This is a genomic window from Streptomyces sp. NPDC104831 (assembly GCF_055583025.1).
In genome coordinates this window covers 1-41,073 of sequence record NZ_JBVJOT010000064.1, presented here as the reverse complement: position 1 = coordinate 41,073, position 41,073 = coordinate 1, and the positions used below count along the sequence as shown (strand labels likewise).

39 protein-coding genes are annotated in these 41,073 nt (G+C 72.5%); 20 read left to right on the top strand and 19 right to left on the bottom strand.

Annotated features, from left to right (window positions below; genetic code table 11):
• Positions 1-68 precede the first annotated feature (68 nt).
• Positions 69-641, top strand: a complete 573-nt coding sequence (locus ACZ63H_RS32475; RefSeq protein ID WP_469871273.1) for a PP2C family protein-serine/threonine phosphatase — start codon at positions 69-71, stop codon at positions 639-641.
• Between the two features lie 84 nt (positions 642-725).
• On the opposite strand, the gene ACZ63H_RS32470 is transcribed toward ACZ63H_RS32475, so the two are convergent.
• Positions 726-1,547, bottom strand: coding sequence for an SDR family NAD(P)-dependent oxidoreductase (locus ACZ63H_RS32470; RefSeq protein WP_469871271.1), 822 nt, complete (start codon positions 1,545-1,547; stop codon positions 726-728).
• A 117-nt stretch (positions 1,548-1,664) separates the two neighbouring features.
• Here ACZ63H_RS32470 and ACZ63H_RS32465 point away from each other — a divergent pair, with 117 nt between their 5' ends.
• On the top strand, positions 1,665-2,294 hold the full coding sequence (locus tag ACZ63H_RS32465; RefSeq protein ID WP_469871269.1) for a TetR/AcrR family transcriptional regulator: 630 nt from the start codon (positions 1,665-1,667) through the stop codon (positions 2,292-2,294).
• Between the two features lie 288 nt (positions 2,295-2,582).
• Here ACZ63H_RS32465 and secD read toward each other — a convergent pair whose 3' ends face one another.
• The 4 genes from secD to ACZ63H_RS32445 form a co-directional block, all read right to left on the bottom strand.
• On the bottom strand, positions 2,583-4,823 hold the full coding sequence (gene secD, locus ACZ63H_RS32460; protein ID WP_469871267.1) for a protein translocase subunit SecD: 2,241 nt from the start codon (positions 4,821-4,823) through the stop codon (positions 2,583-2,585).
• A 53-nt stretch (positions 4,824-4,876) separates the two neighbouring features.
• A complete protein-coding gene (locus ACZ63H_RS32455) occupies positions 4,877-5,380 on the bottom strand; it encodes a hypothetical protein (protein WP_469871265.1) in 504 nt (167 codons plus the stop codon).
• An 80-nt stretch (positions 5,381-5,460) separates the two neighbouring features.
• The gene (locus ACZ63H_RS32450) at positions 5,461-6,162 is read right to left on the bottom strand and encodes a response regulator (protein ID WP_469871263.1); all 702 of its coding nucleotides are present in this window, start codon (positions 6,160-6,162) and stop codon (positions 5,461-5,463) included.
• Between the two features lie 2 nt (positions 6,163-6,164).
• Positions 6,165-7,118, bottom strand: coding sequence for a sensor histidine kinase (locus tag ACZ63H_RS32445; protein ID WP_469871261.1), 954 nt, complete (start codon positions 7,116-7,118; stop codon positions 6,165-6,167).
• Positions 7,119-7,548: 430 nt separating this feature from the next.
• On the opposite strand from ACZ63H_RS32445, the gene ACZ63H_RS32440 reads away from it, so the two are divergent.
• The 3 genes from ACZ63H_RS32440 to ACZ63H_RS32430 are packed head-to-tail and all read left to right on the top strand — an operon-like array spanning position 7,549 to position 9,139.
• Positions 7,549-7,860 (top strand): TraR/DksA C4-type zinc finger protein, encoded by a 312-nt coding sequence (locus ACZ63H_RS32440; protein WP_469871259.1) that lies wholly within the window; start codon positions 7,549-7,551, stop codon positions 7,858-7,860.
• Between the two features lie 50 nt (positions 7,861-7,910).
• Positions 7,911-8,282, top strand: coding sequence for a TraR/DksA family transcriptional regulator (locus tag ACZ63H_RS32435; protein ID WP_469871257.1), 372 nt, complete (start codon positions 7,911-7,913; stop codon positions 8,280-8,282).
• A complete protein-coding gene (locus ACZ63H_RS32430; protein ID WP_469871255.1) occupies positions 8,279-9,139 on the top strand; it encodes a hypothetical protein in 861 nt (286 codons plus the stop codon). The genes ACZ63H_RS32435 and ACZ63H_RS32430 overlap by 4 nt, the downstream gene beginning before the upstream one ends.
• On the opposite strand, the gene ACZ63H_RS32425 is transcribed toward ACZ63H_RS32430, so the two are convergent.
• Entirely contained in the window at positions 9,136-10,146 is a 1,011-nt protein-coding gene (locus ACZ63H_RS32425) for a methyltransferase (RefSeq protein WP_469871253.1), read from the bottom strand. The genes ACZ63H_RS32430 and ACZ63H_RS32425 overlap by 4 nt on opposite strands.
• A 489-nt stretch (positions 10,147-10,635) precedes the next feature.
• Positions 10,636-11,535 (bottom strand): helix-turn-helix domain-containing protein, encoded by a 900-nt coding sequence (locus ACZ63H_RS32420; RefSeq protein WP_469871251.1) that lies wholly within the window; start codon positions 11,533-11,535, stop codon positions 10,636-10,638.
• 97 nt (positions 11,536-11,632) lie between these two features.
• Between ACZ63H_RS32420 and ACZ63H_RS32415 the strand changes: the two genes are divergently transcribed.
• From ACZ63H_RS32415 to ACZ63H_RS32400, 4 genes are all read left to right on the top strand, one after another.
• Positions 11,633-12,223, top strand: coding sequence for a non-oxidative hydroxyarylic acid decarboxylases subunit B (locus ACZ63H_RS32415; RefSeq protein WP_469871249.1), 591 nt, complete (start codon positions 11,633-11,635; stop codon positions 12,221-12,223).
• A 72-nt stretch (positions 12,224-12,295) separates the two neighbouring features.
• Entirely contained in the window at positions 12,296-13,726 is a 1,431-nt protein-coding gene (locus ACZ63H_RS32410) for a non-oxidative hydroxyarylic acid decarboxylases subunit C (protein WP_469871247.1), read from the top strand.
• A 47-nt stretch (positions 13,727-13,773) separates the two neighbouring features.
• Positions 13,774-14,019 (top strand): non-oxidative hydroxyarylic acid decarboxylases subunit D, encoded by a 246-nt coding sequence (locus tag ACZ63H_RS32405; protein ID WP_469871245.1) that lies wholly within the window; start codon positions 13,774-13,776, stop codon positions 14,017-14,019.
• Between the two features lie 272 nt (positions 14,020-14,291).
• Positions 14,292-15,638: a dicarboxylate/amino acid:cation symporter gene (locus ACZ63H_RS32400; protein ID WP_469871243.1), complete on the top strand. Its 1,347-nt coding sequence runs from the start codon at positions 14,292-14,294 to the stop codon at positions 15,636-15,638.
• 356 nt (positions 15,639-15,994) lie between these two features.
• Here ACZ63H_RS32400 and ACZ63H_RS32395 read toward each other — a convergent pair whose 3' ends face one another.
• Together ACZ63H_RS32395 and ACZ63H_RS32390 are read right to left on the bottom strand one after the other, a co-directional pair.
• Complete coding sequence (locus ACZ63H_RS32395) at positions 15,995-17,116, bottom strand: bifunctional class I SAM-dependent methyltransferase/NUDIX hydrolase (RefSeq protein ID WP_469871241.1); 1,122 nt, start codon at positions 17,114-17,116, stop codon at positions 15,995-15,997.
• Between the two features lie 171 nt (positions 17,117-17,287).
• Entirely contained in the window at positions 17,288-17,866 is a 579-nt protein-coding gene (locus tag ACZ63H_RS32390) for a TetR/AcrR family transcriptional regulator (RefSeq protein ID WP_469871239.1), read from the bottom strand.
• Between the two features lie 219 nt (positions 17,867-18,085).
• On the opposite strand from ACZ63H_RS32390, the gene ACZ63H_RS32385 reads away from it, so the two are divergent.
• From ACZ63H_RS32385 to ACZ63H_RS32375, 3 genes are all read left to right on the top strand, one after another.
• Entirely contained in the window at positions 18,086-18,907 is an 822-nt protein-coding gene (locus tag ACZ63H_RS32385) for a lipase family protein (RefSeq protein ID WP_469871237.1), read from the top strand.
• A 462-nt stretch (positions 18,908-19,369) separates the two neighbouring features.
• Positions 19,370-20,764, top strand: a complete 1,395-nt coding sequence (locus ACZ63H_RS32380; protein ID WP_469871275.1) for an MFS transporter — start codon at positions 19,370-19,372, stop codon at positions 20,762-20,764.
• Positions 20,761-21,984: an FAD-dependent monooxygenase gene (locus ACZ63H_RS32375; RefSeq protein WP_469871235.1), complete on the top strand. Its 1,224-nt coding sequence runs from the start codon at positions 20,761-20,763 to the stop codon at positions 21,982-21,984. Before ACZ63H_RS32380 ends, ACZ63H_RS32375 begins: the two co-directional genes overlap by 4 nt.
• 39 nt (positions 21,985-22,023) lie before the next feature.
• Here ACZ63H_RS32375 and ACZ63H_RS32370 read toward each other — a convergent pair whose 3' ends face one another.
• Complete coding sequence (locus ACZ63H_RS32370) at positions 22,024-22,728, bottom strand: response regulator transcription factor (protein ID WP_469871233.1); 705 nt, start codon at positions 22,726-22,728, stop codon at positions 22,024-22,026.
• Positions 22,725-24,050: a sensor histidine kinase gene (locus ACZ63H_RS32365; RefSeq protein WP_469871231.1), complete on the bottom strand. Its 1,326-nt coding sequence runs from the start codon at positions 24,048-24,050 to the stop codon at positions 22,725-22,727. The genes ACZ63H_RS32370 and ACZ63H_RS32365 overlap by 4 nt, the downstream gene beginning before the upstream one ends.
• A gap of 364 nt (positions 24,051-24,414) precedes the next feature.
• Between ACZ63H_RS32365 and ACZ63H_RS32360 the strand changes: the two genes are divergently transcribed.
• Positions 24,415-25,380 (top strand): hypothetical protein, encoded by a 966-nt coding sequence (locus tag ACZ63H_RS32360; RefSeq protein WP_469871229.1) that lies wholly within the window; start codon positions 24,415-24,417, stop codon positions 25,378-25,380.
• Between the two features lie 20 nt (positions 25,381-25,400).
• Here ACZ63H_RS32360 and ACZ63H_RS32355 read toward each other — a convergent pair whose 3' ends face one another.
• Together ACZ63H_RS32355 and ACZ63H_RS32350 are read right to left on the bottom strand one after the other, a co-directional pair.
• Positions 25,401-25,832: an ATP-binding protein gene (locus tag ACZ63H_RS32355; RefSeq protein ID WP_469871227.1), complete on the bottom strand. Its 432-nt coding sequence runs from the start codon at positions 25,830-25,832 to the stop codon at positions 25,401-25,403.
• A 153-nt stretch (positions 25,833-25,985) separates the two neighbouring features.
• Entirely contained in the window at positions 25,986-26,351 is a 366-nt protein-coding gene (locus ACZ63H_RS32350; RefSeq protein ID WP_469871225.1) for an STAS domain-containing protein, read from the bottom strand.
• 246 nt (positions 26,352-26,597) lie between these two features.
• On the opposite strand from ACZ63H_RS32350, the gene ACZ63H_RS32345 reads away from it, so the two are divergent.
• Positions 26,598-27,011: an ATP-binding protein gene (locus ACZ63H_RS32345; protein ID WP_469871224.1), complete on the top strand. Its 414-nt coding sequence runs from the start codon at positions 26,598-26,600 to the stop codon at positions 27,009-27,011.
• 149 nt (positions 27,012-27,160) lie between these two features.
• Positions 27,161-27,769, top strand: coding sequence for a flavodoxin family protein (locus ACZ63H_RS32340; protein WP_469871222.1), 609 nt, complete (start codon positions 27,161-27,163; stop codon positions 27,767-27,769).
• A 123-nt stretch (positions 27,770-27,892) separates the two neighbouring features.
• On the opposite strand, the gene ACZ63H_RS32335 is transcribed toward ACZ63H_RS32340, so the two are convergent.
• The 3 genes from ACZ63H_RS32335 to ACZ63H_RS32325 form a co-directional block, all read right to left on the bottom strand.
• Positions 27,893-28,687: a DJ-1/PfpI family protein gene (locus ACZ63H_RS32335; protein WP_469871220.1), complete on the bottom strand. Its 795-nt coding sequence runs from the start codon at positions 28,685-28,687 to the stop codon at positions 27,893-27,895.
• The gene (locus ACZ63H_RS32330; RefSeq protein ID WP_469871218.1) at positions 28,635-29,687 is read right to left on the bottom strand and encodes a GlxA family transcriptional regulator; all 1,053 of its coding nucleotides are present in this window, start codon (positions 29,685-29,687) and stop codon (positions 28,635-28,637) included. The genes ACZ63H_RS32335 and ACZ63H_RS32330 overlap by 53 nt, the downstream gene beginning before the upstream one ends.
• A gap of 257 nt (positions 29,688-29,944) precedes the next feature.
• Positions 29,945-31,585, bottom strand: a complete 1,641-nt coding sequence (locus ACZ63H_RS32325) for an alkaline phosphatase D family protein (protein WP_469871216.1) — start codon at positions 31,583-31,585, stop codon at positions 29,945-29,947.
• 330 nt (positions 31,586-31,915) lie between these two features.
• Here ACZ63H_RS32325 and ACZ63H_RS32320 point away from each other — a divergent pair, with 330 nt between their 5' ends.
• The 3 genes from ACZ63H_RS32320 (at position 31,916) to ACZ63H_RS32310 (ending at position 34,671) form a co-directional block, all read left to right on the top strand.
• Positions 31,916-32,665, top strand: coding sequence for an abortive infection system antitoxin AbiGi family protein (locus tag ACZ63H_RS32320; protein WP_469871214.1), 750 nt, complete (start codon positions 31,916-31,918; stop codon positions 32,663-32,665).
• Positions 32,666-32,893: 228 nt separating this feature from the next.
• Positions 32,894-33,718, top strand: a complete 825-nt coding sequence (locus ACZ63H_RS32315; RefSeq protein WP_469871212.1) for a hypothetical protein — start codon at positions 32,894-32,896, stop codon at positions 33,716-33,718.
• Between the two features lie 152 nt (positions 33,719-33,870).
• Positions 33,871-34,671 (top strand): inositol monophosphatase family protein, encoded by an 801-nt coding sequence (locus tag ACZ63H_RS32310; protein ID WP_469871210.1) that lies wholly within the window; start codon positions 33,871-33,873, stop codon positions 34,669-34,671.
• On the opposite strand, the gene ACZ63H_RS32305 is transcribed toward ACZ63H_RS32310, so the two are convergent.
• Entirely contained in the window at positions 34,668-35,324 is a 657-nt protein-coding gene (locus ACZ63H_RS32305) for a dihydrofolate reductase family protein (protein ID WP_469871208.1), read from the bottom strand. The two genes, ACZ63H_RS32310 and ACZ63H_RS32305, sit on opposite strands and share 4 nt — an antisense overlap.
• Positions 35,325-35,603: 279 nt before the next feature.
• On the opposite strand from ACZ63H_RS32305, the gene ACZ63H_RS32300 reads away from it, so the two are divergent.
• The gene (locus ACZ63H_RS32300; protein WP_469871206.1) at positions 35,604-35,825 is read left to right on the top strand and encodes a hypothetical protein; all 222 of its coding nucleotides are present in this window, start codon (positions 35,604-35,606) and stop codon (positions 35,823-35,825) included.
• A gap of 196 nt (positions 35,826-36,021) precedes the next feature.
• On the opposite strand, the gene ACZ63H_RS32295 is transcribed toward ACZ63H_RS32300, so the two are convergent.
• The gene (locus ACZ63H_RS32295) at positions 36,022-36,996 is read right to left on the bottom strand and encodes an intradiol ring-cleavage dioxygenase (RefSeq protein ID WP_469871204.1); all 975 of its coding nucleotides are present in this window, start codon (positions 36,994-36,996) and stop codon (positions 36,022-36,024) included.
• 133 nt (positions 36,997-37,129) lie between these two features.
• On the bottom strand, positions 37,130-38,089 hold the full coding sequence (locus ACZ63H_RS32290) for a LysR family transcriptional regulator (RefSeq protein ID WP_469871202.1): 960 nt from the start codon (positions 38,087-38,089) through the stop codon (positions 37,130-37,132).
• 155 nt (positions 38,090-38,244) lie between these two features.
• Here ACZ63H_RS32290 and ACZ63H_RS32285 point away from each other — a divergent pair, with 155 nt between their 5' ends.
• A complete protein-coding gene (locus ACZ63H_RS32285; protein WP_469871200.1) occupies positions 38,245-40,647 on the top strand; it encodes a M4 family metallopeptidase in 2,403 nt (800 codons plus the stop codon).
• Positions 40,648-41,073: the final 426 nt, after the last annotated feature.

Below are 41,073 nucleotides of genomic sequence, written 5' to 3'. Positions count from 1 at the left end.
ACGACCCCTCAAAAAAGGACGCCCTTTCCTCCTAGACCACGGGGGCGGGGACCAAAAACACGCCCCCGGTGTTGTTGCCCACATTACCCGGAACCCCCCCCCCCCCCCCCCCCCCCCCGGGGCGCGGCGTTCTCGACCAGGCCTACGCCGCCCACCGGGCGATCGCCAGGCACGGCCACGGCATGACCACCGGGCAGCTGCTGCGCGTCCAGCTGGAAACCGGCGCCTGCGAACTGGTCAACGCCGGGCACCCCTGGCCGCTGCGCCTGCGCGGCACGAGCGTGGAAGAGCTGACCATCAAGGTGAACATGCCGTTCGGGGTGCCCGCCCCGGTCACCTACCAGGTGCAACGGCTCCTCCTGGAGCCCGGCGACCGCCTGATCCTGATCACCGACGGCATGCGCGAACGCGCCGCCGCCGCGGTGGACTTCCCCACGCTCCTCCAGGCCACCCGCGACGCACACCCCCGTGAAGTGGTGCGCGCCCTGACCTCGGCGGTGCACGACGCCTGCGGCGGATCCCTGCCCGACGACGCCACCACGATGGTCCTCGACTGGCACGGCAGCCGCACCGGGCAGCGTTACACCCACGCCGGCTCCAACACCCCCGACCCCGGCCCGCCGGTCGGCGCCGGCTGGTAGACGCTTCGCCGACGCGGACGCGGGGCCCGGCCACCGCCGGCGGGAGCCCGACGGCGATCACCCCCGAGCGGTGCCCAGGGCCGGTCAGCCCGGGGCGATGCGGCTGAGGCGCTCCCAGGACCGGTACAGGTCCGTCCGGGCCCGGTTCATCTCCAGGACGTGATCGAAGGACTGGCTGCCGACGATCAGCCGCCGGGGCGGGTCCGGCAGTGCGGACAGCTCCATGATGACCGGAGCGGCGGTGCCCGGCTCCGGGGCGACGTCGTCGCCCCACAACGCCTCCATCCGCGTGCGCAGGGGCTGGTACCGCGCCTGGGGCTCGGTGGTCGTGGTGCCGGTGGTGAACAGGCCGGTGTCGTAACCGCCCATCTGCACGATGGTGACCTTGATGCCGAAGCCCTCGACCTCCATCGCCAGTGCCTCGCTGACCGAGTCCAGCGCGGCCTTGCCCGCGCCGTAGAAGCCGACGGTGGCCATGCCGCCGCCGGTGCCCATCGAGGTGACCTGGAGGAGCCGCCCCCCGCCCTGGGCGCGCAAGTGGGGAAGGACCGCCTGGGTCACCCACACGGCGCCGAAGAAGTTGACGTCGAAATGCGCCCGGATCTGCTCCTCGGTGGCCTCCTCCACCATGCCGTAGAGCATTCCGCCGGCGTTGTTGACGACGACGTCGAGCCTGCCGAACGCGGCGGCCGCCTGTTCCACCCCGTCGAACACGGCCCGGCGGTCGGAGACGTCCAGCGCGAGCGGGACCAGGTGGCCGGGATGCCTTGCGGTCAGTTCCCGCAGCGGCCCGACGTCGCGGGCGGCGGCCACCACGCGGTCGCCGGCGGCCAAGGCGGCCTCGGTGAAGGCCCTGCCCAGGCCGCGGGACGCGCCGGTGATGAGCCAGACCCTTGCTTCCGCCATGATGCCTCACTCCCAGTAAACGAGACGGCTCGTGCCGTTTCGTCGATGAGCCTAGAACATCGCTGCCGACTAAGCAATACGGACCGTCTCGTTTACTTCCTGGAGTAGGGTGACCGCATGTCCAGCGAAAAGGGGCCGGACCACTCCCGGCGCAAGGAACGATCCCGGCAGGCGATCCTCGCGGCCACCCGCGCCCTGGTCGCGGAGGAGGCGTACGACAAGGTCACCGTCGAAGCCATCGCCGCCCGGGCCGGCGTCGGCAAGCAGACGATCTACCGGCGGTGGCCGTCGAAGAGCGCGGTCGTCTTCGCCGCCCTCTTGGCGCTGAGCGAGGGTGCGGACGGGCAGCCCGTCGTGCTGCCGGACACGGGTGACCTGGAGGCCGACCTCAAGCTCGTCATGCGCGCCACGGTCGAGGAGTTCGCCGATCCGGCTTTCGACAGGCTGATACGGGCCCTCCACACCGAGATCGCCAAGGACGACACGCTGGCGGCCGAGTACCGGGAGAAGGTGGCCCGGCCGCTGGACGAGGCGAAGAGGGCGCGCTTGCGCAGCGCCCAGGAGGCCGGCCAGCTCGACGCCGACGCCGACCTCGACCTGGCCCTCGAAGTGCTCTACGCCCCCCTCTTCCAGCGGTGGCTGCACCGCGGCGGTCCGCTGACCGCCGCGTACGCCGACTCGCTCGTCGACGCCACCCTCAGAGCTTTCGGCCCCCGCACCAGGAGCGGACCGACGCCGCCCGGGTGAGCGGAGCGCCGTGCACGGCAGGTGTCGTCCCGCTGTCGTATGTGCTGTCGGCCGCTGCGGCGCCTGCCGTGATCGTCATCATGGGCATACGCATCACACCGGCCGGGGTGGCCGACTTCGACCAAGCCCTGACCGATCACCCCAGCCGAGGCGGCGGAACGCCACGGGGCACGGCGGCTGAAGGCGATCACCTCGACCGGGAACACCGGCTCGATCGCCTTCCACCGGGACCTGCCGCTCCACGTCCCGCAGCCGTGAGGAGCCGCCACCGGCACGCATGGGTGTCGTTCACCGCCGCACCCGGCGGTGGTCGTGCAGTGCGACGGCGGCGGGCGCCGCGGTGAAGACGGAGGAGTACGTGCCGACGGCGAGCCCGATGAGCAGGGCCAGGGCGAAGTCGGTGAGCGAAGGTCCGCCGAATACGGCGAGGGCGGTCAGGATGAAGGCGGCGCCCATGCCCGTGTTCACGGTGCGGGGCAGGGTCTGCAGGACGGCCTCGTTCGCGATGCCGCCCAGCGGTGCCCCGGGCGTGCGCCGGGCCAGTTCCCGGACCCGGTCGAAGAGGACCACCGAGTCGTTGACCGAGTAGCCGACGACGGTGAGCAGGGCGGCCAGGAACACCCCGTCGACGGGCTTGCCGAGCCACGCGAAGACCCCGACGAGGATCACCACGTCGTGGGCGAGGGCCGCGACCGCGGCGGTGCCGAACAGCCAGCGGAAGCGCCACGCGAGGTAGCAGAGCTGCGCTCCGAGGGCCACGGCGAGCGCGATCACGGCGTCCCGGCGCAGTTCCTCGCCCAGGCTGGGTCCGATCAGTTCGTCGCGCAGCTTGTCCGCCCCGCCGGCGAGTCCGCGCACGGTGCCGGTGACCGTGCCCTCTTCCGCGTCGGTCAGGACCTCGGTGCGCACCGTCAGTCCACTTTCGCCGGAGGACTGCACGACGGCGCGGGGGAACCCCGCGTCGGCGAGGGCGGCACGGGCCCGGCCCGGGTCGACGGGGGCGCTGGTGGCGTACTCGATGAGGCGGCCGCCCGTGAACTCCACGCCGAGGTCGATGCCGCGGATCACGATGCCCGAGCCGGCCAGCACGAGCCCGGCGACCGCCGCGGCCAGCCAGCGGCCGGGGTGGCGCATCAGCTGCGGGTTGCGTCGGGTGAGCCGTTCGCGGACGGCACCCGCGGTCGCGAGGCCGGTGACGCGCGGACGACGGCGGACCGGGGCGCGGTTCGCCGCGTACTCGGCGAGCACCCGGGTGATCACCAAGGCGCTGAACATGGAGGCGAGCACGCCGATGCCGAGGGTGACGCCGAAACCCCGCACGGGCCCGGACGCGAGGAAGAACAGCAGAGCGGCCGCGATCAACGTGGTGACGTTCGAGTCGGCGATCGCGCCGAAGGCGTTGCGGAAGCCGGCCGCCAGGGCCGAGCGGGTACTGGGACGGCGGCCGGCCGCGTACTCCTCGCGGGCCCTCTCGAAGACCAGCACGTTGGCGTCCACCGCCATGCCGATCGCCAGGACGAATCCGGCGAGCCCCGGCAGGGTCACGGTGGCCCCGAGCGCGGCCAGGGCCGCGTAGGAGACCAGGCCGTAGCAGACCAGCGCCACGGTGGCCAGCACGCCCATCAACCGGTAGACGACGATGACGAACAGCGCGGTCAGGGCCGTGCCCAGGGTCGCGGCCCAGGCGCTTGCCGTGATGGCCCGCGCGCCCAGGGTCGGACCCACGGTGCGCTGCTCCACCGTCTCGACGGGCACGGGCAGCGCGCCGCCGTTGACGAGCAGGGCCAGTTCGCGGGCTTCCTCCGGGCCGAAGGAGCCCGTGATCCGTGTGGCGCCGTCGCGGATGCCCGACCCGCAGGCCACGGACGGATCGACCTGCGGGGAGGAGATGACCTTGCCGTCGAGGACGATGGCCACGCGCCGGGCCGGATCGCCCGCCGGGTGGCAGGCGGCCTCGCCCGTGAGCCGCGCCCAGCCGTCGCGGCCGGCACCCGCGAAGTCGACGGTGACGTGCCAGCCGGCGCCGCCCTGCTGGTCGAACCGGGCGGCGGCCGCCTTGACGTGACCACCGGTCAGCGCCGGGGCGGCCAGGCGCAACCGTGTCCCCGACTCGTCCGGCAGGACCCTTTCCCCCGGCCGTTCCGGCAGTGGGCGCGGGGTCTTCCCGCCTTGCCCGGCGGCGCCGAGCACCGGGTGGAAGGTGAGCTGCGCGGTGCGGCCCAGCACCTCGGCGGCCTTCCGCGGGTCCTGCACGCCGGGCAGTTCCACGATGATGCGGTGCTCGCCGGAACGGACGAGGGTCGGTTCGGCGACGCCCAGCGCGTCGATGCGGCCGCGCAGCACCTCCAGGGTGCGGTCGGTCGCCTCACGGTCGGCGCGCGCGGTGGCGGTGGGGCGGGTCTCCAGCACGATCTGGGTGCCGCCGCGCAGGTCGAGGCCGTAACGGAGCGGGACGGTGACGGCGATGTACACGGACAGGGCGATCACGGTGAGGGCGAGCAGCGCCCTCACCCGGGCGGAACGGGTCACGGGAAGCCTCCGGCAGGCGCACCACGGCCACGGAAGGGTGCGGCCGGTGGTGTCTAGGGGGATGGGGTGGTGTGTGCTTGGCCGGAGGGCGCGGGCGGTGACCGTCCGCGGTCAGGGGGCGGGGGAGGAGCGGCGGCGGGGAGACGTCCGGCCGTCGGCGGGAGCCACGCCGGGCCGGGCGGGACGAGCACCGTGGTGTCGGGGCAGGCGGTGAGGTCGCCGCGGGGGGCGACGTGCTCGGTGTGCGCGGTGCGGACGGCGGCGTGGCCGGCGCAGGCGGTGTCACAGCGGTCGTCGGCGAGCGGTGCGGCCTCGCGGTGGCCGTCGGCCGCCGCCACCCGGGCGGTGGCCGGTCCGCCCGGCGCGGCACCGGGGGCGACGCCATGGAGCGCGGACGGCGGCACCGACAGGACGGCCCACAGGAGGACAGCGCTCACCGCGATCACCGTGGTGACAGCGGCGGCGAGGGCGCGGGCCACGGGGCAGGGGACGCCGCCGATGCCGGAGGTGCCGCCCGTGCCGCGGGCTCCGGTGGCGGTACGCGTCTCGTGGAGCACGCGCCGCCCCCCTTCCGTTCTGGTCACTCGCTGTGGGACGGCACGACTCCGGTCCCGGTTTCGGACGGGCGGGCGGGCGGTCAGGGTTCGATCAGGCCGACGCGGATGGCGTAGCGGGTGAGTTCGAGGCGGTCGCGCAGGCCCAGCTTCTGCAGGAGGTTCGCGCGGTGCCGCTGGACGGTCTTGACGCTGATGAACAGCAGGTCGGCGATCTCCTTGGAGGAATGCCCCTCGGCGACCAGTTTGAGGACCTCCTCCTCACGAGGGGTGAGAACCTGGTCGGTGGTCTCCTCGCCGTCGCGGACGCGGGCGAGGTAGTTGCGGATCAGCGCGGTGACCGCGCCCGGATAGAGGAAGGGTTCGTTGCGCATCGCGGCCCGGCAGGCGGCGACCAGGTCCTGGTCGGCGACGGACTTCAGGACGTACCCGCAGGCCCCGGCCTTGAGGGCCTGGAAGAAGTACTGCTCGTTGTCGTGCATGGTGAGCATCAGGATGCGCAGGCCCGGCCGGAGCGCGGCCAGTTCGCGGGCGGCCTGCAGACCGGTCAGCCGCGGCATGGCGATGTCGAGCACGGCGAGGTCGACGTCGTGGGTGCGGGCCAGTTCGACGGCCTCGGCGCCGTCCCCGGCCTCGGCGACCACTTCGAGGTCCGGCTCCTGGTCGAGGATGAGCCGCACCCCGCGGCGGACCAGGCGGTGGTCGTCGGCGAGCAGGATACGGATCGCCTGCGTGCCGGTGCCGGCGCTCCTGGCGATGCCCGTGGTCGTGGCGGTGTCGGACATGATCAGGGCTGCTTCCTGGAGACGGGCGCGGTCAGCGTGACCCGGGTGCCGGCGTGGGCGGCCGGAGCGATCTCCAGGCTGCCGCCGATGAGCAGGGCCCGTTCGCGCATGCCACGAATGCCGGCGCCTTCGCGCGGCGCCGTGATGCCGCAGCCGTCGTCGGTGACGGCCAGCACCACCTTCTCATCGGTGTGCCGCAGGGCGACGGTGACCGTTTCCGCGTCCGCGTGCCGCGCGGCGTTGGTCAGCGACTCCTGCGCGACGCGGTAGAGGACCAGCTCCGTCTGCGGGTCCAGGGCGGGCAGCTCGGCGTCGAAACGGCGGCCGACCCGCATCCCGGTGTGGGTGGCGATGCCCTCCGCGAGCGAGGTCAGCGCGCTCACCAGTCCCAGGTCGTCCAGCACACCGGGCCGCAGCCGGCGCACCAGGCGCCGTACCTCGTCCAGGCTCTCCCGGGTGATCTCCTGGGCCTCCCGCAGCTCCTTGCCCAGCGGCTCGGGCGCGTCGTCCGCGGCCCGCTTCAACGCCAGCAGGATCGCGGTCATGGTCTGGCCGACCTCGTCGTGCAGTTCCTGCGCGATACGGCGGCGCTCGGCCTCCTGGGCCAGCAGCACCCGGGCACTGCTGGTGGCCCGCTCCCGTTCCAGGCGCTCCAGCATGGCGTTGAACGTACGGATCACCTCGGCGACCTCACCGCCCCCCTGCGTGGTCAGGCGCTGGCCCGGGCGCAGCAGGTCCACGGTGGCCATCAGCCGCGTGAGGCGGTCCAGCGGAGCGAGGCCGAGCCGCAGCAGCGCGGCGTTGGCCACCAGCATGACCACCAGGCCGCCCACCAGGATGACCGCCTCGGTGAGCACCACCGGCACCGACACGGTCACCGGCGCCCACAGCAACAGCGCCGTGGCCGTACCCAGCACCACGGCGTTCAGAGCGAAGATCCGCCAGAACAACGACACCGGCTCGCGCCTCCCCTTCACCGTGCCGTCGGTTCGCCCGCACTGCCGGGCGCCGCGGCATCCTCATCGGCGTCCATGGTGCAGGAGCGCTCGAGTGAGCCCACGGCCAGCCTGCCCCTGCCCGCGCGTGCCGTCCATGGGGCACGAGATCCATTTCCCCTGGTCACGGCCACCCACGGCGGTCCGCATGGATCTTCCGCCCCCACGCAAATGGGGTCCGCGCCCGATAGGCGTGCGCGGCCGGCCCGCCCAGAGTGGAAGGCGTCACCCCACCGGCGGGTGGCCCGGGCACACCGCCGGGCCACCCGCGCCTGTCACCGGGACGGCACACCCGTGCCGGACGACCCCGGAACCGTGCGGCCCGTACGGCCCCCGGACAGCCGTACGACGCCTCCGACAGGCCGTACGACACCCAGAGAGGAACACCGCCATGTCGCTCGACGTCACCCGGACCGGCCTCCACCCGAACGAGGCGCGGCAGCGCCTGGAGCACGCACGGGCCTCCCGGCTCGCACAGGTGCAGGCGCTCGACGAGAGCGGACGCGGCGCGGACGACCCCCTGCTGTCCGAACAGAAGAACGCCATGAAGCAGATCCTCGAAGAGATCGCGGAAGCCTTCGCCCGCGTCGAGGACGGAACCTACGGAACCTGCCTGGCCTGCGCCAAGCCGATTCCCGCGGAACGGCTGGAGATCCTTCCCTACACCCGCCACTGCGTCACCTGCCGGCTGAGCAGCTCCTGACCATCGCCCGTACGCGTCTTCACCACCGCACGACGACGAGGGGTGACAAGGTGAACCACGGTGCCTCCGGCGGGATCACGACCGCCCTGCCGGCCGAGGACCTGGCCGCGCTGCGCGAGAACCTGAACGAGCAGCGTCTGTTCCGCCGGGAGCAGGTGCGCCGGCTCGCGGGACCGCAGGCCTCCCGGACCCCGGCGGGGGCGGTACGGCAGACGGCCGCGCGGGCCGAGGTCGATGCCAAGCTGGCCGCATACGCCCGTATGGTCCTCACCGACGTGGAGGCGGCCCTGCGGCGCATGGACGAGGGTTCCTACGGCATCTGCCACCTGTGCCGGCGCTCCGTCGGCCTCGAACGCCTGAGGATCGTGCCGCAGGCCCGCTACTGCGGTCGCTGCCGGCAGGCCGAGGAGGTCGGCCCGTGAACGGCGCGCGCCGCCCGTACGCCGTCCCCGCCCGGCACCGCCCCTGGCCGCTGTGCCGGCACTGCTGCGGCATCGCCCTGGACATGGGCAGTGCCCGCACCCGCGCCCTGATCGCCGGCCGCGGTGTGGTGGTGGACGTGCCCACCGAGACCTTCCCCGGCGCCGGCGCGGTCCACCCCATCCAGCGCGGCACGATCATCGACACGCCGGGCTGCGCCCGGATGCTGCGGCGCCTGCTCGCGGACCGCCTGCCCCCTCTCGTACGTCCCGTGGTCGTCATCACCGCCCCCGTTCTCGACGGGCCGGCCTACCGCGCCCAGGCCCGCGCGGCGGTCGACGTGCTGCGGCCGCGTGCCGTCCTCACCGTGCCCAGCGCCCGTGGCATCGCCCTGGCCTCCGGCGCGGACCTCACCCGGCCGCTGCTGGTGGTGGACGTCGGCGCTCACCTCACGGAGCTGGTGCTGCTGAGCGACGGCGCCGTCACCGACGCGCGCCGCACCGCCCTGGGCACCAGCGACCTGGACGACACGACCACGCCCGGGCACATCGCCGAAGCGGTCGCCCGGATGCTGACGGCGATGCTCCACCAGGACCACACCACCCTCACCGCGGACGCCTTGCGGCGCGACGTCCTCCTGGCCGGCGGAGGCGCCCTGCGCCCCGATGTCAGGAACCGGCTCGGCGCCCGGCTCCCCGCACGACTGCACACGGTCCGCGCCCCGCACACCGCGGCGGTCCGCGGCGCGGGGACGCTCCTGCAGGCCGTGCACGCCCATCCGTCGGCCTCGGGAGACGCACAGCACCCCGGCGCGCGGGACGCCTGGCCGGGAACCGACGTCCCGCCTCCCTCCCCCTAGCCGGCGCCCACGGCCTCGACGACGGACAGCACGGTGGGCGTGGGCACGATCCGCCGCAGGCGCAGCCCCGCCTCCGCGAAGAGCCGGACGAAGTCCTCTTCGGTGCGCTCCCGTCCCACCAGGGAGGCCATCATCATCAGGTCGAGGGTCTTGGACTGGTGGGGCAGGTCACCGGGTGGCACGACGGCGTCGATGACGAGGACGCGTCCGCCGGGTGCCATGGCCCGCCGGCAGTTGCGCAGGATCGTGGCGGACTGCTCGTCGTCCCAGTCGTGGAGGATGCGCTTGATGAGGTAGACGTCCGCCGACGGGACCGAGGAGAAGAAGTCGCCCTCGGCTGTGGACCAGCGGCCGGCGATGTCGGCATGGCCGCCCAGCCGGTGGCCGGCGAGGACATGCGCCTGGTCGTGGAGCACTCCGTGCAGGCCGGGCCCTTGGCGGAGCACCTCCAGGAGCAGGCCGCCGTGGCCGCCGCCGACGTCCACGACGGTGCCCGTGGGCGGGAAGTCGTAGGCCCCCGCGATGGGTTCGTTCTCGTGGTCCGATAGGGCGGCCATGCCCACGTGGAAGACGGCGGCGGTTTCCGGGTCGCGCGCGAAGTGGTCGAAGAACGTCGTCCCGAAGATGCCGGTGAAGGCGGAGCCGCCGTCGGTCAGGCAGCGGTGCATCTCCCCGGCGGGGCGCCACATGGTGGCGTCGGTGAGCATGAGGATCGCGGCACGGGCGGAATGAGGGGCGTCGGAGCGCAGTGCCTGACCGGTGGAGGTCAGCCGGAACCGCCCCGCGCCCGCCTCCTCGACCACGCCGCGCGTGGCGAGCAGCCGCAGGACTCGCCCGAGGTTGCGGGCGTCGGTCCCGGTCGCTTCGGCGAGCCGCTCGACGCTCTCGGCGCCGTCCGTCATGTGGTCGGCCACCCGCACGGCAGCGGCGGCGCGCAGCGCAGCGGGGAACAGGAAGCCCAGACTCTCGTCGATCAGCCGGGCGGCGGATTGCCGTGCCGTGTTCATTGCTGTGTCACCTCTTCGTGGCGGGTCCCCGCCCCCGGGGGCAGGAGCACGCGTGCGGGACGGGCGCGGGCGGGTGCTCCAGGTGGCGGGGACGGCGGGGACGGCGGTCGCGGGCGGGGGCCGCACGGTCGCGGTGACCGGTGTCGGCGGGGCGGCGGGTCCGATGAGGCCGCTGGTCCCAGTGCATCCTCTCGGGCACCGAGCGGCCAGAGGGCTTCCGGCCGTCTTCACCCGGACGTGGACAGGTCCCGCCCGGCTGCCGCGGCCGGTCCTGCCGGACGTCCCTGCGACGGGCGGACCGATGCACGCGGGACGCGGCCCGCTCCCGCGGTACGCGCGTGCCGGCGGGGCCGGACCGCGGGGCCGGGACCCCACGGGGCCGCCGGACCGGGGACGCCTCCCGGTCGTCGGCACGCCGGCACGCCGGGCGCCGACGTGCCACGGCCCGGCCGGGTCGGGCCCCGGTTCCGGGTGCCGACGGCCGTGCGGTCAGGCGCCGCGGGCCGTCGCGCGGAAGGCCGTCGGTGTCGTGCCCGTCCGCTGCCGGAAGAACTTGGTGAAGTCGCTGGCGTCGGCGAAGCCGAGACGTGCCGCCACGGCGGCGACGGTCGACGTGCCGTGCGCCAGCTCCCGTCTGGCCTCCAGCACCACGCGTTCGTCGATGTAGCGCTTCGCCGGCATGCCGGTGGCGGCCTCGGTCGCCCGGGTGAGGGTGCGACGGCTGTAGCCCAGTGCCGCCGCGTAGTCCTCCACCCGGCGGGTGACCGCGAAGTCGCGTTCCACGGCCGTGCGGAAACGGCGGAACGTCTCGTTCGGGGCCGGTCCGCCGGGCTCGGACCCGTACGCCCTCGCCAGGCGCACCATCAGCACCGCCAGCAGATGCCGCAGCACCTGCACGTGGGACTCCAGGGGCAGCTCGGCCATGGCCTCGTACTCGTACCGCAAGTGGTCCAGTGCCCGGCGCAGGCCCTCCGCGTGCGGGGCGTGCGGTCTGAGGGGGGCCCGGGCGGACGCCAGGTCGGCGACCGAGGCGGCGGCCGTCTCCGTGTCGGGGAAACCCGGGGGAAAGGCGACCACCAGGCCCTCGGCCCCCGGCAGGTCCGCGCCCCAGCGCTGCACCTGCCCGGGACGGATCCACAGCCAGTCGCCGCCGGACAGTTCGTACCGGGTGAAGTCCACCGAGACCGTCAGCCGGCTGCCCGGCCGCACGGTGACCAGCTGGTGAAAGGCCGGGCGCAAGGACGCGTACGGATCGTTGCCGTGCCGGCGGGCGCGCTCGGCCAGTCCCGCCAGCCCGACCAGCTCCAGGCCCGGCGGGGAACCAGCCGTACGCCGCAGGGCGAGGTCCCGGATGACCGACCGCCGCGCAACCTGTCCGCTTTTCCCCATGCCGAGTCCCGAGTGTACCGCCGCACCCCGTCGCCGGGCTCCTAGCGTGAGGACACAGGCGCTGATCAGCGCGGTACACGCGGAAGGAAAGCCCGGTATGAGACTGGTCGTGGGGATGACGGGGGCCACCGGCGCCGTGTTCGGTGTCCGGTTCCTCCAGGCGCTGGCCCAGCTGCCGGACGTCGAGACCCATCTGGTCCTCAGCCGGTGGGCGCGCACGACGATCGAGCTGGAGACGGGCCTGTCCGCGAGCGGGGTCGGCGACCTGGCCGACGTCGTGCACCGGCCGGAGGACCAGGGCGCCGCCATCTCCTCCGGGTCGTTCCGCACGGACGGCATGGTGATCGTGCCGTGCTCCATGAAGACGCTCGCCGGGATCCGCGCGGGCTACGCCGACAGCCTGGTCGGACGCGCCGCCGACGTGGTGCTCAAGGAGCGCCGCCCGCTCGTCCTCGTCCCGCGCGAGACACCGCTGAGCGAGATCCACCTGGAGAACATGCTCGCGCTCTCCCGGATGGGCGTACGGCTGGTGCCGCCCATGCCCGCCTTCTACAACCACCCGCGGTCGGTGGACGACATCGTCGACCACGTCGTGGCCCGGATCCTGGACCAGTTCGACCTGCCCGCGCCCGCCGCCAAGAGGTGGGAGGGCATGCGCGCCGCCCGCCTGCCGCGACCGGCTTCCTGACCCTCCTCGCGGGCCCCCGCGCCCCGGCGCCCCCCCCCGCATCCCGCCCCTTTCCGCTTTCACGGAGTACCCATGCCTTACGACGACCTGCGCGGTTTCCTCGGCACGCTGGAGAAGGAAGGCCAGCTGCTGCGCATCACCGAAGAAGTCCTTCCCGAACCCGATCTGGCCGCGGCGGCCAACGCCGCCGGCCGCATCGGCGAAGGCGCGCCCGCCCTCTGGTTCGACAACGTCAAGGGCTTCACCGACGCCCGTATCGCCCTGAACGTCCATGGCTCCTGGGCCAACCACGCCCTCGCCCTCGGACTGCCCAAGCACACTCCGGTCAAGGAGCAGGTGGAGGAGTTCGCCCGGCGCTGGGACGCCTTCCCGGTCGCCCCCGAGCGGCGCGAGGACGCCCCGTGGCGGGAGAACACGCAGGAGGGCGACGACGTCGACCTGTTCTCGGTCCTTCCCCTGTTCCGCCTCAACGACGGCGACGGCGGCTTCTACCTCGACAAGGCGGCCGTGGTCTCCCGCGACCCCGAGGACCCCGGCCACTTCGGCAAGCAGAACGTCGGGACCTACCGCCTCCAGGTCGTCGACCGGAACCGGCTCGCGATACAGCCCGTCCCCGTGCACGACATCGCGATCCACCTGCGCAAGGCGGAGGAGAGGGGCGAGGACCTCCCCATCGCCATCACCCTCGGCAACGACCCGGTGATGGCCATCGTGGCCGGGATGCCGATGGGCTACGACCAGAGCGAGTACGAGATGGCCGGCGCCCTGCGCGGCGCGCCCGCCCCGATCGCCACCGCCCCCCTCACCGGCTTCGACGTGCCCTGGGGCTCCGAGGTCGTCATCGAAGGCGTCATCGAGAGCCGCAAGCGGCAGATCGAGGGCCCCTTCGGCGAGTTCACGGGGCACTACTCCGGCGGCCGTCGCATGCCCGTCGTCCGCATCGACCGCATCTCCTACCGCACCGACCCGGTCTTCGAGTCCCTCTACCTGGGCATGCCGTGGACCGAGTGCGACTACCTCGTGGGCCCCAACACCTGTGTCCCGCTGCTGAAGCAGCTGCGCGCCGAGTTCCCCGAGGTCCAGGCCGTCAACGCCATGTACACGCACGGCCTGCTGGCCGTGATCTCCACCAAGAAGCGGTACGGCGGCTTCGCCAAGGCCGTGGCCATGCGCGCCATGACGACCCCGCACGGCCTCGGGTACATCACCACGGTCATCGTCGTCGACGAGGACGTCGACCCGTTCGACCTGCCGCAGGTCATGTGGGCGATGTCGTCGAAGGTCAACCCGGCCGACGACGTCGTGATCCTGCCCAACCTCTCCGTGGTGGAGCTGGCACCCGCCGCCCAGCCGGCGGGCCTGACCAGCAAGATGATCATCGACGCCACCACACCCGTGCATCCCGACGCGCGCGGCAACTTCTCCACGCCCACCAAGGACCTCCCCGAGGCGAAGGACTGGGCGGCCAGGCTCCAGCGCCTGCTGTCCGAAGCCCGCGGCTGACCCCGTCTGTGGCACCCACCCGACCCCGCACCAAGGAAGGCACCCCCATGACCGACTGCTGTCCCCGCTGTGCCCATGAGAGCGTCAGGACCCTGCACTCCTCGCCCGTCCCCGGTGTCTGGGACGTCGTGCAGTGCGGGCGCTGCCTCTACACGTGGCGGACCAGCGAACCGGACCGGCGCACACGGCGCGCCGCCTACCCGGAGGCGTTCCGGCTGACCTGCGAGGACATGGCGAACGCCGCCGAGGTACCGGCCGTCCCGCCTCTGCGCACCGACGGCGCACACCGGTAGAGCGGGCGGGCGCGAGACCCTCAAAGAAGTACTTTGAGGGTCTCAAAGTACAAGTGTTAACGTATCCGGTGTGAAGACAGCCGTGCGCCTCCGTGAACCCATGAGCCCCCTGCTCGTGGTGCGCCTGCATGTCGATCTGTGCCGCTGTATGTCCGCGGTCTGTTGCCGCGCAGTCTGACCGGCATCATGCAGCGGCGCCGCCCGGAGCGCGCGTGCGCCGCACCCACCCCGTCCGTCCGTATTCCCCGATACGCCCTCACTGGAGTGTGTCCGTGTCCGCGTCCGCGAGCACCGAAATCCCCGCCAAGCCCGTCCGGAGCGGCATACCCTCGGTGCCCTTCTGGGCCCAGATCGTCGCCGGTCTCGTCCTCGGCGTCGTCCTCGGCTGGGTCACCCGCAGCTTCGACGTGCAGTGGCTGTACACCACGCTCGACAAGATCGGCCACATCTTCGTCCAGCTGCTGAAGCTGGCCGTCGCCCCGCTGGTCTTCTTCGCGATCCTGGTGTCCATCACCAACCTGCGCAAGGTGAACAACGCCGCCCGGCTGGCCTCCCGCACCCTGCTCTGGTTCATGGTCACATCGCTGATCGCGGTCGCGATCGGCCTCGCGATCGGCCTGGTCACCAACCCCGGCGCGGGCACCGGCCTCACCCCGAAGGACGGGAAGAAGCCCGAGTACGCCGGCTCCTGGCTGGACTTCCTCACCGGCATCGTCCCGACGGACGTCATCACGCCCTTCACCGAGCTGAACGTCCTGCAGATCGTCTTCATGGCCGCCGTCGCCGGCATCGCCGCCCTGAAGCTCGGTGAGAAGGCGCAGCCGATCCTCACCCTCAGCGAGTCGGTCCTGGAACTGCTGCAGAAGGCCCTGTGGTGGGTCATCCGCCTCGCCCCGCTCGGCACCGTCGGCCTCATCGGCTACGCCATCGCCGACTACGGCTGGGACCTCATCGGCAAGTACGCGACCTTCACCGCCGACGTCTACATCGGCTGCGCCCTGGTCCTCTTCGGCGTCTACCCGCTGCTGCTGGCGACCGTCGCCAAGGTCAACCCGGTCCAGTTCTTCAAGGGTGCCTGGCCCGCCATCCAGCTGGCCTTCGTCTCCCGCTCGTCCGTCGGCACCATGCCGGTCACGGTCAAGGTCACCGAGCGCCTCGGCGTGCCGAAGGAGTACACCTCGTTCGCCGTGCCGTTCGGCGCCACGACGAAGATGGACGGCTGCGCCGCGATCTACCCGGCCCTTGCCGCCATCTTCATCGCCCAGATCTTCGACGTGCACCTGAGCATCGGCGACTACCTGCTGATCGCCTTCGTCTCGGTGATCGGTTCCGCGGCCACCGCCGGTCTCACGGGCGCCACGGTCATGCTGACGCTGACCCTGTCCACGCTGGGCCTGCCGCTGGAGGGCGTGGGCCTGCTGATGGCGATCGACCCGGTGCTGGACATGATGCGCACGGCCACCAACGTCGCCGGCCAGGCACTGGTCCCGGTCGTCGTCGCCGCCCGCGAGAAGATCCTCGACCTCGACGCGTACAACTCCGCCTCGGGATCTCCGGTGGACGACGAGTACGGCGTGCGCGACGCCGAGCAGAAGGTGAACGTGCCGGTCACCGCCTGACGCTCCCCGACACGATGGCGCCCTCACCGGCCGGCAGGCCGACGGGGGCGCTTCGTGCGTGCGGCCACGGGCCGCCGGTCCGGATCGGCGGATGGGGGAGGAGTCGCCGCGCGCGGCGGTCGTGGAGGCGCCGTGCGCCGACGCGCCCCCGTCGCCGAGCCGCCCCGAGGCGGTCTCCGCCGAGGCGGCGTGGGTCCGGGCGGCGACAGCAGCCGGACAAGCCCGTCTCCTGGTCGCGGTGGCGGGTGGCCCCGACGGTGAGGACCCGGGCCGCGCTCGCGGACGGGACGCCGACCACCTTGGGCCGCCGCCGCGCGCGACGTCGGCCGGGGCCGCCCCGCACCGCGTGGACGAGGTCACCGCACGGGCGGCGCCCCGTCCGCGCCGCGGTCGTCCTCTCGCGCAGCCGCGGCCGTCCCGCCTGCCACGGGAGGGACGGCGGTCGCGCACGGGTAGGAGTGAACGGGCGGCAGCCCCCGCCGCGCCGCGGGCCACACCGCGCCCAACGCCGACGCGGAAGGCGCGAAGACCTTCCCCAGGCCGGCCAGGGCGTCCGGGTCGTGCCACTCCCAGCGCACGAACCGGTGCGGCTCGCACACGTGGGGCTGCCCGTCCCACGCGGTGACGCGGACCACGGCGGTGACCCGGCGCACGTCGAGCCGGTCGTCGTGGAGGACCGAGACGAGGCGGGCGTCCTCCGCGCGCGCCGTCAGCCCGGTCTCCTCCCACAGTTCCCGCACGGCGGCAGCCGGTGCGCTCTCACCCGTCTCGACGCGCCCTCCCGGCAGTTCCCACACGCCCTCGGTGGAACGCCCCAGCAGAACCCGCCCGGACGCGTCGGTGACGATCGCGGCGGCGCCGAAGACGGCGTCCGGCTCGGGCGCCCGTCGCTTCTCCTGCGCGGTGAACGTCCGGCGCCGTCCGCGCAGCACCAGCACCGCCAGGCCCTCCGCGTCGAACCGTTCGGCGTCCGCGAACCCGTCCGAGAGCGCGGCGAGTTCGGCCTCGTCCAGGGCGATGTGGCGCCGCTCGGCCGGGGTACGCTCCGCGACCGGGGTGATGACGACGAGCGCCCCGCCCGGGCGCAGCCGCGCGGCCAGCCGGCCGACAGCCCAGGTGCGGTTGCCGAGGAAGGCAGCGGACAGCCGCATGGTCACCAGGTCGTAGCCGTCCTCGGCCAGAGCGTCCAGGTCGTCGTGCTCGATGTCCAGGCACAGCCAGCGCACCCCCGCCACGGCGGTGTGCTCCGCGCGGGCCCGCTCGAGGGCGCCCTCGGCGAAGTCGACGGCGTCGACCGCGTAACCGGAAGACGCCAGGCAGGCCGCCAGTTCACCGGTGCCGCAGCCGACGTCGAGGGCTCGGCCGCCGACGGGCGCCGGGGTGTGCTCGGCCAGCAGGCCCTTCTCCTCCTCGCCCAGGCGGCGGAAATCCCGGCCGCCGTCGTAGTGGCGGGACCAGTCCGCTCGCGTGTAGCCCACGGAAACCTCCTCGTGCGTCGGCGGCCGCCACGGTGGCCGCCCGGGCACCGCACCTCCCGGACGATCGTGAGGCGCGATCGTGAAGCTCAACGACCGCGCGGGGATGTCGAACCGGCGTGTTCCGGCCGACTGCGCAGTCCCGACCCGGAGTCGGGGGCACGGGTCCGTGGGTCAGAGCACGGCGAGGCGCTCCACCAGCAGCTCCACCCTCTGCTCGGTGTACTCCGGCGGCAGCCGTCCGGCCCGGGTCAGGGTCGCGACCCCGTGCAGGGACGCCCAGAACACCTCGGTGAACAGCTCCGGGGGGACACCGTCCCCGGCGACCTCGCCGAGGCATTCCAGCAGCGCGGCGAAAGCGTCCTTGAGGGGTGCCGGGGTGTCCTCCTGGGCGTACGCGAGTCCGCCGTCGAGCTGGAACAGGGCGTCGTAGACCGCGGGGTTGCCTGCGGCGAAGCCGAGGTAGGCGCGGGCGAGGGCGGTGACCCGGGCGCGGGGGCCGTCCGCGGCGGAGGTGGCGGCCCTCAGCGCCGCGGCCAGCTCGGTGGCGCCTTCGAGGGCGACGGCGCCGATGATCTCCCGTTTGCCGCGGAAGTGGCTGTAGAGGACGGGCTGGCTGTACTCGATGCGCTCGGCGAGCCGGCGGGTGGTGACCGCGTCCCAGCCCTGCTGCTCGGCGAGTTCACGGGCTGTCGCCACGATGAGGCGTTCCCGCTCCGCCCGCTCGCGCTGCTTGCGTTCCTGTACCGACATGACGCGATCCTAGCATCGCTAGACAATCAAGCGGCAGCAGATCCAGCGTTGACTCATGAAGTGGCGGCGGCGGTCGGCGCCCTGGGCCGTATGGGTGGACGCGGGTGTGTCGGCTCCGGGGCGGTCGGTGGGAGAGGCATATGACGAAGGAGCGGCCAGGAGGCGTGAACGGCCGACCCGTAAAGCCGATGCCCGGTCCGGGGCGAGGAGGATGTCGCTGTGCCTGTTCCCGTGGAGATCGATCAGCGTTCGACCGGCTACAGCCTCGAACGTGCTTACTGGCTCGCGCTGGCCGCGGACCTGGCGTACAAGGACGAAGCCGTCATCGAGGCGCAGGCGAGGAAGTGGGGGTTCGGCACCGTCCGCCACCACGAGACCCGCTTCACCCCGCCGTTCCCGCTCCAGGACACCCAGGCCTACACCATGGCCGGCGACAACATGATCGTCACCGCGTTCCGCGGCACCGAACCCCGGCAGATCAAGGACTGGCTCTCCGACGCCACGACCCCGCCCCGGCAGGGTCCGGCCGGTACCGGACACGTCCACGACGGGTTCGGCGAGGCGCTGGAGTCGATCTGGCCCGACGTGAAGGACACCCACGCCGAACTGCGCACCAACGGCCAGACCGTCTGGTTCACCGGACACAGCCTGGGCGGGGCACTCGCCATGCTCGCCGGCGCCCGCATGTATCTGGAGGACCCGCGCCTGGCCGCCGACGGCGTCTACACCTACGGCCAGCCGCGCACCTGCGATGCCGCCCTGGCCAGGGCCTACAACAAGGGCTACAAGGGCCGGATGTACCGGTTCGTGAACAACAACGACATCGTCCCCCAGATGCCGCCCGCACCCCCCTACTCCCACGTCGACGCACTGCGCTACATCGACTCCCACGGCAAGGTCCGCGACACCATGCCGGTGATCGGCGGACTGTTCGACCACGCGGCAGGACTGACCGCCGACCCGCTCGCACCCGCCTCCGACGGCGTCCGCGACCACTTCATGCACAGCTACCTCGCCGCGCTGGAGAAGAACCTCTCCTGACACCGGTCGGTCGCCGTCGAACCGGCCCCACACGCTGTCGGCTGCCCTGTCCGTCCGGTCGCGGGTGCGGTGGGGCTTCCGGCCGAGCCCGTGCCCGGGGTGAGGGGGCGTCTGGTGCGGAGGCACCAGGCCGGGTGGGTGGCTGGTGCGGGTGGACCAGGGCGGGACGGTCGCTGAGGGCGATGCCCGAGAGGCCGCCGGAGGGGAGCGTGGGGGGTGCGCGGGATCCTCGCGCATCCGCTTCTCGTCCAGTGGTGTCTGGGGTGGTCAGCAAGTGATGGTCTTCTTACGCCGGATCAGGCGGTGCGCGTTCCGGTGGCGCCGGCCGGTGGGCGACAGACGGCTCGGTGGTCTGCCGCCGGAGGGGCGGGCCGAGCCCTTCCCGGTGCCCGGCACCGCGGCACGGAAGGTGTGCGGTCCGCTGGGGGAGTGCCGGTGAAGGGGACGGCCGTATCCGAAGCCGTGGGTTCGCCGGTCCGTCTCCGCCCCGGGTGGGTGCCGGTCGGTGCGCTCGGAGTCCTGGCGTCGGCTCTCGGCGCTCTGCAGTCCGTGGTGGAGCCCGCGCTGCCCCTGTTGCAGCGTGAGCTGGAGGTCAGTGCCGCCGAGGGGGCCCTGATCGGGAACGTGCTCCTCGTGACCGGCGCGGTCGTCACTCCCGTCGCCGGCAAGCTCGGCGACCGTTACGGCGGCAAGCGGGTGCTGGTCGGCCTGATGGCCGTGGTGTCGGCGGGTGGCCTGCTGGCCGGTTCGGCTCCGGGTCTGCCGGTGTTGCTGCTCGGCCAGATCCTGCAGGGTGTCATGGTGGGGGCGCTGCCGCTGTCGTTCATCCTGGTGCGCAAACACCTCACGGCAGGACAGTCACAAGCGGCGATCGGGGTGGTCGTCGCGTTGTTCACCGGCGGCGGCATGGTGGGGGTGGCGTGTGCCGGGCCGGTCGCGGAGGCACTGTCCTGGCAGTGGATGTTCCTCCTGCCGACGATCGTGGTCGTCGCGGCGACGTCCGCCGTGGCCCGGCTGTTGCCGGATGATCCGCCGGGCCGGTCGCAGGAGCGGATCGACTGGGCCGGCACGGTGTTGCTGAGCGGCACGCTGCTCGCGTTCATGGTCGGGCTCGTGACGGTGACGGGGGGCGGCGGTGCGCCACCGCCGGTGGCCGGTGCCATCGCGGTGACCGTGGCCGCCCTCGCGACCGGGTGGGTCGTGGTCGAGCGCCGGGCGGCCTCGCCGATGGTCGATCTGCGGATGCTGGCCAAGCCCGCGATGTGGAGTGCGTGTGCGCTCACCTTCGTCATGACCGCCACCTCCGGCATGGTGCTCTTCCTCCTCCCGCAGCTGTTCGCCGTGCCGGCCGACGGGTACGGCTTCGGGGCCGACACCACCGACATCGGCCTGCTCCTGCTGCCCGGCGCCGTCGCCGGGGCGGTGAGCGATTCGGTCGGCGGCATCGCGGCGCGGCGATTCGGCCCGCGCACCGTGGTCGTGGTGGGCACCGTCGTCACGGCGGCCACGATGACCGCCCTGACGACGCTGCACAGCGCGCAGTGGCAGCTCGTCCTCGCGAAGGTGCTGACCGCGTTCGCCGCGGGCGTCGGTACCACGGCGTTGCTGGCCGGCACCGCCACCGCCATCCGGACCGAGGACATCGGCATCGCCACCGGCCTGCTCGTGGTCACACGCGTGATCGGTGTCGCCCTGGGCGCCCAGGTGGCCGGCGCGATCCTCGGCGCCGGGGCCGATCCGGCGACGGGCCGGCCGGCCGAATCGGCTTTCGTCACGGGATTCGCCGTCGCCGGACTCGTCGCCGCACTGTCACTGCTCGTTGTCCACCTCACGAAGCACAAGGGAGCCCAGGCATGACACTCGACGGCCTGCAGGCGGACGTGAGCACCGCCGAGAAGCGCACGGTTCTGATCTCCGGGGCCGGTGTCTCCGGACCCGCGCTGGCGTACTGGCTGCACCGGTCGGGGTGCGTGGTCACCGTGGTGGAGAAGGCAGGGGCACCGCGCGACGGTGGCTACCCGGTCGACATCCGCGGTACCGCACTGGAGGTGGTCCGGCGGATGGGAATCCTGCGCCGACTGCGGGAGGCACATGTCGACTCGCGTCGGGTCACCTTCCTCGACGCCGACGGCGGTGAAGTCGCCTCGCTCGCCCCCCATACCGTTGCGGGCGGTGCCGGGGGACGCGACCTCGAGGTGCGTCGCGGGGACCTGGCCGCGATCCTCCACGCGCTGGTCCGCGACGACGTGGAATTCCTGTTCGGCGACTGCGTCGACATCCTCGACCGGTCCGGACAGGGTGTCGACGTCACATTTCGCAGCGGGCGGCGGCGCACGTTCGACCTCGTGGTCGGCGCCGACGGTACGCACTCGCGTACCCGGGAGCGCCGGTTCGGCCCCGAAGAACGGTTCCACCGCTACCTCGGGTACTGCTTCGCCATATTCACCGTGCCCAACACCTTCGGGCTTTCCCGCGAGGTCGTGCTGTGGAACACGCCGGGCAGAGCCGCCGCCCTCTACGCCGTCGCGGACAACGACGAGCTGCACGCCTTCTTGAACTTCCATCAACCCCGGCCCCCGGTCGACGCCCTCCACTGCCCAGACGCCCAGCGGGACCTCGTCGCCAGGGTCTTCGCGGGCGCGGGATGGGAGGTCGCCGGCCTGGTCGGCGCCATGCGCGACGCGGACGACCTGTTCTTCGACACGGCCGGCCAGATCCGTATGCCCCACTGGTCCAGGGACCGCGTCGCGCTCGTCGGCGACGCCGCGTACGCACCCTCCTTCCTCACCGGACAGGGCACGAGCCTCGCGCTGGTCGGCGCCTACATGCTCGCCCACGCCCTGGCCGCGCACCAGGACCACACCGCCGCCTTCGCCGCCTACGAACACGGCATGCGCGGCTTCGCGGCCATGAACCAGGAACTGGCCGAAGACGGTGCGGCCACGCTCTTCCCCCTCACGGCACGGGCCTTGGAGCAACGGAACAGCATGCTGCGCGGCCTCGTCACCCTGCCCTCCGCGACAGCACGACCGGCCCACTCGGCCCTGACGCTGCCCGGATCCGCTCCGGTGCCCTGATCCGGCATACCCGCCGGCTGCCCCGCTGCCCGAGGCGGGCTACGGCCGGCCGTACGTGTCGGCGTCCGTGCCGCTGGTGGGGGTGGCGCGGACGAGGCCCGTCCGGTAGGCGATGACGACGAGTTGCGCCCGGTCGCGGGCGTGCAGTTTGGTCATGGCGCGTTGGACGTGGGCGCGGACGGTGAAGGGGCTGAGGAACATGCGTTCGGCGATTTCCTGGTTGGACAGGCCGGTCGCGACCAGGGCGACCATCTCGCGTTCGCGCGGAGTGAGCGCGGCGAGCTGTTCGGAGTGGTGCGGTGGGACGGTCTCCGGTGTGGCCAGGAAACGGGCGACCAGCGAGCGGGTGGCGGTGGGAGACAGGAGGGTGTCCCCCTCGGCCACGGTACGCACGGCGTCCAGCAGGTCTTCGGCGCGGATGCCTTTGCCGATGAAGCCTGCGGCCCCCGCGCGCAGTGCCCGGGCGACGTACTCGTCGGTCTCGTACGTGGTGAGGATCAGGATGCGGGTGGCCCGCAGTTCCGGGTCCGCGCAGATCCGAGAGGTGGCGGTGAGCCCGTCCACCCCGGGCATGCGGATGTCCATGACCACCACGTCGGGACGCAGGGCGCGGGTGAGCCCGACCGCTTCCCCGCCGTCGGCGGCCTCGCCGACCACGGTGATGTCGTCGGCGCTGTCGAGGAGCATCCGGAAGGCACCGCGCAGCAGGGCCTGGTCATCGGCGAGAAGCACGCGGAGCGTCACCGGGCGTCTCCGTCCGCCGTGTCACCCGTCCGTGCGTCACCGGCGGCTGCGCGGGCCGGCGACCCCTCGGTGGCGGGCGCTCCGTCGGACCGTCGCGTCGTGTACGTGGCGGGTGGCACGGGCAGTCGGGCACGGACGAGGAAGCCGCCCTCCGGGCGCCGGCCCGCGAGGAGATCTCCTCCGACCGCGGTGGCACGTTCCCGCAGGCCGATCAGGCCGTAACCGGGCGGCCGGTCGGGGACGCCGGACGCACCGGGCGGGGCGGACGCGACGGGCGCCGTGGGGGAGTTCCTCCCGTCGTCGGTGACGGTGATGGTCACGCGGTCCCGGCTCCAGGCGAGGCACACCCGGGCGTTACCCGTGCCGGCGTGTTTGGCCACGTTGGTCAGCGCCTCCTGGACGATGCGGTAGGCGGTCAGGTCCACTCCCGGCGGCAGTGGTCCGGCCGTGCCCTCCTGGTGTACCGACACCTGAAGACCCGCGCGGTGGAAGGACGCGACGAGGGCGGGAAGCCGGGACAGCCCGGGTGCCGGCTCGGCCGGCGCGGGCGCGTCCCCGGACTGGCGCAGCAGACCGACCGTGGCCCGCAGGTCGTCCAGCGCGCCGGCGGTGGTCTCGACGAGCTCGTGAAGGCTCTTGCGGGTCTGCTCCGGGCGGGTGTCGAAGAGGTGGGCGGCGACCATGGCCTGCGCGTTGGCCAGGGTGATCTGGTGGGCCACCAGGTCGTGCAGTTCCCGGGCGATGCGCACCCGTTCCTCGGCCACTCGTTGGCGTGCCTCGCCGTCCCGGCTCTCCTCGGCCCGCCGGGCCCGCTCCCGTACGGCCGCCAGGTAGGCCCGCCGGTTCCGCGCCGAGCGGCCGAGCACGCCGGCCACCAGCGCGGACGCCGCCACCACCGCGGTCCTGCTCGCGTCTTTCCAGGAGAGGTCCCCGGACAAGGGGACGGAGGCGGCCAGCGTCACGGACGTGAGCAACACCGCGCCCGCCGCGCGCCGTTCGCCGCGCGTGACGAGCGCGTACGAGTAGGCGGTGATCACGGCAGGGGTCACGATGAGCGGGGTGAGCAGGAGGCCCAGGGAGGGCACCAGCACGCCCACCGCGGTCGTGGCCGCCAGGGCGGCCGAGGGGACCCGGTGCCGCACGGGCAGCACGGCGCAGGAGACCAAGGCGATGACGTAGGCGGCGGCCGGCGGCACCGACAGCGTGTCGTCGACCCGGATGACTCCGCCGAGCAGACAGAGCGCGAACGCCGTCGCCGTGACCGCTCCCTCCCGCCACCACGGGCCGCGCAAGCGCCGGCCACCGCCACCCGGTGTCGTCACGGCCGGCTCGGAGCGAACCGGGGGAGAGCCGCCGGGCCCTTCTTCCGGGCCCTCGCGCACCCCGGCGGCGCACACCTGCTCACTGCTCCCCCCTCGACGATCCCCACGCGGCAACCGGATCCAGGATACGAGGCATTGCGGGCGCCCGAGGGCGGGAAGAACGACGATCGGACCTGGGTCCGGGGCGCGGGGCCGCGCCGCCGGCACCGGACCGTGGCCGGGAAGTGCCCTGTCACGAGGGCGCAGTCGCTGTCGGATCCCCTGCCGGTCACGTGGTCACGCCTCTTGCCGGGAAGGTGAGCGGGCCGCTACGTTCGCGAGTCATCTGATCATCTACGCGCGTCACACCGCCGGGGAGAACTCAATGAGGTTGCGCAAGACCGCCCTGACCACCACCGCCGTGCTCTGCGCGACAGGCGCCGTGGCCGCCGGCACGGGAGTGACCGCGGCGCGGACGAGTGACGCGCCGGCGCCCGCCGCCACCGGATGGGCGCAGGTCGGCGACGACATGAGGAGCGGCGTCAGCGGACTCGCCGTCACCTCGTCCAGGGGCGGCACCTACCGGGCCGTGATCGCCCTGGACAACAAGCGCCGCGGAGAAAACCGCATCGCCCGGCTCGCCTACCCGGCGGACGAGTCCGGTCGTACGGCCGCTGTGCGTCCACTCGAATGGAGGGGCGGTGCCGAGCCGATCGACCTGGAGGCACTCGAAGCGATGCCGGGCACCTCCGACGAGTACCTGGCCGTGGCGAGCCGGGGCATCGTCTACCACCTGGAGGTCACCGACGACGGAAACGCGGTCGAGGTCCGCGACCTCTCGCCGCTCCCGGCGATCGGCCAGGGCGACAACTTCGAGAGCTTCACGCTCGTGTCCCGGCACGACAGGCTGGCGGCGGTCTGGGCCGACCGGGGCGAAGGCGAGGACCGGCCCGCGACGCTCTACGCGGCACCACTGTCGTTCAACACGTACGGGGAGTCGGTGTTCGGCCCCGTGACGAAGGCCGTCTACCACGCGCCGTACCCCTCAGGGGACGTCCGGCACGCGTCCGACCTCTCCGTCACCGACTCGGGCCGGCTGCTGATCGCCTCGGCGGCGGACGAGGGTGACGACGGGCCGTTCGACTCCGCGGTGAGCGACGCGGGGTCGGTGTCGCTCGACCGCTTGGGCCGGGTGCGGCTCACGCTGGCCAAGTCGCCCGGGATCGTGCGGAAGTTCAAGGGCCACAAGGTCGAGGCCCTGGACTGCGTGCCCGGCTCCGGCACCGCGGTCCTCGGCACGGACGACGAGAACGCGGGCGGCGCCGTCACGACCGCCCGCATCTGCCACTGACCACCGGCGGTCGTGCGCGGCTACCCCCCTTGTGCGGCCTCCGCCGCCGGGGGCGGTTGAAAGCACGCGGTGACGTCCTTGCCGCGGGGACAGCGCCGGACCTTCCAGTCGTCGGCGAGGGCGTCGACCAGGAGCAGCCCGCGTCCCCCGAGGGCGCTGTGGTCCGTGTGCCGTTGCTCGGGCAGCCGGGGCGAGGCGTCATGCACCGTCACGTGCAGGCACTGCCTGTCCCAGGTGAGGATGAGCTGTGCCGCGCTGTGGGCGTGGACATGGGCGTTGGTGACCAACTCCGAGACGGCCAGCACCACCGAGTCCACCAGGGCCGGTGCCGTCCGGTCCCAGCCGAGCGCGACCATGTGGGTACGCGTCCAGTCCCTGGCTTCCCTCACTCCGGCGCTGATCGGCAACGAGCGCGCCCACCCGACAGCCCTCAGCGACGAGTCGTCCGTCATGGTCTCTCCTTCTGCCAACCGACGGTTTCCCGTCCCGTCTTCCCCGGCACGCGGCAACTCAACGTGAACAGGCGGTGATCCGCCGTAGGAGCGGCTTCTTCACGGAGAGTGGCCCTCACCGCCGTCGCCGGGGCGGCCGACGGCCGGTCCCGGTCAGGCGGCGAGGGCCTCGCGGAGGTCGGGGTAGCAGGGGATGAGGGTGTCGACGCCCACGATCCCCAGGGTCCGCATGACGGAGTCCCGCGCGCCGGCCAGGCGCAGCCAACCGCCCGTCGAAGTGAGGTCGAGGCGGGCGGCGAGCAGCACGTTGATCCCGCTGGAGTCCATGAACGTCACGTCCCGCATGTCGATGACCACGCGGGGCCGGGAGCCGAGAGCGCCGAGGTCCAGAGCCTGGACGAGGGGGCCCACGCTGGTGTGGTCGATCTCGCCGGCCACGGTCACCACGCTGACGCCGTCGGTGACGGTGGATACGACGTCCAACGGCTCGGGCCGGTGCCCATTCTCGATGTCCACCACGCTCTACCCGGCATCCTCGGTCTCGGTTACGCACTGCATTCTGTCCTGCACCATGCCCGCATCGTACGAGACGACGCCGCCATGTGGCCTAGCCAACAGTTCGGCCGCCCCGGCTTGTGCCGCCCGATCGGGGGTATCCGGGGTCCGGAGGAATGAGATCGCGCGGAGGCGGTGCGGATGGTGCGGGGCTTGGTGGACGACGACAGGGCGACGTGTCGCCCGGAGGGCGCTCCCCGGAGCGTTGCGGTGGTTCTGGACGAGCAGGGTCCCTGCATCGCCGAGGCACGCCACACGGCTGCCGGGTTCCTGACCCGGATGCGCTGCGAGCAGGGTGTCCCGGTCTCACAGCGGGCTGTGGAGGTGACGCAGTTGGTCGTGAGCGAACTGGTCACCAATGCGCGGAAGTACGCCGCCGGCCCGATCCTGATGGATCTGCGGATCGCCGGCGATCTGGTGGAGGTCCAGGTGTGGGACTCCGATCCCGTGCTGCCGGTGGCCCGTGCCGCCGATGTCGGCCGGGTGGGGCAGCACGGCCTGGAGATCATCATGGCCGTCTGCCACAGCTTCGAAGCGGTGCGGGAGCCGGTCGGCAAGCGCATCACCGCCCGCCTGCCCCTGACGGACGAGCCGCTCGGCGCCACCGCCTGGAGCGGCGGCTGAGCGGTCGCGGGGGCCGCTCGGCACGCGGAAGCATCGGCGGGCGAGACGACCGGGCCACGGCGGACGGGAAGCGACGGCGGTGCCGGTGCCGCTTCGTCCGGCCGGGTGCATGCCGTGGCCGTCCGCGCCCGGCGGGGTACGGCTGTGTCATGAAGGCACTGGTGATCAACTGCACGCTCAAGAAGTCTCCCGCCCCGTCCAACACCGCCGCCCTGGCCCAAGTGGTCGGCGACCGGCTGTCGGAGAACGGCGTCGAGGTGGAGTACGTCCGCGCCGTCGATCTCGACATCCAGCCCGGCGTGGTCAGCGAAGCCGTTGCCGCCGGGGACGGCTGGCCCGCCGTGCACGCCAAGCTGCTGGAGGCGCGGATCCTCGTCATCGCTTCCCCGACCTGGCTCGGCCGGCCGTCCTCCGTGGCCCAGCGCGTCCTGGAACGCATGGACGCCATGCTCTCGGAAACCGACGACGAGGATCGCCCCGTCGCCTACAACCGCGTGGCGGGAGTCGTCGTCACCGGCAACGAGGACGGCGCGCACCACGTGATCAGCGAGATCAACGGCGCCTTGTGCGACATCGGCTACACCATCCCCGGCCAGTCGTGGACGTACTGGCACCTGGGCCCCGGCCCCGGCCCGGACTACCTCGACGACCGGCGCGGTCACGACTGGGCCCACAAGACCGGCCGCGCGATGGCCGCCCATCTGTACGGCACGGCGCGGGCCCTGTCCGCGAACCCTCTGAGCGCTCCGCCCCGATGACCACGTCCCGGGCACGGCCGGCGTCGAACGCCACCGGGGCCGTCGGCCCCCGGCGCCGCGTGCCGTGACGCACCGGGTGCGCGTTCGCCGCTCCGTGGCCCTCGTGTGGCCGGGCGGCCCTCCCTATGCCTGGGACTCCGCGACGAGCCGCAGTGCCCTTTCCTTCAGCAGGGCGTCGGCCCGGGTGGCGTCGCCCGCGTCGAAGGGGGGCCGGGGGTCGTACTCGACGGCGAGTTGGACCGCCCTCGCGGTGTCGGTTCCGGCGAGCAGGGAGGCCAGGTACAGGGCCATGTCGATGCCCGCCGACACCCCGGCGGCGGTGACGATCCTTCCGGAGCGCACGTAGCGGCGGGGCAGGTAGGTGACGTCGAAGGCGGACTCCAGGTACTCGGCGGACGCCCAGTAGGTCGTGGCCTCCCGTCCGTCCAGCAGTCCCGCGGCGGCCAGGACGATGCTGCCGGTGCATACCGAGGTCGTCCACCGGGTGTGCCGGTGGATCCGGCGGATCCAGTCCAGGAGGGCCCGGTTGTTCATCGCCGCGACGGTGCCGCGGTTGCCGGCGCCCGGGACGAGCAGGACGTCGAGGCGGTCCACCTCGTCGAGGGAGCGCTCGGCGACCACGGCCACGTCCCCGGTGTCCGTGCGGACCGCACCGCGCCTCTCGGCGATCATGGTCACGGTGGCGTCCGGCAGCCGGGACAGGACCTCGGCCGGGCCGGTGGGGTCCAGCAGGCTGAAGCCGTCGTAGAGCAGGATGCCGATCGCCGGGCCGCCGCCGGCCGGCGGGGCGTCGTGCGCCGTTGCGGCCGGGACCGTCGTCGTGGCCGCGAGGGCGGCGGTGGCCACGGTCCCGCGCAGGACGTTCCTACGGGTCGTCGAGTGCCGCGTGCTGTGCGCTGTGCGCGTGCTGTCGGTCATGGCCCGGAGTCTGCTGCCCGGCAACGGCGAGCGGCGGTGGCATGTCCGGCATCCTGCGCATCCTGTCCCCCGTGACGCCGTAGTGGTCCCGGAACGCCTGCCGCAGGGTCTGTGCCGACGCGAATCCGCAGCGGCGGGCGACCGCCGCCAGCGGCAGTCCGCTGGACCGCGTCAGCTGCGCCGCCGCCTCGGTACGCGCCACGCGCACCGCCCGCGCCGGGGTCGTACCGAGGTGGGCGGTGAACAGGCGGGTCAGATGACGGGTGCTGATCCCCGCCCGGCGGGCCAGCGCGGCGGGAGCGAGGTCCTCGGTCAGGTGGCCGGACACATAGCCCATCAGGTCCCGTACCAGCCGGTCCCGCGGCGGGGGAGCAGCCAGGAACAGCGATATCTGCGCCTGGTCGGCGGCGCGGTGCAGGGGGGCGACGAGTTCCCGGGCGACGGTACGGGCCAGTGTCGGACCGTGGTCGTCCTCGATCAGCGACAGGGTCAGGTCCAGCGCGCTGGTGACGCCGGCCGAGGTGTAGACATCGCCGTCGCGGATGCAGAGCGGGCCCACGTCCACGGCCACGGCGGGGTGCCGCTCGGCGAGCCGCTTCCCCCACCCCCAGTGGGTCGTCACCCGTCTGTGGTCCAGCAGTCCGGCCGCCGCCAGCACATAGGCGCCCGTGCAGACGGACGCCACCCGTCGGCTGCGGGCGGCCAGCCGGCGCACCTGTCCCAGGAGTGGTTCGTCGGCCGCCGCGTCCTCGCACCCGACGCCGCCCACGACGATCAGCGTGTCCAGCGGGCCCGTGACCGTCCTGAGGTCCTGCCCGGCGCCCACCACGATGCCCGCCGAACTCCGGGCGGCCCGGCGGCCGAGCGTGGCCAGCTCGATGGCGTACGGCGGTGCGGCACCGTACCGGTTGGCGATGTCCAGCGCGCTGCTGGGACAGGCGATGTCCAGGATCTGCGCGTTGTCGTAGGCGATGATGAGAACGCGTCGCCGGCCGTCCACGTCTCCGTGCCCCCTCCTGCGGATCTGCGGATGCGCCCCTTCGCGCATCGGCAGGGGCGCCAGGGTATCGAGCCGGTCGCACGCAGCCTCGGGGGATGGACGTGAGCCGGGGACGCCGACGGCACGAGGCGGAGGAGCACCGGGTCCCGGCCCCGGTACGCGACGTACTCGGGCCGGGACCCGGCGCGGCGGACGGTGCCGGGGTCCCGCGCTCGAAGCCGTTCGCCGGGGTGGTCGCCTCGGCGGCGTGCCGGGGCTCAGGCCGGTTCGAGTCCCGGGGCGCCGGCTTCCGTGACGAAGGACGCCGCGGTCGTGACGGGGGCGCCGGGCCGGGTGACGTACGGGACGGTCCTGAAGTCGGCGCGGGCCGCCTCCCGCCCGAGCGTCACGGTCACGTAGCCGCGCCGTCCGTTGTAGAACTTCATGTGCGGGTTGGCCGCGAGGTAGGCGGCCCAGTTGCTCGGCCGGTCCGCCCCGTCGCGCCCGCTGGTGATCGAGGTGGTGACGATCTCCGTGCCCACGGTCCGGGAGCCGGGGTCGGCGAAGTCGCGCTTGATGTCGAACCCGTAGTGCACGTGCACGTCGCCGGTGAGGACCATGAGGTTCTCCACGCCGGCGGCCTCGGCCCCCGCCAGGACCCGCTCGCGGGAGGCCGGGTAGCCGTCCCAGGAGTCCATGGAGACCTTGGACGGCGTAGCGGTGGTGTTGTACCGCCGGGAGAAGGTGACCTGCTGCGGTACGACGTTCCACAGCGCCCGCGAGGCACGCCAGCCGTCGATCAGCCACCGCTCCTGCGTGGCGCCGGTGAGTGTGCGCGCCGGGTCCTCGGACTCCGGGCCGGGGTACTGCCAGCCGTCGCCGTAGGCCTGGTCCGAGCGGTACTGGCGGGTGTCCAGGACGTCGAACTGGGCGAGCCGTCCCCAGTGGAGGCGGCGGTAGAGCCGCATGTCGGAGCCGGCGGGCAGCTGGGGCCGGCGCAGCGGCTGGTTCTCCCAGTAGGCGCGGTAGGCGGAGGCGCGGCGCAGCAGGAACTCCTCGGAGGAGCCGCCGTCCTCCGGGGTGTCGCCGGCGTAGTTGTTCTCCGTCTCGTGGTCGTCCCAGGTGACGACGAAGGGGTGCGCGGCGTGCGCGGCGATCAGGTCCGGGTCGGACTTGAACAGGGCGTAGCGCAGCCGATAGTCCTCCAGCGTCACCGTCTCGCGGTTGTAGTGGGCCGGGAGGGTGCGGTCGGTGTACCCGCGGTGGTTGCCGGTGGCGTTGACGGCGTACTCGTACAGGTAGTCGCCCAGGTGGAAGACGACGTCCACGTCCTCGTCGGCGAGGTGGCGGTAGGCGGTGTAGTAGCCGTCGGTGTAGGCCTGGCAGGAGACGGCGCCCAGGGTGAGCGCGGCGGGGCGGGTGCCGGGCAGCGGGGCGGTGCGGGTGCGGCCGGTGGGGCTCAGCCACGCGCCGGCCCGGAAGCGGTAGAAGAACACGCGGTCCGCCGGCAGGTGTGGCACTTCCACGTGGATCGTGTGGCTGAACTCGGGGTGGGCGGGGGCGGTGCCGCGCCTGACGATCCGTCGGAAGCCCGCGTCGTGGGCCAGTTCCCAGTGCACGGTGACGCGCTGCGCGGGCAGTCCGCCGTCGGGCTGGTACGGCTGCGGGGCCAGCCGGGTCCACAGCAGGACGGAGTCCGGAAGCGGGTCGCCGGAGGCCACGCCCAGCGTGAAGGGGTCGCCGGTGATTCTCCGGGCGTCGAGCTCGGCGGCGGCGGCCGTGCCGGCGGCGGGCAGGTTCACGGCGAAGGCGAGCGCGGCGGCGGCGCCGGTGACGGTGAGGAAGCGCCGCCGGCCGAGGTGCCGTGCGGCGGCGCGCAGTTCGGGGGCGTGCTGGGACGGGCGTGCTGCGGGTGTCATCCGGTCTCTCCCCTGTCGCGGTCGATGCAGGGGGCAGTTGACAGGGCCGTGACTACCGCGACGGGGCAGGAGCCTGGCAGGCTCATGACGCTCACATGACGGAAGCATTCGTTCCGGCACGGGCCGAACCGTCGCGCCCGCCGGTGCCGCCGTCGTCACCGGCGTCGGCTGCCGGTCCGGTCCGGGCACGCCAGGCATGGTGCGGCAGTCCCAGCGAGTGTGACCGAGCGCTTCACCTGGCCAGCCGGCGGGGGAGTGGGCCAGACTTTGCGCTCGGGCCGGAACGGCCGACTGACGCCCCAGTCCTGCACCCTTCCAGGAGAGGCATACATGCCATCGATCGAGACGCTGCTCCACCGTCGCTCCGACTTGTCCGCGTTCGTGGTGCACTTCACCCGTGACACCGAGGACGGCACAGCCGGGGAGAACCTGAAGGCGATCTTGGATGATCGCACGATAGAGGCCCGCAGCGTCTTCGGCATGGCGGCCGACCTCGCGAAGGAGTACGAGGCCGTCGCGAAGACCCAGCGCACCGTCTGCTTCACCGAGACGCCCCTCGAACACGCCTGGATGATGTGCGAGAACATCCCCAACCGCACCATGCGGTTCAACGGCTACGGCCTGGCCTTCACCCGTAGTTTCGCGCGGCGCCTGGGTGCCAATCCCGTGTGGTACCTCGACATCACTCCCGGCCACGACTGGCTGACCGTCCCCGTCAACAACATGGTTGCCGGAGTCCGGGAGGTCGCCGACGACCCGTCCGGGGGAGGAGAGGACGCGGCCGCGAAGGCCGATGTCCTGCGCTTGACCCCCTTCATCGAGCAGATGGGCAAGCCGCTCGGGGTCCGCAAGGAGTTCTGGTGGGAGCGGGAGTGGCGCCACGTCGGCGACTTCCACTTCGGCTACGGGGACCTGGTCGTGGTCTTCGCGCCGGAAGACGAGCACGACGACTTGGACGACCACCTCTACGAGCTGAAGCCGAAGGGGAAGCGACCCAAGCTGGTCGACGCCCGCTGGGGCCTGGAGCGGATGATCGCCGAACTCGCCGGGGTCTCCGAGCCCGGCCCGTTCCCGCGGTGACACGAGCCCGGCCCACCCAGGCGCGCACCGGCCGAGTGAAGCGGACAGCGGGGAGAGCGGGGAGGCCGGTGCGGTGAAGACGGCGGGTCATGGCGGCTCGTGCGCCCGTCCGTGCGCACCGGTACCCGCCACCCACCACGGCACGGACCGCCGGAAATCCATCCCGCTGTCCGTCTCCGACCTCGACCGCATACAGTCAGCGGGTTCGACAGGGGAGGGAACTCGCACGTGAGGCACTACTTCGACGACCGAGCCGCCGGCGTGCTGCTGTGTGCCGCCACCATGATGGTCATCACCGGCTGCGGCACGGGCAGTACCGGCACCGGCGCCACGGACACGGGGCCGAAGGCCGGGAGTCGGGGCGCACCGGAGCACCCCTTCGACACCATGACGCCCGAGCAGATCCACCATCAGTCCGTGGCGGCCTTCAAGGACGCCCCGAGTATGCGCTGGGTCGGGAGGTTCACCAGTGACGGCCGGCAGCTGGATGTCGACCTGGCCGTGGACGACCACGGCTCCTGCAACGGCACGGTCGACCGGGACTCGGTCACGCACATCATCAAGAAGGGCTCCCTTGTCTACTTCAAGGCCGAGGAGACGTTCTGGCGGACCAGCTTCAGCCGCGGGATGACGGCCGAGGAGACCGAGAAGATGGTCGGAATCTTCACGGACCGCTGGGTCAAGCCCCCCAAGGGGATGTCGAAGGTCCTGGGGAGCGTGTGTGACGCCATCCAGGCCCGGACCGAGTCGCTGAGCCTCACGTCCAACGGGGGCTTCACACGCGAAACCGACGCCGCCGTGGACGGCCGCCCCGCCGCCGTGCTCGTCGACAGGACCGCGACCGGCACCACGACCGAGTACGTCGCCAAGGAGGGCGAGCCGTACCCCTTGAGGATCACGGTCACAGGCGGCGACGAGCCCTTCGACATCACCTTCACCGACCAGGGCGAGCCCGTCCGCACCACTTTGCCGCCGCGCGACCGGATCCTCGACCCCACCAAGCTGCGCGCCCCGGTGCCCGCACGCCGGCCCGTACAGCCGGGGAACGGGTGAGGCCGGGGCCGTCGGCGGCCGCCACCCGGCCGCGTACCCCGTCGGCCGGTCAACTCGGCCGGCTTGTCACGGAGTCGGTAGTCGGCCGGTGGCTGGTGCTCTGACCGGGAGGTTCGCCGGGGCGGCGGCTTCGCCTCGATAATCTGCACGGCATGATCGACTCATACGCGGGTTCGGATGACGCCGCCGTCGCGATAGCCGGGGCACGGGCCGGCGCGGACGTGGTCCGCGCCCTGTACGGCCGGCGGCTCGACCGCATCGACAAGGGCGCGGGTGACTTCGCCACCGCCGCCGACGTGGAGGCCGAACAGAGGATCCTCGGCGTCATCCGTGCCGCGCGGCCCGATGACGCGGTGCTCGGTGAGGAGGGCGGGCGGCGGGGTTCCGTCGACGCCGTGCGCCAGTGGCTGGTGGATCCCCTGTGCGGCACGCTGAACTACGCCGTCGGCAACATGCTGGTGGCCGTCAACGTGGCACTGCGCGAGGGGGCCGCGGCCGTGGCCGACCCGTTCGGCGGGGAGGTGTTCTTCACCGACGGACAGCGTGCCTGGGCGCGGCACGACGGGGCCGACGACGTGCTGCTGAGGCCCACGGCCGCCACCCGGCTGGTGGACGTCAACCTGGATCCGCCGTTTCCGAACGCGCCCGGCTTCCGGGCCGTGGATCTGCTGGCGCACCCGGAGTTCGTCGCGCGTTTCCGGCCGCGTGTGGTTTCCACGACCCTGGCGCTGGCCTGGGTGGCCGCGGGCAAGCGCGCCGCGTACGTCACCGATGGCGGCGACCTCTCCGGCAGCGTGCACTTCGCGGCCGGCATCGCCTTGTGCCGGGCCGCCGGCTGCGTGGTCACCGGCATCGACGGCGCACCGGTCGGCGAGGGGGGTCGTGGGCTCGTGGCCGCTGCCGACGAGGAGACCCACGGGCTGCTGATGTCGATGACGCGCAGCCGAGGCTAGGACTGCGACCGCGTGGGTTCCTCCGGGCCGGGCGCACTCGTCACGCGTGGTGTGCGCCCCGCTCGGGCACGCGGCGCGGGCCGGTAGACGAGCTCCTGGACGCCGCCGTCGAACGTCCGGCTCTCGATCAGCTGGAGGTCGAAGTCGGCCGCGTCCTGGAAGATCCGATGCGCTCCGGTCCGTCCGGTGATCACGGGGAAGATCGTCAGCTGGAGGCGGTCGACCAGGCCGGCGGCCATCAACGCCCGGTTCATCGACAGGCTGCCGTGCGAGCGCAGGGGGACCTCGGACTCCTCCTTGAGCCGGGCGACGACTTCCACGGCGTCACCCTTGGCCAAGGTCGCGTCCGGCCATTCGAGGGGTCCTCGCAGCGTCGTCGACACCACGGTTGCCGGTAGCGCCCTCATCCGGGTGACCCAGGGGTCGCCTGCGTCGTCGGCCTCGGGGCCTGAGCCCCGCAGGCGCTCGAACCGCGCGAACAACCGGTAGGTATGGGCACCGAACACCATCCGCTGCTCCTCGCGGTACAGCGCGAGCCGGTGGTCGAGCAACGCGGGGCTCTGCCTGCCCCAGTAGCCGCCCCAGGTGCCGGGCTTCGGGGCGCCGAAGCCGTCGACGGTGGAAAAGAGGTCGGCGGTGTAGACGGCGGCCATGAGGTCCTCCCGGACGGTTGATCGCAGGTGTCGGGGGATGGACTGCGGTGAACCGCGAAACTCATCGCCCTGAGGCTGCGGGTGAGCACCAGGACGCCGAGGACACCAGAGCCGGAAGACGGCGAACCGCCCGCTCGGCGAGGGCTGGTCCGACGGCCACCGAATTGCTTTGGTCTCGACCATTGCTCTCCGGCCGGTCTGTGAAGGAAGCTGCACACCACGCACCGGACCATCACGACCGGAGCACTCACCACCGGAACAGGAAGGCAGCAACCACCCATGCGCACAACGATGTCGACCCTGAGCCTGACCGGACTGCTGACCGCAGCCGCCCTGCTGCTCGCCCCGTCCGCCCAGGCCACCGGATACACGTATGTCGGCATGTACCCGAGCGCCGCCGCCTGCGACGCGGCGGGCAAGGACTACGTGGCCCGCGGCCTGGCGGCCGGCTACTTCTGTGACGTCGCCCCCACCACCGCCCGCCTGTCCATCTGGGCCTGACCGCCTCTGCCACCGGGCGCCGGCCCGCCCGGCGCCCGGAAGGGGCCGGGTCCCGGTCGAGGCCGGCCTCACGGCCGGGGAGGTGGTGGCCGACCGCCGGGAGCGGCGTGGCCGGCCCGCGCACCGGGAGTACGGCGGGCCGGACGACCGTGCCCTCGGCCCGCTCGGCCGGTCGCCTGTGCCTGATGTCGCTGCGTCAGGCGGAGGGCGACGGCGAGGCGGTGGGAGCGGGGCCGCCGGGTGCGCCCCCACCGTCGTTCGTGGCGCTGGGGTCGACCGCCATGGTGATGGAGCCGATGACGCCGCGCTCGATGTGCTTCCTGTCGTAGACGAGCTTGAGCAGACCGCCCTGTGTGCCGGTGCCCGGGTAGATCGAGTCCTGGTCGAGGGTCACCCGGGTGACGGTGTTCGCCGCGTAAGGGGCGGTGTCCGCGGTGGCCTCGACCGCGTCCTCGGGGAAGTAGAACTGCCCGGTGTGGCAGGTGCGTCCGCCGGTGTAGCCGTCGGAGGTCCGGGTGCCGCCGGTGTGCACCTTGGTGTGGACATGGACGGCCCGGCCGGCGTACCAGCCGGGAAAGACGGTCCGGAAGGTGACGAAGCCCTGGTGGTCGGTCATCTGGATGCCGCGCAGCCAGGTGAGGTCGTCGGTCGGGGTGGCGTGACCGCCCCCGCCGCCCGGACCGCCGGGACCGTCCGGAGGCGCCGTCGGTGTGCCGGACGGCGGCGGGCCGGGAGGCGTGCCGCCACCACCGCCGTTGCCGATCTGGGTGTAGCCGGAGTAGACACCGGACGCGTCGCAGTGCCAGATCTCGACGGCCGAGTTGCGCAGGGGCTTGCAGGTCGCGCTGTCCACGGCGCGCAGCACGAGGAGCAGCGGAATCCCGGTGCGGTCCTCGACCACGTTCTTCCGGAAGAGTTCGTAGTCGATGTAGTAAGGGCCTTCGATCTGCTCCGTGGTCAGCGACATGCAGGCGCTCGACGCGGAGGCGGCCGCCTTCACCGAGGCGAGGGTGCCGGCACCGGTGGGGCTCCGGTCGGCGGCGTTCGCGACGGCACCCGCCCCGCCGAGGGCCACGGCGCCGGCGGCGCCGCTCAGGAACAGCATGCGGCGGCGGGACACGAGTCGGGAGACGAGGGCGTTGTCAGGCTCTTCGAGGGAGGGATTAGACATGTACAGGACAGTAGGGGCGCTGTCTGTGAACCCCGTGTGAAATCCTCTGTGAGTCTCATATGAAACACCCGCCCTAGGGCACCCGTGTCCACCGCGCCGGTGAAGACCGTCTCCCCCCCGCCCGTGCGTGTGCTCAGTCGAGGTCCGGGTGGAGTTCGGGGCGGGCTTCCCACCAGGTGCGGTAGAAGGTGTTGTTGGGGATGCTGTCGAGGTACGCGCGTCCCGCCGCCCGGTACAGCAGGCGGGCGCGCCGTTCGGAGACCGCGGCCCGGTTCCAGGCGAGCCGGATGCGTTCCGTGATCGGGTCGCCGGCCAGTGGGCGCAGTACCGTGCCTTCGGCGGGCGGGGAGGTGGGCTGGCACAGGGAGATGGCCCGCCCGGCGGCGATCAGCTCCCAGCGCATCTTGCGGTCGTCGATCCGGTAGCGCAGCCTCGGTGTGAAGCCGGCCCGGCGGCAAGCGTCGGCCATGGCCTCCGGACCCCCGTCGCCGTCGTCGGTCAGCGCCGTCCACGTCTCGCCCGCGAGATCGGCGAGTTCGATCTGCTCCTGCCCGGCCAGCGGGTGTGCGGCCGACAGCCGCACGCAGGCCGGTTCCTTCGGCACGAGCGTCCGGGCCGCCACACCGTCGGGGAGCGGCACCTCGTAGTCGGCGACCTCCCCGTACAGGATCGCGTCGTACTGGCCGGTGCTGAGCATGCGGGTGAGCGTGGTCGCCGAGTGCTCGGTGGTGATGTCGATCTCGTGGCCGGGCAACTCCTCCTCCACGCGTTCGAGCAGCCGGTCCACGAGGACGAGCAGGACGCAGCCGAGCCGCAGCGTCGGATGCGGTGCGGCGGCTCGTGTTCCGGCCGTCAGGGCGTCCATCTCGCGAAGTACCCGGCGTGCCGCGGACAGCACGAACTCGCCCAGCGGGGTGGGCTCGACGCCGAGCCTGCCCCGGACGAACAGCTCGCCGCCCGTCACCTGCTCGATGCGGCGTAGCTGGGCGGACAGGGCCGGCTGGGACACCCCGAGCCGAGCCGCCGCACGCCCCAGACTGCCCGCTTCCGCTATCCGTCGGACAGCTTCGAGATGCCTCAACTCCAGCTGCATTTCACCAGCATATGCGGGCCGTCGGACGTCGTGGGGGCCCGGGCCCGGGGGCTTCATAACTCCGGCCTTATGACCGATGGGATGTCCCTTTCTCGCCATGTCCACGCTCATACTCGGCGCATCCCACCAACTCCCCTCATGCAACCGGAGCAGACGTGCACCCCACCAGACTCACGGCGGCCCTCACAGCGCTCGCGCTGACGGCGGGCCTCGCGGGCACTCTCGCGGGCACCGCCGCCGCAGCCGCCGAGGGCGGTTCCGCCCCTGCCGCCGCGCACCACCTCAGCCCCCTGCGCACCGGCGCGCTGGAGGCCGAGCTCAGCCCGGCCCAGCGCAAGGCCCTGATCCGGAGCGCCCAGGACAAGACGGCCGGCACCGCGCGCACCCTTGGTCTCGGTGCCAAGGAGAAGCTGGTCGTCAGGGACGTGGTCAAGGACGCCGACGGCACCCTGCACACCCGGTACGAGCGTACCTACGCCGGTCTGCCCGTCCTGGGCGGCGACCTCGTCGTGCACACCCCGCCCGCCTCGCGGGCCAAGGGCACCGTGAGCACCACCTTCAACACCAAGCGCAAGGTCGCGGTGTCCTCCACCACCGCGACCTTCACCAAGGCCGCCGCCGAGACCAAGGCACTGAAGACCGCGAAGGCCCTGGACGCCACGAAGCCCGCCGCCGAGAACGTCCGCAAGGTGATCTGGGCCGGTACCGGCACCCCGAAGCTCGCCTGGGAGACCGTGATCGGCGGCTTCCAGGACGACGGCACCCCCAGCAGGCTGCACGTCGTCACCGACGCCACCACCGGCAAGGAGCTGTACCGGTACCAGGACATCGAGACCGGCGTCGGCAACACCCGTTACAGCGGCCAGGTCTCGCTGACCACGACCAAGTCGGGCTCCTCGTACACCCTGACCGACGCCACGCGCGGTGGCCACAAGACCTACAACCTCAACCACGCCACCTCCGGCACCGGCACCCTGTTCAGCCAGTCCAGCGACACCTGGGGCGACGGCACCAATTCCACCGCCGCCACGGCCGCCGCGGACGCCGCCTACGGCGCGCAGGAGACCTGGGACTTCTACAAGGACGCCTTCGGCCGCAGCGGCATCAAGAACGACGGCCAGGCCGCCTACTCCCGCGTCCACTACGGCAACGCCTATGCCAACGCGTACTGGGACGACAGCTGCTTCTGCATGACCTACGGCGACGGCACCGGGAACAACGACCCGCTGACCTCGCTGGACATCGCCGGCCACGAGATGACCCACGGCGTCACCTCCAACACCGCTGGCCTGAACTACAGCGGCGAGTCCGGCGGTCTCAACGAGGCCACCTCCGACATCTTCGGCACCGGCGTGGAGTTCTACGCCAACAACAGCTCCGACCCCGGTGACTACCTCATCGGCGAGAAGGTCGACCTCAACGGCACCGGCGCCCCGCTGCGGTACATGGACAAGCCCAGCAAGGACGGCAACTCCGCGGACTCCTGGTCCTCCTCCCTCGGCAACCTCGACGTGCACTACTCCTCGGGCCCGGCGAACCACATGTTCTACCTGCTCTCCGAGGGCAGCGGCACCAAGACCGTCAACGGCGTCACGTACAACAGCTCGACCTCCGACGGCGTCGCCGTCACCGGCATCGGCCGGGACGCCGCGCTGAAGATCTGGTACAAGGCGCTGACGACGTACATGACGTCCAGCACCAACTACGCCGGCGCCCGCACCGCCGCCCTCAACGCCGCCGCCGCGCTGTACGGCACCAACTCCGCCCAGTACGCGGCGGTCGGCAACGCCTTCGCCGGCATCAACGTCGGCAGCCACATCACCCCGCCCAGCAGCGGGGTGACCGTCACCAACCCGGGCAGCCAGAACACCACCGTGGGCACCGCGGTCAGCCTCCAGATCCAGGCGTCCAGCACCAACAGCGGCGCGCTGACCTACAGCGCCTCCGGACTGCCCACCGGCCTGACGATCAACGCCTCCACCGGCCTGATCTCCGGCACGCCCACCGCGGCCGGGACCTACAGCACCACCGTCACGGCGAAGGACTCCACCGGCACCACCGGCACCACGACCTTCTCCTGGACCGTCAGCACCAGCGGCGGCGGTGGCGGCTGCACCTCGGCCCAGCTCCTGGCCAACCCCGGCTTCGAGTCCGGTGACACCGGCTGGACCAACAGCGGCATCATCAACAACGACACCCGTGAACCGGCCCACGGCGGCTCCTGGACGGCCTGGCTCAACGGCTGGGGCTCCGCGCACACCGACACGCTGTCGCAGTCGGTGACGATCCCCGCCGGCTGCAAGGCGGCCCTGACCTTCTACCTGCACGTCGACACCGCGGAGAGCGGCAGCACCGTCTACGACAAGCTGACGGTGACCGCCGGCTCGAAGACCCTCGCGACGTACTCGAACGCCAACGCGGCCTCCGGCTACAGCCAGAAGTCCCTCGACCTGTCCTCGCTGGCGGGCCAGACGGTGACCCTGAAGTTCACCGGTGTCGAGGACGCCTACCTCGCCACCCACTTCGTCGTGGACGACACCGCGCTGACGACCAGCTGAGCACGTACCGCCGACACGGTCCCGCACGCCGTCTCCGGGTGCGGGACCGCGGCACATCGATTCCGGAGTGTCGTCGACGGTCACATCCGGTGGTCCCGGATGGTCACGCGTCGTAGGACTCCGGGTGCGTGCTGTGTGCGGCCCGGTGAAGGACCCCACATGACGCACGTCACCTACGACCTCGCACCGTAGCGCCTTTGACCCGGTTCACCCCTTCCCGCACCCCCTCTGACCTGCGGAGTGAGGCCCACGTCACACACTTAGCACTCCTCACGAATCCGGCCACCACTAGTAAAAGGGGTCATTGCGGGCATCTTCCGGGGCTGCTTATCTGGACGACGTCGCCAGGCGCCACGAGCCCACAGCGGGCCGCGGCGCCGACGCATACCGGACCACCCCGTGGCCCACCCCATGCGGGCGACACCC

Bases quoted from the DNA above. Each gene is read 5' to 3' on its own strand.
- ACZ63H_RS32470 (WP_469871271.1), bottom strand. From the start codon at position 1,547: ATGGCGGAAGCAAGGGTCTGGCTCATCACCGGCGCGTCCCGCGGCCTG.
- ACZ63H_RS32465 (WP_469871269.1), top strand. From the start codon at position 1,665: ATGTCCAGCGAAAAGGGGCCGGACCACTCCCGGCGCAAGGAACGATCC.
- ACZ63H_RS32450 (WP_469871263.1), bottom strand. From the start codon at position 6,162: ATGTCCGACACCGCCACGACCACGGGCATCGCCAGGAGCGCCGGCACC.
- ACZ63H_RS32440 (WP_469871259.1), top strand. From the start codon at position 7,549: ATGTCGCTCGACGTCACCCGGACCGGCCTCCACCCGAACGAGGCGCGG.
- ACZ63H_RS32425 (WP_469871253.1), bottom strand. From the start codon at position 10,146: ATGAACACGGCACGGCAATCCGCCGCCCGGCTGATCGACGAGAGTCTG.
- ACZ63H_RS32420 (WP_469871251.1), bottom strand. From the start codon at position 11,535: ATGGGGAAAAGCGGACAGGTTGCGCGGCGGTCGGTCATCCGGGACCTC.
- ACZ63H_RS32415 (WP_469871249.1), top strand. From the start codon at position 11,633: ATGAGACTGGTCGTGGGGATGACGGGGGCCACCGGCGCCGTGTTCGGT.
- ACZ63H_RS32410 (WP_469871247.1), top strand. From the start codon at position 12,296: ATGCCTTACGACGACCTGCGCGGTTTCCTCGGCACGCTGGAGAAGGAA.
- ACZ63H_RS32405 (WP_469871245.1), top strand. From the start codon at position 13,774: ATGACCGACTGCTGTCCCCGCTGTGCCCATGAGAGCGTCAGGACCCTG.
- ACZ63H_RS32390 (WP_469871239.1), bottom strand. From the start codon at position 17,866: ATGTCGGTACAGGAACGCAAGCAGCGCGAGCGGGCGGAGCGGGAACGC.
- ACZ63H_RS32375 (WP_469871235.1), top strand. From the start codon at position 20,761: ATGACACTCGACGGCCTGCAGGCGGACGTGAGCACCGCCGAGAAGCGC.
- ACZ63H_RS32360 (WP_469871229.1), top strand. From the start codon at position 24,415: ATGAGGTTGCGCAAGACCGCCCTGACCACCACCGCCGTGCTCTGCGCG.
- ACZ63H_RS32355 (WP_469871227.1), bottom strand. From the start codon at position 25,832: ATGACGGACGACTCGTCGCTGAGGGCTGTCGGGTGGGCGCGCTCGTTG.
- ACZ63H_RS32340 (WP_469871222.1), top strand. From the start codon at position 27,161: ATGAAGGCACTGGTGATCAACTGCACGCTCAAGAAGTCTCCCGCCCCG.
- ACZ63H_RS32335 (WP_469871220.1), bottom strand. From the start codon at position 28,687: ATGACCGACAGCACGCGCACAGCGCACAGCACGCGGCACTCGACGACC.
- ACZ63H_RS32325 (WP_469871216.1), bottom strand. From the start codon at position 31,585: ATGACACCCGCAGCACGCCCGTCCCAGCACGCCCCCGAACTGCGCGCC.
- ACZ63H_RS32320 (WP_469871214.1), top strand. From the start codon at position 31,916: ATGCCATCGATCGAGACGCTGCTCCACCGTCGCTCCGACTTGTCCGCG.
- ACZ63H_RS32310 (WP_469871210.1), top strand. From the start codon at position 33,871: ATGATCGACTCATACGCGGGTTCGGATGACGCCGCCGTCGCGATAGCC.
- ACZ63H_RS32305 (WP_469871208.1), bottom strand. From the start codon at position 35,324: ATGGCCGCCGTCTACACCGCCGACCTCTTTTCCACCGTCGACGGCTTC.
- ACZ63H_RS32300 (WP_469871206.1), top strand. From the start codon at position 35,604: ATGCGCACAACGATGTCGACCCTGAGCCTGACCGGACTGCTGACCGCA.
- ACZ63H_RS32295 (WP_469871204.1), bottom strand. From the start codon at position 36,996: ATGTCTAATCCCTCCCTCGAAGAGCCTGACAACGCCCTCGTCTCCCGA.
- ACZ63H_RS32290 (WP_469871202.1), bottom strand. From the start codon at position 38,089: ATGCAGCTGGAGTTGAGGCATCTCGAAGCTGTCCGACGGATAGCGGAA.